The 56101-nt window shown below is 64.6% G+C and carries 56 protein-coding genes and 1 pseudogene (1 of these 57 cut by a window edge); 33 read left to right on the plus strand and 24 right to left on the minus strand.

The genetic code is table 11. The features are described 5' to 3' along the window. Positions 1–49: 49 nt before the first annotated feature. Positions 50–982 (plus strand): ring-cleaving dioxygenase, encoded by a 933-nt coding sequence (locus tag FG93_RS23725; RefSeq protein WP_043239296.1) that lies wholly within the window; start codon positions 50–52, stop codon positions 980–982. A gap of 107 nt (positions 983–1089) precedes the next feature. Further along, positions 1090–1713, plus strand: coding sequence for an alpha/beta hydrolase (locus FG93_RS23730; protein WP_043239297.1), 624 nt, complete (start codon positions 1090–1092; stop codon positions 1711–1713). A gap of 169 nt (positions 1714–1882) precedes the next feature. Here FG93_RS23730 and FG93_RS32570 read toward each other — a convergent pair whose 3' ends face one another. After that, complete coding sequence (locus FG93_RS32570; RefSeq protein WP_152579591.1) at positions 1883–2107, minus strand: hypothetical protein; 225 nt, start codon at positions 2105–2107, stop codon at positions 1883–1885. A 92-nt stretch (positions 2108–2199) separates the two neighbouring features. After that, on the minus strand, positions 2200–2631 hold the full coding sequence (locus tag FG93_RS23735) for an Lrp/AsnC family transcriptional regulator (protein WP_043239300.1): 432 nt from the start codon (positions 2629–2631) through the stop codon (positions 2200–2202). Positions 2632–2750: 119 nt separating this feature from the next. On the opposite strand from FG93_RS23735, the gene FG93_RS23740 reads away from it, so the two are divergent. The 9 genes from FG93_RS23740 to FG93_RS23780 all read left to right on the plus strand — a co-directional run bounded on the left by FG93_RS23740 (position 2751) and on the right by FG93_RS23780 (position 13837). Further along, positions 2751–3878 carry a saccharopine dehydrogenase family protein gene (locus FG93_RS23740; RefSeq protein ID WP_052514111.1) on the plus strand — a complete coding sequence of 376 codons (1128 nt, stop codon included), beginning with the start codon at positions 2751–2753 and terminating at the stop codon, positions 3876–3878. 116 nt (positions 3879–3994) lie between these two features. Beyond that, positions 3995–5497 (plus strand): M81 family metallopeptidase, encoded by a 1503-nt coding sequence (locus tag FG93_RS23745; protein WP_043239302.1) that lies wholly within the window; start codon positions 3995–3997, stop codon positions 5495–5497. A gap of 69 nt (positions 5498–5566) precedes the next feature. Next, positions 5567–7231 carry an amidohydrolase gene (locus FG93_RS23750; protein WP_052514112.1) on the plus strand — a complete coding sequence of 555 codons (1665 nt, stop codon included), beginning with the start codon at positions 5567–5569 and terminating at the stop codon, positions 7229–7231. 199 nt (positions 7232–7430) lie between these two features. Continuing rightward, a complete protein-coding gene (locus FG93_RS23755) occupies positions 7431–8978 on the plus strand; it encodes an ABC transporter substrate-binding protein (RefSeq protein ID WP_152579604.1) in 1548 nt (515 codons plus the stop codon). 70 nt (positions 8979–9048) lie between these two features. Continuing rightward, positions 9049–9984 carry an ABC transporter permease gene (locus tag FG93_RS23760; RefSeq protein ID WP_043239308.1) on the plus strand — a complete coding sequence of 312 codons (936 nt, stop codon included), beginning with the start codon at positions 9049–9051 and terminating at the stop codon, positions 9982–9984. An 8-nt stretch (positions 9985–9992) separates the two neighbouring features. Next, positions 9993–10814 (plus strand): ABC transporter permease, encoded by an 822-nt coding sequence (locus FG93_RS23765; protein WP_043239310.1) that lies wholly within the window; start codon positions 9993–9995, stop codon positions 10812–10814. Between the two features lie 11 nt (positions 10815–10825). Next, on the plus strand, positions 10826–11806 hold the full coding sequence (locus FG93_RS23770) for an ABC transporter ATP-binding protein (protein WP_043239569.1): 981 nt from the start codon (positions 10826–10828) through the stop codon (positions 11804–11806). Then, a complete protein-coding gene (locus FG93_RS23775) occupies positions 11799–12794 on the plus strand; it encodes an ABC transporter ATP-binding protein (RefSeq protein ID WP_043239312.1) in 996 nt (331 codons plus the stop codon). Before FG93_RS23770 ends, FG93_RS23775 begins: the two co-directional genes overlap by 8 nt. A gap of 50 nt (positions 12795–12844) precedes the next feature. Then, a complete protein-coding gene (locus tag FG93_RS23780) occupies positions 12845–13837 on the plus strand; it encodes a succinylglutamate desuccinylase/aspartoacylase family protein (RefSeq protein ID WP_200878150.1) in 993 nt (330 codons plus the stop codon). An 80-nt stretch (positions 13838–13917) separates the two neighbouring features. Here FG93_RS23780 and FG93_RS23785 read toward each other — a convergent pair whose 3' ends face one another. The 6 genes from FG93_RS23785 to FG93_RS33895 form a co-directional block, all read right to left on the minus strand. Then, complete coding sequence (locus tag FG93_RS23785; RefSeq protein ID WP_152579592.1) at positions 13918–14262, minus strand: hypothetical protein; 345 nt, start codon at positions 14260–14262, stop codon at positions 13918–13920. Between the two features lie 190 nt (positions 14263–14452). After that, positions 14453–15478, minus strand: a complete 1026-nt coding sequence (locus FG93_RS23790; RefSeq protein WP_161783873.1) for an ABC transporter substrate-binding protein — start codon at positions 15476–15478, stop codon at positions 14453–14455. A gap of 314 nt (positions 15479–15792) precedes the next feature. Beyond that, the gene (locus tag FG93_RS33010; protein WP_161783874.1) at positions 15793–15969 is read right to left on the minus strand and encodes a hypothetical protein; all 177 of its coding nucleotides are present in this window, start codon (positions 15967–15969) and stop codon (positions 15793–15795) included. 3 nt (positions 15970–15972) lie between these two features. Continuing rightward, entirely contained in the window at positions 15973–16473 is a 501-nt protein-coding gene (locus FG93_RS23795; protein WP_043239317.1) for a hypothetical protein, read from the minus strand. A gap of 50 nt (positions 16474–16523) precedes the next feature. Further along, entirely contained in the window at positions 16524–16838 is a 315-nt protein-coding gene (locus tag FG93_RS23800; RefSeq protein WP_043239318.1) for a hypothetical protein, read from the minus strand. 1 nt (position 16839) lies between these two features. Then, positions 16840–16962, minus strand: a complete 123-nt coding sequence (locus FG93_RS33895) for a hypothetical protein (protein ID WP_280114158.1) — start codon at positions 16960–16962, stop codon at positions 16840–16842. 200 nt (positions 16963–17162) lie between these two features. Here FG93_RS33895 and FG93_RS23805 point away from each other — a divergent pair, with 200 nt between their 5' ends. From FG93_RS23805 to FG93_RS31400, 7 genes are all read left to right on the plus strand, one after another. After that, complete coding sequence (locus FG93_RS23805; protein WP_043239320.1) at positions 17163–17408, plus strand: hypothetical protein; 246 nt, start codon at positions 17163–17165, stop codon at positions 17406–17408. Positions 17409–17872: 464 nt separating this feature from the next. After that, positions 17873–18022, plus strand: coding sequence for a hypothetical protein (locus tag FG93_RS33015; RefSeq protein WP_161783875.1), 150 nt, complete (start codon positions 17873–17875; stop codon positions 18020–18022). 196 nt (positions 18023–18218) lie between these two features. Continuing rightward, positions 18219–18638 carry a hypothetical protein gene (locus tag FG93_RS23810; RefSeq protein ID WP_043239322.1) on the plus strand — a complete coding sequence of 140 codons (420 nt, stop codon included), beginning with the start codon at positions 18219–18221 and terminating at the stop codon, positions 18636–18638. Positions 18639–18872: 234 nt separating this feature from the next. Next, positions 18873–20285 carry an N-6 DNA methylase gene (locus FG93_RS23815; protein ID WP_244448712.1) on the plus strand — a complete coding sequence of 471 codons (1413 nt, stop codon included), beginning with the start codon at positions 18873–18875 and terminating at the stop codon, positions 20283–20285. After that, entirely contained in the window at positions 20282–21853 is a 1572-nt protein-coding gene (locus FG93_RS31395) for a restriction endonuclease subunit S (protein WP_052514113.1), read from the plus strand. Before FG93_RS23815 ends, FG93_RS31395 begins: the two co-directional genes overlap by 4 nt. Further along, positions 21843–23420, plus strand: a complete 1578-nt coding sequence (locus tag FG93_RS23825) for an AAA family ATPase (protein ID WP_043239324.1) — start codon at positions 21843–21845, stop codon at positions 23418–23420. The genes FG93_RS31395 and FG93_RS23825 overlap by 11 nt, the downstream gene beginning before the upstream one ends. Further along, positions 23417–24262: a hypothetical protein gene (locus FG93_RS31400; RefSeq protein WP_052514114.1), complete on the plus strand. Its 846-nt coding sequence runs from the start codon at positions 23417–23419 to the stop codon at positions 24260–24262. The genes FG93_RS23825 and FG93_RS31400 overlap by 4 nt, the downstream gene beginning before the upstream one ends. A 490-nt stretch (positions 24263–24752) precedes the next feature. On the opposite strand, the gene FG93_RS23835 is transcribed toward FG93_RS31400, so the two are convergent. Together FG93_RS23835 and FG93_RS23840 are read right to left on the minus strand one after the other, a co-directional pair. Next, a complete protein-coding gene (locus FG93_RS23835) occupies positions 24753–25961 on the minus strand; it encodes a phospholipase D-like domain-containing protein (RefSeq protein ID WP_043239329.1) in 1209 nt (402 codons plus the stop codon). Positions 25962–26200: 239 nt separating this feature from the next. Then, entirely contained in the window at positions 26201–27082 is an 882-nt protein-coding gene (locus tag FG93_RS23840) for a LysR family transcriptional regulator (protein WP_043239330.1), read from the minus strand. Between FG93_RS23840 and FG93_RS33175 the strand changes: the two genes are divergently transcribed. The 7 genes from FG93_RS33175 to FG93_RS23870 all read left to right on the plus strand — a co-directional run bounded on the left by FG93_RS33175 (position 27063) and on the right by FG93_RS23870 (position 34770). After that, positions 27063–27347, plus strand: a complete 285-nt coding sequence (locus FG93_RS33175; RefSeq protein ID WP_162531539.1) for a hypothetical protein — start codon at positions 27063–27065, stop codon at positions 27345–27347. The two genes, FG93_RS23840 and FG93_RS33175, sit on opposite strands and share 20 nt — an antisense overlap. Before the next feature lie 19 nt (positions 27348–27366). Continuing rightward, complete coding sequence (locus FG93_RS23845; RefSeq protein ID WP_043239332.1) at positions 27367–28437, plus strand: alkene reductase; 1071 nt, start codon at positions 27367–27369, stop codon at positions 28435–28437. Positions 28438–28592: 155 nt separating this feature from the next. Next, positions 28593–29186, plus strand: a complete 594-nt coding sequence (locus tag FG93_RS23850) for an isochorismatase family protein (RefSeq protein WP_043239578.1) — start codon at positions 28593–28595, stop codon at positions 29184–29186. A gap of 70 nt (positions 29187–29256) precedes the next feature. After that, the gene (locus FG93_RS23855; RefSeq protein ID WP_043239580.1) at positions 29257–29985 is read left to right on the plus strand and encodes a pirin family protein; all 729 of its coding nucleotides are present in this window, start codon (positions 29257–29259) and stop codon (positions 29983–29985) included. A gap of 137 nt (positions 29986–30122) precedes the next feature. Next, entirely contained in the window at positions 30123–32945 is a 2823-nt protein-coding gene (locus FG93_RS23860) for a xanthine dehydrogenase family protein molybdopterin-binding subunit (RefSeq protein WP_043239582.1), read from the plus strand. Then, positions 32942–33487, plus strand: coding sequence for a (2Fe-2S)-binding protein (locus tag FG93_RS23865; protein WP_043239335.1), 546 nt, complete (start codon positions 32942–32944; stop codon positions 33485–33487). Before FG93_RS23860 ends, FG93_RS23865 begins: the two co-directional genes overlap by 4 nt. 5 nt (positions 33488–33492) lie before the next feature. Then, positions 33493–34770 carry a cytochrome c gene (locus FG93_RS23870; protein ID WP_043239336.1) on the plus strand — a complete coding sequence of 426 codons (1278 nt, stop codon included), beginning with the start codon at positions 33493–33495 and terminating at the stop codon, positions 34768–34770. 44 nt (positions 34771–34814) lie between these two features. Here the strand turns inward: FG93_RS23870 and FG93_RS33020 are convergent, their stop codons facing one another. The 3 genes from FG93_RS33020 to FG93_RS23885 form a co-directional block, all read right to left on the minus strand. Further along, positions 34815–35129 carry an autotransporter outer membrane beta-barrel domain-containing protein gene (locus tag FG93_RS33020; protein ID WP_244448719.1) on the minus strand — a complete coding sequence of 105 codons (315 nt, stop codon included), beginning with the start codon at positions 35127–35129 and terminating at the stop codon, positions 34815–34817. Positions 35130–35198: 69 nt separating this feature from the next. Then, on the minus strand, positions 35199–35867 hold the full coding sequence (locus FG93_RS23880; RefSeq protein WP_152579595.1) for a hypothetical protein: 669 nt from the start codon (positions 35865–35867) through the stop codon (positions 35199–35201). A 229-nt stretch (positions 35868–36096) separates the two neighbouring features. After that, the gene (locus FG93_RS23885; RefSeq protein ID WP_043239339.1) at positions 36097–36987 is read right to left on the minus strand and encodes a LysR family transcriptional regulator; all 891 of its coding nucleotides are present in this window, start codon (positions 36985–36987) and stop codon (positions 36097–36099) included. 111 nt (positions 36988–37098) lie between these two features. Between FG93_RS23885 and FG93_RS23890 the strand changes: the two genes are divergently transcribed. From FG93_RS23890 to FG93_RS23905, 4 genes are read left to right on the plus strand one after another with little or no spacing between them, the layout of a single operon-like run. Next, positions 37099–37755 carry an HD domain-containing protein gene (locus FG93_RS23890; protein ID WP_244448713.1) on the plus strand — a complete coding sequence of 219 codons (657 nt, stop codon included), beginning with the start codon at positions 37099–37101 and terminating at the stop codon, positions 37753–37755. Between the two features lie 10 nt (positions 37756–37765). Continuing rightward, on the plus strand, positions 37766–38440 hold the full coding sequence (locus FG93_RS23895; protein ID WP_043239341.1) for an amino acid ABC transporter permease: 675 nt from the start codon (positions 37766–37768) through the stop codon (positions 38438–38440). A 2-nt stretch (positions 38441–38442) separates the two neighbouring features. Beyond that, positions 38443–39087, plus strand: coding sequence for an amino acid ABC transporter permease (locus tag FG93_RS23900; RefSeq protein ID WP_043239343.1), 645 nt, complete (start codon positions 38443–38445; stop codon positions 39085–39087). A gap of 19 nt (positions 39088–39106) precedes the next feature. Beyond that, positions 39107–39907 (plus strand): transporter substrate-binding domain-containing protein, encoded by an 801-nt coding sequence (locus FG93_RS23905; RefSeq protein WP_043239346.1) that lies wholly within the window; start codon positions 39107–39109, stop codon positions 39905–39907. Positions 39908–39985: 78 nt separating this feature from the next. On the opposite strand, the gene FG93_RS23910 is transcribed toward FG93_RS23905, so the two are convergent. From FG93_RS23910 to FG93_RS23925, 4 genes are all read right to left on the minus strand, one after another. Further along, positions 39986–40987: a 4-hydroxyproline epimerase gene (locus tag FG93_RS23910; RefSeq protein ID WP_043239348.1), complete on the minus strand. Its 1002-nt coding sequence runs from the start codon at positions 40985–40987 to the stop codon at positions 39986–39988. A gap of 12 nt (positions 40988–40999) precedes the next feature. Then, positions 41000–42241, minus strand: a complete 1242-nt coding sequence (locus FG93_RS23915) for an FAD-binding oxidoreductase (RefSeq protein ID WP_043239351.1) — start codon at positions 42239–42241, stop codon at positions 41000–41002. 87 nt (positions 42242–42328) lie between these two features. Further along, positions 42329–43291 (minus strand): dihydrodipicolinate synthase family protein, encoded by a 963-nt coding sequence (locus tag FG93_RS23920; RefSeq protein WP_043239354.1) that lies wholly within the window; start codon positions 43289–43291, stop codon positions 42329–42331. Positions 43292–43415: 124 nt separating this feature from the next. Then, the gene (locus FG93_RS23925; RefSeq protein WP_043239357.1) at positions 43416–44126 is read right to left on the minus strand and encodes a GntR family transcriptional regulator; all 711 of its coding nucleotides are present in this window, start codon (positions 44124–44126) and stop codon (positions 43416–43418) included. Between the two features lie 306 nt (positions 44127–44432). Here FG93_RS23925 and FG93_RS23930 point away from each other — a divergent pair, with 306 nt between their 5' ends. Continuing rightward, positions 44433–45146 (plus strand): DNA helicase, encoded by a 714-nt coding sequence (locus FG93_RS23930; RefSeq protein WP_043239361.1) that lies wholly within the window; start codon positions 44433–44435, stop codon positions 45144–45146. Between the two features lie 144 nt (positions 45147–45290). Here FG93_RS23930 and FG93_RS23935 read toward each other — a convergent pair whose 3' ends face one another. Next, positions 45291–46061, minus strand: coding sequence for an alpha/beta fold hydrolase (locus tag FG93_RS23935; protein ID WP_052514117.1), 771 nt, complete (start codon positions 46059–46061; stop codon positions 45291–45293). Positions 46062–46208: 147 nt separating this feature from the next. On the opposite strand from FG93_RS23935, the gene FG93_RS23940 reads away from it, so the two are divergent. Then, on the plus strand, positions 46209–46697 hold the full coding sequence (locus FG93_RS23940; RefSeq protein WP_052514139.1) for a MarR family winged helix-turn-helix transcriptional regulator: 489 nt from the start codon (positions 46209–46211) through the stop codon (positions 46695–46697). Between the two features lie 163 nt (positions 46698–46860). Next, a complete protein-coding gene (locus FG93_RS23945; protein ID WP_043239363.1) occupies positions 46861–47499 on the plus strand; it encodes an alpha/beta fold hydrolase in 639 nt (212 codons plus the stop codon). A gap of 359 nt (positions 47500–47858) precedes the next feature. Here the strand turns inward: FG93_RS23945 and FG93_RS33025 are convergent, their stop codons facing one another. The 4 genes from FG93_RS33025 to FG93_RS23965 form a co-directional block, all read right to left on the minus strand. Then, positions 47859–48014 (minus strand): hypothetical protein, encoded by a 156-nt coding sequence (locus tag FG93_RS33025; RefSeq protein ID WP_161783876.1) that lies wholly within the window; start codon positions 48012–48014, stop codon positions 47859–47861. Positions 48015–48371: 357 nt separating this feature from the next. Beyond that, positions 48372–48977, minus strand: a complete 606-nt coding sequence (locus FG93_RS23955) for a hypothetical protein (protein ID WP_152579597.1) — start codon at positions 48975–48977, stop codon at positions 48372–48374. Positions 48978–49124: 147 nt separating this feature from the next. Next, positions 49125–49796, minus strand: coding sequence for a response regulator transcription factor (locus FG93_RS23960; RefSeq protein WP_043239368.1), 672 nt, complete (start codon positions 49794–49796; stop codon positions 49125–49127). A 611-nt stretch (positions 49797–50407) separates the two neighbouring features. Next, the gene (locus tag FG93_RS23965) at positions 50408–51439 is read right to left on the minus strand and encodes an AraC family transcriptional regulator (RefSeq protein ID WP_052514119.1); all 1032 of its coding nucleotides are present in this window, start codon (positions 51437–51439) and stop codon (positions 50408–50410) included. A 1351-nt stretch (positions 51440–52790) separates the two neighbouring features. On the opposite strand from FG93_RS23965, the pseudogene FG93_RS23970 reads away from it, so the two are divergent. After that, a pseudogene (locus tag FG93_RS23970) lies at positions 52791–53228 on the plus strand (cell wall hydrolase); the annotation flags it as partial. Between the two features lie 275 nt (positions 53229–53503). Here FG93_RS23970 and FG93_RS23975 read toward each other — a convergent pair. Beyond that, positions 53504–54739, minus strand: a complete 1236-nt coding sequence (locus tag FG93_RS23975) for a CaiB/BaiF CoA-transferase family protein (protein ID WP_052514120.1) — start codon at positions 54737–54739, stop codon at positions 53504–53506. Beyond that, positions 54736–56101, minus strand: partial view of a molybdopterin guanine dinucleotide-containing S/N-oxide reductase gene (locus FG93_RS23980; RefSeq protein WP_043239369.1) — the 3' portion only. 965 nt of this gene lie beyond the right edge of the window; the window shows 1366 of its 2331 coding nt (coding positions 966–2331); its start codon lies beyond the right edge, outside the window — the gene reads right to left on this strand; its stop codon occupies positions 54736–54738. Before FG93_RS23980 ends, FG93_RS23975 begins: the two co-directional genes overlap by 4 nt.

Genomic DNA, 56101 nt, shown 5'->3' on the forward strand with positions numbered 1-56101 from the left:
CTTGTGCCGGAACGAGGCGCCCGCCTTAAGCCCTTTTGGAGGACAGGCCATGCAGGTCAACGGCATCCACCACGTCACCGCCATTTCCGGCCCCGCGCGCCGCAACCTTGATTTCTACGGACGCGTGCTGGGACTGCGCCTGGTCAAGAAGACCGTCAATTTCGACGATCCGAGCAGCTATCATCTCTATTACGGCGACGAGGGCGGCTCGCCCGGCACGATCCTGACCTTCTTCCCCTGGGAGCACGCGGCTCCGGGCCGGCTCGGCATCGGCGAGACCCAGGAAACCGCCTTCCGCGTGCCGGAGGGGGCGATCGGCTACTGGACGCATCGTTTCGTCGCGCTCGGCGTCGCCCATGAGGCGCCGCAGAAGCGCTTCGGCGAGACCGTGCTGCCCTTCCGCGACCCGGACGGGATGCGGCTTGCCCTGGTCGGCCTGCCCGGCATTGCCGCCGAGCCGGCCTGGACCGGCGGCGAGATCCCGGCCGAGCACGCGATCCGCGGCTTCCACTCGGTCAGCCTGCTGCTCGAGGATGCGGCGCCGACGGGCGCGATCCTCAGCGACATCTTCGGCTTTGCCGAGATTGCCCGCGAGGGCACGGTGACCCGCTTCCGGGCGGAGGGCGCGGCGTTCGGTGGGATCGTCGACCTGCGCACCGCCGGCGGCTTCCTGCCGGCGCGCCAGGGCGCCGGTTCGGTGCACCATATCGCCTTCAGGGCGGCGGGTGATGCCGAGCAGGCCGCGATGGTCCAGCGCCTCCAGGAGAACCATGGCATCCGCGCCACGGAACAGCGCGACCGGAACTATTTCCGCTCCGTCTATTTCCGCGAGCCCGGCCGGGTCCTGTTCGAGATCGCCACCGACGCGCCGGGCTTCGGCATCGACGAGGCGAGCGACAGTCTCGGCCAGGCGCTGAAGCTGCCGCCGCAATACGAGGCGCAGCGCAGCCGCATCGAGGCCGTGCTGCCCGAACTCGCCTGACGACGCCTGACCCGACAAGACCTGACCTGACAAGACCTGACCTGACAAGACGCCCGGCCTCGTCGCGCTGACGGGGCAGGGCGGCCCCCATGATCAAGGAGTGACCCATGCTGGACGCTGTCGCGACCACCGCCTTCATCCATGCCTTCGAGCCGGGCACGGATGCTGCCCGCAAGCCCCTGCTGTTGCTGCACGGCACCGGCGGCAACGAGCATGACCTGCTGCCGCTCGGCCGCATGGTCGCGCCCGGCGCCGCCTTGCTCTCGCCGCGCGGGCAGGTGCTGGAAGGCACCATGCCGCGCTTCTTCCGCAGGCTCGCTGAAGGTGTCTTCGACGAGGCCGATCTCAGCCGCCGCAGCCATGAGCTGGCGGACTTCGTCGAGGATGCGCGCCGGCGCTACGATCTTGCCGCACCGATCGCCGTCGGCTTCTCGAACGGGGCGAATATCGCGGCGAGCCTGCTGCTGCTGCGTCCCGAGGTGCTGGCCGGGGCGGCGCTGCTGCGGGCGATGTCGCCCTTCCGGGAGCCGCCAAAAGCCGATCTCAGCGGCGAGCGCGTGCTGATGCTGTCGGGAGCGCAGGATCCGATCATTCCCGCCGCCGACGCCGCACGGCTTGCCGCGACGCTGTCGGGAAATGGTGCGACGGTCGAGCACCGCATCCTGCCGACGGGCCATGGCCTGTCGCAGGCCGATATCGGGCTGCTTACCGGCTGGCTCGACCAGGCCTGAACGCCCCGGCGAATCGGCGTCCGTGTTGCGCGTCCGTCATCTCCGGCGCAAATAAAAACCCCGGATCCCTCGCCACGCCCTGCGGCGTTCGATGGATCCGGGGTCGAATCTCGTCATCCGGCAGCTACCGGTCGTCCGGAATGACGGCCCTGCCGCCGTTCGGATTTGCCTAGCTCGCCGTGGCCTTCGGCTTGCTGCGTGCGGCCGGCTTGGGCTCGGGCGGCGGCTCACCCGCTTCCTTCGCCAGTCTCTGCGCACGCAAGGCCTCGATCTTCTTGCGTGCCGCAGCCTCTTCCGCTGCGATTCGCCCGCTCGATTTTTGCTTCTCGCGTGGCGCTTCCTGCACGCTGTGTACGTCATGCCAGACGCGTGGCCGACGGTCGTCACCTGCCATCTTCTTCTCCCACCACAGTTTTCCCCTGTCGGAGAGTGTACGCCCGATTGTGGCAGGATACGAGCGCGCGATTGCCGGCGACGGGCGAGGGCTCAGCGCTCGACGCGGGTCGAGAGAATGATCGAGGACATCGTCCGCTCGACGCCGTCGAGCGCGCCGATCCGGTCGATCAGCTCGTCGAGCTCGCCGATCGATGGCGCGATCACGATGGCGATCATGTCGAAATGGCCGCTGACCGAGTGCAGGGTCCTGACCTCCGGAATCCGGCGCAGTTCCGCCTCGACCCTGGGCGCGAGCTTGGTCAGCGCGGTAATCAGGACATGGGCCTTGACCTGCCCGCGCTCATGCTCGTCGGAGAGCCGCGCCGTGTAGCCGGTGATGACGCCGCGCCGTTCCAGCCGCTCGATCCGGCTTTGCACCGTGGTGCGCGAGAGGCCGAGCTGGCGGCCGAGCTCGGCCACCGGCGCCCGGGCGTTCTCGGTCAGCAGGATGAGGAGCTGTCTGTCGGTGCGGTCGATCGGCATAATGCTGAGTACTTACGGCAGATCGCCGTAAAATCCCATATGAATCGTCGTGATGGCCGCTTCTATTCGACGAAATCGTCAGCCAGCATAGGACATCAACGAACGCACGGAGCGCCGCAATGAAGGAAATCGTCGTTATTGGCGCGGGCAAGATCGGCCAGACCATTGCCGATATGCTCGGCAGCAGCGGGGATTACCGCGTCACGGTCGCCGACCGCTCCGAGACGCAGCTCGCCGGCATCCGCACCAGCGCCACGGTTTCGACCCGCAAGGTCGACATCGCCGACAAGGAGGCGCTGACCGCCCTGCTCGAAGGCCGCTTCGCCGTGCTGAGCGCCGCCCCCTACGATCTGACGACGCGGATCGCCGAAGTCGCGGCCCCGCTCGGCGTCCATTATCTCGACCTGACCGAGGACGTCGCCAGCACCAGGCGCGTCAAGGAACTCGCCAAGACGGCGAAGGCCACGCTCATCCCGCAATGCGGCCTGGCGCCGGGCTTCATCTCGATCGTCGCCGCCGATCTGGCACGCGATTTCGACACGCTCGACAGCCTCAGGCTGCGCGTCGGCGCCCTGCCGCAATACCCCTCCAACGCGCTCAACTACAACCTGACCTGGAGCACGGACGGGGTCATCAACGAGTATTGCGAGCCCTGCGAAGCGGTCGTCAACGGCGAGCTGACGCTCGTGCCGGCGATGGAAGAGCGCGAGGAATTCTCGCTCGACGGCGTCACCTATGAGGCGTTCAACACCTCTGGCGGCCTCGGCACGCTCTGCGAGACGCTGGCCGGCAAGGTCCGGACGCTGAACTACCGCACGATTCGCTATCCCGGCCATTGCGCGATCATGAAGGCGCTGCTCCAGGACCTGCGCCTGGCCGATCGCCGCGACGTGCTGAAGGACATTTTTGAGAACGCCCTGCCGAGCACCCTGCAGGACGTCGTCGTGATCTTCGTCACCGTCAGCGGCATGAAGAATGGCCGCCTGCTGCAGCAGACCTATGCCAACAAGGTCTACAGCGCGACCGTCGGCGGCGTGACGCGCAGCGCCATCCAGATCACCACCGCTTCGGGCATCTGCGCGGTGCTCGACATGCTGGCGCAGGGCGCGCTGCCGCAGCGGGGCTTCGTCCGCCAGGAAGAGATCACGCTCGATGCCTTCCTCGCCAACCGCTTCGGCAAGGCCTATGCGCGGGCCGAGGACGGCAACCCCGGCAAGGGCGAAATCGAACGGAGCCGCGCGGCCTAAGCTTGCGACAGACGGCAGGCGCTCCACGCAGGGAGCGCATGCTGTATACATGACTGGCATTGACCCGAACGACCGTTAAAAAGAGTCGAAAAGGGTCCGGGAGGGACACGAGGATTATGGCACGACGCGTTCTGGTCGCAGAGTTCATGCATGAGACGAACACATTCAGTGTTCAGCTCACCGGAGAAGAGGTCTTTCGCAACGCCGGCCTCTATCTCGACAACGAGATTCCACCGGCGTTCAGCGGCACGCGGACATCGCTTGGCGCAGCCTTCGAGGCGGCCGAGAAGTTCGGCTGGAGCCTGACCCACCCGCTCGTCGCCCATGCCAACCCTGCAGGCCGCGTCACCGATGCGGCCTTCGAGCTGTTCGCGGGCAAGATCGTCGCGGCCTGCGCCGGCGTCGACGGCGTGCTGCTGCATCTCCATGGCGCGATGGCGACGCAAAGCTCCGATGACGGCGAGGGCGAGCTGCTTGCCCGCATCCGCGCCAAGGTCGGCCCGTCCGTGCCGGTCGTCGCGGTGCTCGATCTGCACGCGACGCTGACCCAGCTGATGGCCGACAGCGCCAACGCGCTGATCTCCTACCGGACCTATCCGCATGTCGACCAGTACGAGCGGACCTGGCAGGCAGCCGAGCTGCTGCAGAAGGCGATGGATGGCGAGATCACGCCGACCGCCGCGGTGGCCCGCCGGCCCATCCTCTACGCCCTCGATGGCGGGCGCACCACCTCGCCGCCGTTCAAGGAGCTGCTGCGCCGCGGCGACGAGCTCGAGGCGACGGGCGAGGCGCTCGTCGTCAGCGTCCAGGCCGGCTTCTCCTCGGCCGACGTGCACGATATCGGCCCCTCCGTCGTCGTCACCGCCAATGACCGGATGAAGGCCCAGGCCATCGCCGAAGAGCTGATGGATTATGCCTGGGAGCAGCGGCATTTCTCCTCGATCCATTTCACGCCGCTGGCCGAGGCCATGGCGAAGGCCAAGGCAGGAGAAGGCAAGAACGGCGAGGGCCAGAACGGCGAGGGTAAGGCCAGCAAACCCCTCGTGATCTCGGATTATTCCGACAATCCGGGCTCGGGCGCCTATGGCGATGCCACGAACCTGCTGCGCGCGGTCCTGGCGTCCGGCCTGCAGAATGTCGGCTTCCACGCGATCTGCGACGGCGAGGCGGCCCTGCAGGCGCAGGCTGCCGGCGTCGGCAACACGGTGACGCTGATGCTCGGCGGCAAGGTCGATCCGAGCATGGGCGGCGGCCCGCTCGAGGTCACCGGCCGTGTCGTCTCGATCACCGACGGCCATTTCATCGCCTATGGCCCGATGGGCGGCGGAACCTGGCGCAGCTACGGGCTCAGCGTCCTGCTGCGCATCGGCGGCGTCGAGCTCATCATCATCACCCATAACGGCCAGGCGACCGACCTCGCGCAGTTCACCTCGCTCGGCGTCGACCCGACGCGGAAATCGACGCTGATCGTCAAGTCGATGCAGCATTTCCGCGCCGCCTTCGAGCCGATCGCCCGCGAGGTGGTCGAGGTCGATACCGGCGCGATCTCGACGCGCAATTTCAAGGACCGCCCGTACAAGAGCGTGCGACGGCCGATCTTCCCGCTCGACGACATCTAGTGCCCGGCCGGGGGCGCTGGCCTCCGGCGCGACGCTCGGACTAAAGCCCTGACAGCATTCGGAGTTTCCATGACGCTCTCCGCTCAAACCCCGGCTCACCGCGCCCGGCCGCAGGCCGATCTCGTCCTCCGGAACGGCCCGATCTGGTGCGGCCGCGAGGACGGGGTCGTCGAAGCCCTGGCGATCTGGCAGGGCCGCGTGCTCGCCACGGGCAGCGATGCCGAGATCGCTCACCTGATCGGCCCGAGCACCAAGGTGATCGATCTCGAGGGCCGGCTCGCCACGCCCGGCCTGAACGATTCCCACCTGCATCTCGTCTCGCTCGGCATGACCATGGACTGGGTCGATGCCCGCCCGTCGGTCGCGCCGGACCTCGCCTCCCTGCTCGATGCCATCGCCAAGCGCGCGGCCGGCACCAAGCCCGGCGACTGGATCCTGTCACGCGGCTACGACCAGACCAAGCTCGATACCGGCCGGCATCCCTATCGCGAGGAGCTCGACCGCGCCGCGCCGAACAACCCGGTGATGCTGATCCGGACCTGCGGCCATGTCTCGATCTGCAACTCGATGGCGCTGGAGCTCGCCGGCATCAATGAGGCCTCGCCGACCCCGCCCGGCGGCCTGATCGAGCAGCAGAACGGCCGGCTCACCGGCATGCTGGCCGAGAACGCCCGCGCCCCGGTCTGGGCCGCGATTCCGCGCGCCAGCGAGGAAGATCTGGTCGCCGGCATCGAGCGCGGCGGCAACTATCTGCTCTCGCTCGGCATCACCAGCTGCATGGATGCGGCGGTCGGCCAGCGCGGCGCCTTCGGCGAGATCTCGGCCTATCACCGCGCCAAGCGCGACGGCCGCCTGCCGGTGCGGACCTGGCTGACCCTGCTCGGCGACGAGGGCCGCTCGGTCGTGCCGCAATGCCATGACGCCGGCCTGATCTCCGGCACCGGCGACGACATGCTGATGGTCGGCGCCGTCAAACTCTTCCTCGACGGCTCGGCCGGCGGCCGCACCGCCTGGATGAACGCGCCCTATCTCGGCGAGGACAAGACCACCGGCGTGCAGATGCTCTCGAACGAGGATGTCGAGCGCCAGGTCATGGACGCCCATGTCAAGGGCTACCAGCTCGCCTGCCACGCCATCGGCGATGCGGCGATCGAGCAGCTGATCACGGCTTACGAGAAGGCGCTTGCCGCCCATCCCGACCCGGACCGACGCCACCGCATCGAGCATTGCGGCTTCTCGACGCCCGAGCAGCATGAGCGCATGGTCGCGGCCGGCATCTATCCCTGCCCGCAGCAGGTCTTCATCTACGATTTCGGCGACGCCTATGTGAAGGTGCTCGGGCCGGAGCGGGCGCTGTCGAGCTACCCCTTGCGGACCTGGTTCGATCTCGGCCTGAAGCCGGCGACCGGCAGCGACGCGCCGGTCTGCGACCCCAATCCGTTCCCGAACTTCTATACGATGCTGACCCGCAAGACCTGGCGCGGCACGGTGATGGACGAGGCCCAATGCGTCTCGATCGAGGAGGCGCTGCAGGCCTATACCGAATTCGGCGCCTTCTCGCAGAAGCAGGAAGCGGTGAAGGGCCGGCTCGTGCCGGGCTATCTCGCCGACGTCGCCGTGTTCTCACGCAACCTTTTGACCGCAGCGCCCGAAGAGATCCTGAAGGACACGCGCTGCGATCTCACCATCCTGGACGGCAAGGTCGTGTTCGACCGCGCCGCCAAGAATGCCTGACAGGATCAAGCCTGATGGGATAATTGCTCGGGGACAGCCGGCTACGCGAGGGAGACAGACCGGAAAAACCAAGTAAGGTTCCATGCGGGACTGACCAACGCCGCCCCTGACAGGGGCGGCACCAAGAAAATCAACGGGAAATTTGGGAGGATTTGACGTGTTGAAACGACTGGCTTTGACCACCGCGCTGACGCTGACGATGGCGTTTTCGGCCCAGGCACAGGAACCGCGCCGCGGCGGCACGATCCGCTTCACGGCGCCCTATGCCGCATCCTTCGTCAGCAATGACAGCCATGTCTCGAACCAGATCCAGGACGAGATCTACGGCTACGCGCTGCATCGCGCGCTCTACAAATGGGATTCGACCAACAACAAGCCGGTGCTGGAACTCGCCAAGAGCGTGACCACCTCCGCCGATGGCACGGTCCACACCTTCAAGCTGCGCGACGACGCGCTCTTCCATAACGGCCGCAAGATGACGGCCGACGACATCATCTGGACCTACACCCGGCTGATGGATCCCACGAAGAACTATCCCGGCGCGGCCTATGTCCGGCGCGTCAAGGGCGCCCAGGAGTTCCAGAAGGGCGAGGCCAAGGAAATCTCGGGCCTGAAGAAGATCGATGATTTCACCCTCGAGATCACGCTGATCGAGAAGGCCGATCCGGGCTTCCTGTTCCGGACCGCGACGACCTCGATCTACCCGGCCAAGGAAGCGCAGGAGCCCGACTTCTTCAACAAGCCGATCGGCCTCGGCCCGTTCAAGTTCGTCGAGCATGTTCCGGGCTCGCGCATGGTGCTCGAGCGCTGGGACAAGTTCTACCAGGCCGGCAAGCCCTATGCCGACAAGGTCGTGATCTCGCCGATGGGCGAGGCGGCTGCCCGCGACATCGCCTTCCGCAACAAGGAAATCGACGTCTCGATCCTCGGCCCGACGCAATATGTCGCCTACCAGGCTGATGCGAACCTGAAGAAGGGCATCCTCGAGGTCGCGGAAGTCTTCACCCGCAACATGGGCATGAACCCGAACTTCAAGCCCTTCTCCGACAAGCGCGTGCGCCAGGCGATCAACCACGCGATCGACGCCGAGCTGATCATCAAGCGCCTCGTCCGTGACAAGGCCTACCGCGCCACCGGCTGGCTGCCGCTCTCCTCGCCGGCCTATGACAAGGACATGAAGCCCTACGACTTCAATCCCGAGAAGGCGAAGAAGCTCCTGACCGAGGCCGGCTATCCCGACGGCTTCGAGTTCGAATGGACCGCCAGCCCGAACGAGAGCTGGGGCGTTCCGATCGTCGAGGCGGTGATCCCGATGCTGGCCAAGGTCGGCGTCAAGGTGAAGATCAAGCCGGTCGAAGGCTCGGCGCTCGGCGGCATCGTCTCGAAGGGCGACTACCAGGCCTATATCTGGTCGAACACCTCTGGTCCCGATCCGCTGACCCAGATGAAGTGCTTCTACTCGCAGACGCCCCAGAGCGCCTGCAACTACACCACCTACAAGAACCCGGCGGTCGACAAGCTGATCGAGGAAGCCGGCGCGACGGACGATGTGACCAAGCGCATCGACCTGCTGAAGAAGGCCAACGGCATCGTCTATGAAGACGCCCCGGTCTGGTTCTTCAACTACAACAAGGCGGTGCTGGCCTACCAGCCCTGGCTGAAGGGCCTGCAGCCCAACGCGACGGAACTCGCCCTGCAGTACTACGAGGATCTCTGGGTCGACGCGTCGTCCCCGGCCGCGAAGTAATCTCTAGAGCGCATCCAAGCCTGGCGCCCGGCGGCCTTCGCTGCCGGGCGTCCATGGCCAGGAGTTCTGCATGCTGTCCTATGTCTTTCGGCGCCTGCTGCAGGCGATCCCGATCCTGCTCGCTGTCGCGGCGCTGATCTTCCTGCTGTTCAGCGTCATCCCCGGCAGCTTCGCCTCCAGCCAGATGGCTGACGGACGCACCGTCATGGATGCGGAAGCCGTCGCCCGCATGAACCAGCAGTTCGGGCTCGACCAGCCCGTCGCGACGCGGTTCGTGAAATATATCGGGCAGCTGGTGACGCTCGATCTCGGCACCTCGTTCCGCACCCGGCAACCGGTCTGGCACCTGATTGCCGAGCGTCTCTGGCCGACGCTGCAGCTCGCCTTCGCCTCGATGCTGTTTGCGATCGCGATCGGCGTGCCCTTGGGCTTCCTGGCGGCGCTGCGGCCGGGCAGCTGGATCGACATGATCTCGATGGTCGCCGCCGTCTCCGGCCTCTCGCTGCCGAAATTCTGGCTCGGCCTGATGCTGATGTATCTCTTCGCGCTGACGCTCGGCTGGCTGCCGAGCTTCGGCTATGGCGACGGTTCGCTGAAGAACCTGATCCTGCCCTCGATCGCGCTCGGCGTCGCGCCGCTCGCCCTGCTGGCGCGCACCACGCGCGCCTCCGTGCTCGAGATCATGAACGCCGATTTCGTCCGCACCGCCCGCTCCAAGGGCATGAGCGAGCGCCGCGTCGTGCAGTGGCACCTGGCGCGCAATGCGCTCGTCATCGTGCTCACCACGGTGGGCCTGCAATTCGGCTCGGTGATCGGCCAGGCCGTCGTGGTCGAAAAGCTCTTCGCCTGGCCGGGCCTCGGCTCGCTGCTCGTCGACAGCGTCTCGCTGCGCGATATCCCGGTGGTGCAGGGCTGCATCCTGGTGATCGTGCTCTTCTTCCTGCTGGTCAACATGCTCGTGGACGTTCTCGCCGCGACCATCGACCCCCGCATCAGATACACCTGAGGGTGCCGATGAAATTCAGAGCCAATCTCGTGATGGGCGGCGTGCTGTTCGCGGCCGTCGTGGTCGCCGGTACCTTTGCTCCCTTCCTCGCCCATACCGACCCGGTCATGGACGCCAACCTGATGAATGCCGAGATTCCGCCCGGCAGCGAGTTCTGGTTCGGCACCGATGCGCAGGGCCGCGACATCTACAGCCGCGTGCTGCATGGCGCGCGCATCTCGCTGACGGTCGGCATCGTCTCGCAGCTGATCAACACGGTGATCGGCGTGGCGCTCGGCCTCTCGGCCGGCTACTGGGGCGGCTGGTGGGACGATCTGGTCAGCGGCGTGACCAACATGATGCTGGCGATCCCCTCGCTGATCTTCGCGCTGGCGATCATGGCGATCCTGACCCCGGGCCTGACCAGCCTCCTGATCGCGCTCGGCCTGACCAACTGGTCCTATACCTGCCGGCTCTCGCGCGCCTCGACACTCTCGCTCAAGAACCAGGGCTATGTCCAGGCCGCCAAGGTGCTGGGCTACAGCGATATCCGCATCATGGTGACGCAGATCCTGCCCAATATCCTGGGGCCGATCATCGTCATCGGCACGCTCGGCATGGGCGGCGCGGTGCTGGCCGAAGCCTCGCTCTCCTTCCTCGGGCTCGGCATCCGTCCGCCCTTCCCGAGCTGGGGCAGCATGCTCTCGGACGCGCGCGACCAGATCACCACCGCGCCCTGGATCTCGGTCTTCCCGGGCCTGGCGATCTTCGTCACCGTGCTCGGGCTGAACCTGCTCGGTGACGGCCTGCGCGACATCCTCGATCCGCAGTCACGGGCGCGACGGGCATGAGTGCGACGGGCATGAGTGGCGAGGCGCTTCTCGAGGTCGAGAACCTGCGGCTCGACCTGATCGTCGGTGCCAGGCGCTTTCCGGCGGTGAAGGATGTCTCCTTCACGATCGGGCGCGGCGAGACGCTCGGCCTCGTCGGCGAGTCCGGCTGCGGCAAGAGCATCACCGCGCTCTCCCTGATCGGCCTGCTGCGGCACCCGCTCGCGATCGGCGGCGGCACAATCCGCTTCAAGGGCCGCGAGATCCAGAACCTCTCGGCGGGCGAAATGCGCAAGCTGCGCGGCAACGCCATCTCGATGATCTTCCAGGAACCGATGACGGCGCTGAACCCGCTCTCGCCGGTCGGGCGCCAGATCGCCGAGATGTTCGTGCTGCACAAGGGCGCGACCTGGCACGAGGCCGAGCGCAAGGCCGTCGAGGCGCTCGCCAATGTCCGCGTCCCGGCGCCGGACCGGCGCGTCAAGGATTTTCCGCACCAGCTTTCGGGCGGCATGCGCCAGCGCGTGATGATCGCGATCGCGCTCGCCTGCCGGCCCGACCTGCTCCTGGCCGACGAGCCGACGACGGCGCTCGATGTCACCGTCCAGGCCGAGATCCTCGACCTGATCCGCGACCTCTCGGCGGCGCAGGGCACGGCGGTGCTGATGATCAGCCATGATCTCGGCCTGATCGCCAATATGTGCGCCCGCGTCGGCGTGATGTATGCCGGCCGCCTCGTCGAGAAGCGCCCGGCGCAGGAGGTTTTCCGGACGCCGAGCCACCCCTATACCAAGGGCCTCGTCGCCTCGCTGCCGCTGCTCGGCGCGCGCGCTCGCCATGGCCGCCACAAGCTCAAGGAGATCACCGGCGTCGTGCCGGCGGTGACGGCCTTCCCGGACGGGTGCCGCTTCAACCCGCGCTGCTATGCCAGGACCGAGATCTGCGTGGCGCAGGATCCCGGAGAGACACCGTTGCCGCATGACGGCCTGGTGAGGTGCCATCATCATGAGTGAGACGGGCGACAACACCATCCTCAAGGTCGAGGACCTCGAGGTGAAGTTCAATCTCGGCGGCGGGCTGTTCGGCGGCAAGCGCCGCACGGTCCATGCCGTCGACGGCGTCGATCTCGTGCTGCGCAAGGGCGAGTGCCTCGGGCTGGTCGGCGAATCCGGCTGCGGAAAATCGACGCTGGCGCTCTCGATCCTCGGCCTGCAGGCGCCGACGCGCGGCCGCGTCATCCTCGACGGCCAGGACATCGCGGCGCCCGGCGTCGACCGCAAGGCCCGCGCCCGCATCGCGCAGATGGTGTTCCAGGATCCGTATTCCTCGCTGAACCCGCGCCAGTCGGTGCGCCGCACGCTGGAAGCGCCGCTGCGCATGCATGGCGTGACGACGAAGAGCGAGATCGACGACCGCATCGCCGAGATCATGCGCCATGTCGGCCTGCGCATGGAGCAGGCCGAGCGCTACCCGCATGAATTCTCCGGCGGCCAGCGCCAGCGCATCGGCATCGCGCGCGCCCTGATCCTGAAGCCGAAGATCGTGGTGCTGGACGAGCCGGTCTCGGCGCTCGACGTCTCGATCCGGGCGCAGATCATCAACCTGCTGCTCGAGCTCAAGGACACGCTCTCGCTCTCCTACATCATGATCAGCCATGATCTCGGTGTCGTCGAGCATATGAGCGACCGCGTCGCGGTGATGTATCTCGGCCGGATCGTCGAGACCGGCGACTGGCACACCATCTTCACCGAGCCGCGCCACCCCTATACGCGCGCGCTGATCGCCGCGATCCCGGACCCGTTCAACCACGGGCTGGCGGTGAAGATGTCGGGCGAGGTGCCGAACCCGCTGGAGCCGCCCTCCGGCTGCCGCTTCCACCCGCGCTGCCCGGAGATGCGGGAGGGCTGCCGCGCCCAGCCGACGCCGCCGCTGGCCGCGGTCGGGCAGGGGCACGCAATCCAGCACGAGGTCCGCTGCATCAGGGCGGCAGAACTCGTCTGAGCGGCAAGGCCGCGACGGCGTCGTTTACGCAATTTCGAAGGACAAGACCCATGGCCAAGCCCATGCCCCACAATTCCGCGCCGCTTCAGGCCGCAGCCGGCCTCGATGACGGGCCGCTGGAGAGCATCCGCTTCACCGGGTTGGCCGCCGGCCCGAAGCTGATCGTGCTCGGCGCGGTCCATGGCAACGAGACCTGCGGCCCCAACGCCATCCGCCGCGTCATCGAGGAGTGCCGCTCCGGCAAGCTGGTCATTCGCCGCGGCGAGGTCACCTTCCTGCCCATCGCCAACCCCAAGGCCTACCGGCTGAAGACCCGCGAGGGCGACCGCAACCTCAACCGCGACATGCGCGAAAAACCGCTGCCGGCGAATTACGAGGACCGGATCGGCAACCATATCTGCGCGCTGCTGCGCCAGCACGAGGTCCTGCTCGATGTCCATTCCTTCCGGGGCGCCGGCGAGCCCTTCGTCTTCTTCGGCCCGCAGGACAACCGGGGCGAGCTCGAACCGTTCCGGCAGGCGCAGGCCGAGGGCGCCTTCGCCGCCTGCCTCGGCGTGCCGGTGGTGATCCATGGCTGGCTCGACAATTACGCCAGGCTGATCGCGGCCCGCGAAAAGCTCGACCTGCCGCGCCTCTCGGTCACCGAAGGCTATGGCACGACCGAATATATGCGCTTTGCCGGCGGCTATGGCGTGACGCTCGAATGCGGCTCGCATGACGACCCGGCCTCGATCGAGGTTGGCTATGCCGCGATCCTGAACGCGCTCGCCCATCTCGGCCTGGTCGATGCCCCGGCGCCTGCGACCGCCGGCCGGACGGTCATCCACATCACGCAGGTGATCATCTGCGAGGCTGAAGGCGACAAGGTCGAGGGCGACTGGAAGACCGGCGACGCGCTCGCCAAGGGCCAGGTGATCGCGCGCCGCGCCAATGGCGAGGCCGTGACCGCGCCGGAACCGGGCTTCATCATCTTCCCGAACGCCACGGCCAAGCCCGGCGAAGGCATCTGCTATTTCGGGGTGAAGAGCACCAGAACGCTCTGAGAGAAAGAACGCTCTGAACGACCGCGCTATCGGCGGGGTAGGGGCAGGGGGCAACCGCCTTCCGCCCCGGTCGCCCGGGCTCAGAAGCAGGTGAAGGAATAGTTTTTCTGGGTCTGCAGCAGGCGGTCGGTCAGCCCGCCCGGCGGATCGGAATTGTCGTTGAAGTCGAAGCCGTAGGGACAGATCGTCGAGGCATAGCGGTTCGCGAAGGAATCCATGCGCAGCACCACCGAGGCGCGCGGCTCGTCGAATTCGCGCTTGGTGTGGATCTTCAGGTAATGGCTGTAGAGGCCGATCTTCTCGTGGGAGTACTTGATCGGCCCGGTCGGGGCATTGATGCCGTCGGGAATATCGATCAGCACGGAATTGGCGCAGGCCGATAGACCCGCCCCCAGCGCCAGCGCGAGCAATGCCTGAATTCTCATATGCGACTCAAGCCCCCGCGACCGGACAGCGACAACCTCAGCATAGTCCCGTGCCACTGTCGATTTTCAAAGCGGCTTGAAGGGGATCACGCGCGGCCCTTGATACGGCCCGGAGCCATTGCAGTCCGGCCGGGAGCATCGGCGCGCGTCCGCCGACCTCGCGCGTCGCCGCAGCCTCGATGCCGGGACATCATTCGATGACCTCGTCGGCGAGAGCGATCAAGCCATCGGGCATGGTGAGGCCGATCTGCCTTGCGGTCTTGAGATTGATCACCAGTTCGAACTGGGAGGATCTCTCCACCGGCAGCTCGGACGGCCTGGCTCCCTTGAGGATGCGAGCGGTATAATAGGCCAGCCTCTTGAAGCTGTCCTGGAGGCGGGGACCAAAGGTCAACAGCCCGCCGCTTCGGGCGAACATGCTCCAGCCGGATATGGCCGGGATCCGCTGCGCCGAGGCGAACTCCGCAACCTGCTTCCGGCTCGCCAGCATGACGCTGTCAGGCAGCACCACGAGGGCGTCCGGCGGATGCCTGGCAAGGTTTTCCAGAAGGGTGTTGACCTCCTGGACATCGCGGGTCGGCCTCCACTGGAGCTCCATCCCGAGCTGGCGTGCCATGGCTTGAGACGCGGCGATCTCGAGCTCGACACCCGGATGGACGGGATCGCCCATGAGGATGACCCTCCTGGCATGGGGCGCAGCCATCCGCAGAAGATCCAGCCGCTTCCCGTTCAACTCGATGGCCATGAAGCTGACACCCGTCAGGTTCCGGCTCGGGCGGGCCAGGCTGTCGGTGAGTTCAGCCGCGATGGGGTCGCCGCTGAAACCATAGACAACAGGGATTTCGGTCAGTCTTCGCAGGCCAAAGACGGCCGTGCCCTGAGAGATGATCACGTCGGGCTTGAGGCCAACCAGCTCGTCGACGACTGCCGACAGCCGTTCCGGATTCCCGTCGGCCGAGCGGGCGAGGACTTCGATGTCACGGCCTTCGACATAGCCTTCGGCCGCGAGACCGCTCCGGAAGGCGCCAAGATAGGTCTCGACCTGCGCCAGCGGGAACAGGGATATCCAGCCGATCCGGGCGGGTTTGCGCACCGTTTGCTGCGCCTGAGCGGAACTGCCCGAGAAAACAAGGGTGATCGGCAGAACAAGGCTGACTAGCAGAACAAGGCTGACCAGGAGGAGGGGGCTGAAGACGAGGCACCATCTTGGTTTCATCGGTCCCTCCACAGTCTCCGGTCCGTGCCCCGCCCAACCAGGTCTCACGTCTTGCGCAGCAGAAGGCCTCTCGTCGAAGGATATGCCGTACCCGGGGCAGCTCGCCATCATACGCTTCGATACGGCATTCGGTAGCAAAGACCGCCGGGCGCTTAGAGCATCGGACCGGAAATCGTATCCGGTCCGATGCTCTAAGCTTTTGTCTTTGCATCGGCTTTGCCCCGAAAACCGCAATGCACTTTTCGGGCCGATGCTATAGGCCCGTGGCGGGACGCGGGAATGGCCACGAGGATTGCGATCTGCGTGCAGCGAGCTCACTCCCCCGCATCCCGATAGCGCTGGTCGAACCGCCGCTCGTCGCTGTGCTGCGACCAGTCCTCGTCGGCGATCGGCTTCCAGAACAGCACGCGAATGAACAGCATCATCAGCGCGCTAAGCAGGACCAGGGCGACCAGCGCGGCGATCAGATATTCCAGGATGGTCGGTGCCATCGGTCAGCCTCCAGCGAGCGGGATTGCGTCGGCGATGTCGGCACGGAACGGCGCGGGGCGGCCGGCCGCCGCCGCATTCGCGCCGACCGTAGCAATGATCCGGAACGGCCCGCCGGCCGCGAGCCGGGTCGCCTCGGTGCAGGCCAGCGCGCCGAGGCGCTCGATCTGCTCCTGGTCGAAGCCGGCGCCGCGCAGCGCCGCATCAGGGCATTCGCCCTGGTCGCCGGTGATCTCGATGATCGCCAGCGCCAGCCGGCGGATGCTGTTCCTGTCGGCGAGCGCGCGGGCCTGCGCCCAGTTCCGGCGGAGATCGTCGAGCGCCTCGGCAAAGCCCGGCCCGCGGCCATGGATGCAGTGGCCGGCGGCGATGCCTTGGGGGTAGAGCACGCCGCGCACAGCGCCGTCATCCGGGTGTTCGGTGCTGATTGACAGATCGGCCCATGCCGTCGGCCCGGCTTCGCTCGCAATCACGCGCAAGGCCTCCCTGATTGGGATCGGTGTCATCTGCGAATCCTCTGGAGCAAGGGCTGGAAGGCACTGCAAAGCCATGGCGCTCACTCCGCGGCCTCGAGGCGCCGGGCGCGGGTGAAATCGGCATAAGCTGCGGCGCGGGCGTCGGGGCTTGTCGCCTCGATCATCGCCTCATGCAGCTGGCTGAACTTGCGCATCGCCTGGATCGCGATCCATTCCTGCGCCATGCCCCAGCGCCAGTCCTGCGAGCGGACGGTCCTGCCGTCGCTGGTCATCGCCTGGAGATCGAAGAAGCTGCCGTCAGTATCGGTCGCGATCACCAGGTCGTAAAAACCCTCCGACCTGTCGTCATGGCCGAGCTCCAGCGTCTCGATGCTCACCGGGAAGCTGCGGGCCATCTCAGGCCAGGCCCAGTGCGGCCGCGAGCGTGGCGCAATGCGGGGAGGCAGGGGCCGCCGGCCGCCCGGTGCTCTCCCGTTCGCCTTCCGTGGCTTTGAGGCCGATCTCGCTCATCCCGGTCATCCCGCTCTCCTTCGGGGAGGGCGGCGCCGGCCCATGGCAGCGCGCCTCTCCATTCGATGCGAGAACGATAATTTAAATTATCACCATGTCAATAAGAAAAGTTATCGATCTTCGCTGGGAGCGTGCCGTCGAAACCGACTCGACTTGTCGGCCCCCCTCTGGCTTAAATGAGAACATAACGGGAACAGAAGGGATTTGTGATGAGCCTGGCCTATTCGGGAAGTGGTGAGCGGCCCGAACTGTCTTGCGTCGCGTCGCTGGACATCCAGTGCGAGGATTGCGGGCGCACGAAGCGGATGTGGCCGGGCGCGATCCAGGAGGTGATCGGGCAGGGCACGCGCACCCTGATGGGCCTGCACAACCGGCTCTCCTGCTCGGTCTGCCGCGAGCGCGGCGGGCTCGGCAAGAACATCAACCTGGTGCCGACCTTCAGGAGGAGCGCATGACCATGCCGAGCAACCGAATTCAGGCAATCCAAAGCCGGAACGCGTGCGGCGGCGCCTGGGCGCGCCTTACAACAGGATCGTTAGATACTGTTGTAATAGGTGATTGTGATTGGCATGCCTGGAGCATATGCCGGAGGCATGCCCCGGCAATGCTGCAGCATATGCAGCAGCATCTGCCCCGGCATTGCCCCTGCATCTGCCCCGGCAATGCCGCAGCATCCTGGCGATGGATCAGACACCGGTCGCGTTCGAGCCCTTCTCGGGGGCTTCGTGCTCGAGACGCTCGGTATGGACGGCGAGGCAGGAAACGCCATCCGTGAGCGCATCCAGAACGGCCTCAGTCTCGTGGGCGAGGATGCCAGCGGAAGGCTTAAGAAGCCCCCGGCAATGGCTGCTGGAGATCAGGGCGGCGGTGCGTCGCGTCGCTGGACACCCAATGCGAGGATTGCGGGCGCACGAAGCGGATGTGGCCGGGCGCGATCCAGGAGGTGATCGGGCAGGGCACGCGCACCCTGATGGGCCTGCACAACCGGCTCTCCTGCTCGGTCTGCCGCGAGCGCGGCGGGCTCGGCAAGAACATCACCCTCGTGCCGACCTTCAGGAGGAGCGCATGACCATGCCGAACAACCGACGTCAGTCCATCCAAGGCCGGAACGCGTTCGGCCGCGCCTGGGCGCGCATTACAACAGGATCGTTAGATACTGTTGTAATAGGTGATTGTGATTGGCATTGCCCCGGCATATGCCCCGGGAATGCGGCAGCATATGCCGCAGCATGAGCCCCGGCAATGCCGCAGCATGAGCCCCGGCAATGCCGCAGCATATGCCCCGGCTTATGCCGCAGAAATGCTGCAGCATCCCGACGATCGATCAGACACCCCTGCCGTTCGCGCCGTTCTTCGGGGGCTTCGTGCCTGAGATGCTCGCCATGGACGGCGAGGCGCGAAACGCCCTCCGTGAGCGCATCCAGAACAGCCTCACCGCGGTCGTCATGGACGATGAGATCAGCATCCTGCCGGTCTGCGGAACCGTCGGCGACGATGGGGGCGGCAGGCTGAAGAAGCCGCCAGCGATGGCGAGGCTACTGGAGATCCAAGCGGCGGTGGGGGCGATCCGGCGGGGGCGGTGCTCAGTTAGGGGTGGCGTGGGTAATGGGGAAGTTCGATCTGTCAACGCCCGATATTGGGCGTCTCGCCCCGTCCCTTATCGAAGCGGTGAAAATGGTTCCTAGCGAACCGGTAGGCTTTCAGTCTCGCGAGCCGAGAAAGACCAGATTCGACGTCTGGCGGCTGATGCTCGGTGGAACGCGGCGCTTTGGGTTCGCGCTACGAGACACTCTATCAAAAACACCGGGACACTGCTGACAGCATCGGAAAGGAGCGATAGACAGGCGACGCTGGATCGCATCAAGCGGCGCGCGAGTAGCGCCGTTCTTGATGTGAGAACTGGAAGATTTGAGGGTGCTGTGGCGATTCAGGACAATATCGTCCAACGGATATGGAATCTCTGTCACATTTTGCGCGGCGATGGCGTTAGTTATCACGAATATATTTCAGAGCTCACCTATCTCCTCTTTCTGCGCATCGCGGCGGCCAACAAATCTGAGGAGCTCATCCCGAAGGGATATCGCTGGAAGGACATTGTCGGTTATGACGGGGAGGATTTGCTTACCCACTATCGCGATGTGCTGACCTTTCTTGGGGGGCATGCCGAGGACGAGCGGGTCCGGAAGATTTACGCATTTCCAACCACGGTCTTTTCCCACAGCGAGAATTTGCGAGCCGTGATCGACGGCATCGATAGGCTCGACTGGTCGTCGATTTCGACCGATGCGATGGGTGACATTTACGAAGGGCTGATCGCCAAAAATTCGCAGGACGCTCGGTCCGGCGCGGGACAGTACTTTACGCCGCGGGCGCTCGTCGATTCCATCGTGCGTCTCGTCGCGCCCAGAGGCGGAGAGCTTATCCAAGATCCAGCTGCTGGCAGCGGTGGCTTTCTGATTGCCGCCCATGATTATATGCGGCGACACGCGAATGACTCGAAAGAAGGGCTTGGATCGGCACGCTTCGAAGGTATGGAGATCGAAAAGGGAACCTTTCGCATCTGTCTAATGAACGCCTTCTTGCATGGATTGGACTTGAAATTGATACTGGGGGATGCGTTGACAGCGGATTCCGCTGACCTTGCCGCACCCGATGTCATTTTAGCCAACCCGCCATTTGGCGCCCGGTCAGGCGGCGCCCGCAAGCAGCGCGATGACCTTTCCTATCCGACTGGGAACAAACAACTCGCCTTCCTTCAGCATATTTATCTGGGCCTGAAGCCGGGAGGTCGCGCCGCCGTCGTTCTTCCAGATAACGCGCTCTTTGAGGAGGGTATGGGGCGTAAGATCCGTGAGGACCTGCTGGATCGTTGCGACCTCCACACTATCGTTCGACTTCCTACAGGCATTTTCTACGCACAGAACGTCATGACGAATGTGTTGTTCTTCGTTCGTGGCGCAGCGGAGCGCGACAATACGAAAAATGTGTGGATCTATGACCTGCGTGCGAACATGGCTGCCTTTGGAAGGAAGCAGCCGCTCTCAAGCTCCCATCTGGCTGACTTCGAGGCCTGTTTCGGAAATGATCCGTTCGGCAAGGCACTGCGCACGGATCAAGGAGAGCGAGGGCGTTTTCGCTGCTTCACCCGTGAGCAAATCGCCGAGAGGAACGACAATCTCGACATTGCGTGGTTGCGCGACGACTCCAATTTCCAAGTAACGCGCGAGCCCGAAGAACTCGTTGCGGCTATCGCCCAATATCTACGCAATGCCCTGGAACATGTAGATCTATTGGCAGAGCAGCTGGAAGCGCGAGGAGCGAATAGGGAATGACGGGCGTTCCCGCACACTGGGTCGAAGCACCCCTTGGGGAAATTTGCGACTTTATAAACGGGCGCGCGTTTAAGCCGAGCGAATGGGCTTATACAGGCAGACCGATCATTCGCATCCAAAATCTCAATAATCTTGATGCGCCCTATAATTACTTCGATGGCCCCATCGATTCTCGCCACGAGGTGAACGAAGGGGAACTGCTGTTTGCCTGGTCGGGTACGCCGGGCACGTCCTTCGGCGCGCACATCTGGAATGGCGTCCCGGCCGTCCTCAATCAACATATCTTTCGCGTCATCTTCGACGGGTCTCGTATTGACTCGGTGTTTCTGAAGTTCGCGATTAATCAGACGCTCGACGAGCTCATTGATCAGGCTCATGGGGGCGTTGGCCTTCGCCACATCACGAAGGCGACCCTTCTAAAGACCAGGGTACGCCTAGCGCCGGTGGAGGAGCAGCGGCGCATTGCCGAGGCGATCGCTGCGTCCGAAGCGAGGCTGGCTGCAGCCTCGGAGGATATCAGGTCAGCGCTACTGGCAGCCGAGCAGTATCAAAAGGCCGTGCTGCGACAAGTCTTTGGGGAAGAGATCGAAGATCCACCGATATCGCGCGCCTATCGCTGTCTCGCCGATCTGGTCGACGAGGGGCCCGTCAATGGCTGGTCGCCCCGAACCGGCCCGGATGCAATGGGTGCTCTAACGCTGCGGCTTACTGCGACCACCTCGGGTTATCTTCGACTAGATGATGCTGCGGTGAAGAGAGTTTATGAGGAGCTACCTGCGGATTCCCGATACTGGCTGAAATCGGGCGACCTCCTCGTGCAGCGCGCGAACGCCATCGAGTATCTGGGCGCCGCCGCAATCTTCGATGGTCCTGAGAATAGCTACATATATCCCGATTTGATGATGCGCTTGCGGATTTCAGACCCGGATCGCCGACGATATATCTGGCGCTACCTCAATGGCCCGCTCGCGCGTAACTATCTTCGTGAGCGCGCCACGGGGACGTCCGGCAGCATGCCCAAATTCAGCGGCGTGACACTGCGAGCGCTTCCCGTGCCGCTTCCCGCCTCGCAAGATTATCGGTCAGTCGTCGAGTTGATCGACCGGGAATTTGCCACTGTCGAGCTGGCGAGAAAGACGGCCAATGACGCTGCTGTCGCACTTGAAGAGCTTCACAGATCCATCATAGCTAAAGCCTTTCAAGGGCAGTTGCTTCCATCTGATCCGGCCGACTCGCTGGCAACAGCACTACTTGAGAAGATAAGGCAAGATCGCGCGGAGCATCGCACTAGACCTCTCCGGTCTACGGTTCGTGAGGCGAAGAAGGGCAACAAGGGTACGAGGTTCGGGGAGGGGGCAGTGCTTCTAAAGAGACGCAGCGAAGTTCCGGGGGACCATTTGCGCACCATCGTGACGAGCCTTGGAGGAGCGTCTTCGGCGAGGGAGGTCTGGCGTAAGAGCGAAATGACGATCGACGAATTTTACAAGCAGTTGCGCAGCGAAATGAGCCAAAAACAGATAACGATTGGGCAATTGGCGGATCAACTGGTGGCGCCAGATGCGAATTGATTGGCTCAAAATTCATCAATTTAAGAATCTTGGCAATGTTGAGATCAATTTCGACAAAAGCGAGCTTTCTACCGTGCTTGTCGGCGAAAATGGCACGGGCAAATCGAATGTTATCGAGGCTTTGGCGACGATCTTTCGGGACCTGGATTTGGGCACGGCATCAGCGTTTGAATATGCGATTGCCTATAAGTGCCATGGTCATCACATCGTAATCGATAACAGCCAAGAGCACGCGACGCCCCGCATCACTGTCGACGGTAAGTCTTTATCGCGCAGTGCCTTTCGGGCGGGTCGGTCTGCGTTTTTACCTTCGCATGTTTTCGGTTATTATTCCGGCTCTAGTCGGCGGCTCGAGCAACTTTTCGACAAACATCAGCTCAGATATTACAAGAAGGTCATATCCCCGCGCTCGTCAGCGGCAGACATCCATGACATGGACCTTCGCCGCCTCTTCTACTGTCGTCCGGCTTATGGCCAGCTTGCCTTGCTAAGCTATTTTGCCTTCGGGTCGGAATCGGCAAAGGCATTCCTGAAGAAGAACATGGGCATCGTCGGCTTCGACAGTGCGCTTATAATACTGCGCCGGCCCCGATGGGCCGATGGGAAGGAAGCCCGGCACAGAGCGCAGTCGGGGAAGCAGAATTTCTGGAACTCTTCCGGCCTGGTGCGAACCTTGCTCGACAAGCTCTGGGCGCATGCCTTGGCGCCAATAGAAGATCTTGCGCTTGAGCAGGATGACTATCGGGCGAAGCCAACCAATGAGGAGCAAATCTATCTCTTCATCGAAGACTTGGACAGTCTCAACCAGATTGCAGCAGCCTTTGGCGACGAGCGCACATTCTTCGCCTTGCTAGAAACGCTGGATATCTCCGACCTAATAAGGGAGGTGAGGATCTGGGTCGCAAAAGACAACGTTGAAGGGGAAATACCTTTCCATGAGATCAGCGACGGGGAGAAACAACTGCTGAGCGTACTCGGTTTGATGCGGTTCACCAGCCAAGATGAAAGCCTCTTTCTCCTCGACGAGCCTGATACGCATCTCAATCCCAATTGGAAGTGGGACTATCTTCATTTGGTCGATGAAGTCGCACGGCAAGGTGAGAGCCATATCATCCTCACCACGCATGATCCCCTGACCATAGGAAGTCTTAAAGCCTCACAGGTTCAGGTCTTCGCCCGCGCTGATAACGGCGAGGTCGCTGTTCGGCCACCGGACGTAGATCCCAGGGGGCTAGGCTTCACAAGCATCCTCACGCAGATTTTTGGCCTTCCTACTACACTCGATCCCGCGACCCAGGGCGAACTCGACGAGCGCAATGAGCTTCTGCGCGTCAAGGGCCGCACGCAGCAGCAGGAACGAAGGTTGCTAGAGCTTAGTCAACGCTTGAGGCGACTTGGCTTTGTCCTTGAGGATCGCGAGCCGGAGTATGAACTGTTCCTTCGAGCGCTCACTGATTTGAAGCATGAAGGCAGAGCTGCGCTTTCGCCGGAGACGATTGCCGAGCGCAACAACGTCGCGCGCATGATGCTTGCTCGCATCATGGAGGAAAGGGGCGCGCGAAAATGATCTATGTCTTTCAGGACCCCGCGAAGATACCAGCCGCGTGGCTGGCCAAGGTCGCCGAGTTGCAGGCCGAACTGGAAAGGCTTGAAACGAAGAAGGAGCGCGCCGGCTACATCGCGACCAAGCAAGCGATTTGGAGTGAGATCAAGGATCAGCTTCTCGAAATGTCGCGCCAAAAGTGCTGGTATTCCGAAGCTCCGGACGCGGTCTCTGATTGGCACGTAGATCATTTCCGGCCCAAATCACGAGCCTTGGACGCAGACAGGACGGTGCATGACGGCTATGCGTGGCTGGCCTTCGACTGGAAAAACTACCGCATCGCCGGAAGCTACCCCAACTCCCCACACAAGGATGGCGAGGGAGTAACTCGAGGCAAATGGGACTACTTTCCCCTGTCTCCCGGCTCAGTACGGGCTAGCTGGGAGCAACGCAGCATAGCGAATGAGATCTTTCTCCTGCTGGATCCTACCGACAAAAATGACCCCAAACTGATGACCTTTGATGAAGAGGGCGTGCCCGCTCCGGTTGATCCGCGCAACCCAATCATCAGAAAGAGAGTGGAGACGACAGTCCATTATCTTTATCTAGACAGCCCGCGGCTGATCGCTGCTCGCAAGAAAAAGTGGCGCGAAGTATCGGATTTGATCGAAGAATATCGTTTCGCCTGTCCTGATAGCTATGAGGCTTGCACGGTTCAGGACCATCAGAGGGTACAGCGGCTTATCGAGAAGCTTGCCGCGGCGGCAGGGCCGCAGGCGTCATATGCGGCAACGGCAAGGGCCTGTCTGCGCGCGAATGGCTTCGATCAATTTATTCAGGCAGTGGAGGAAGCCGCCGCAGCCTAGTCGTGCCTCAACCGCGGTTGCACCGGCAGCGAAGTGGTCGGGGGATGGCCGTTGACGCGCCGCCGACGCGGCAACGACTGGAATATAGTTGTAGAAGGCGATCTCGTCCCAGATGCCGTTGAAGCCTTCGCGCCCGAGTTCCGTTTTCGAGCGGCCGTTAACCGCGGCTGCAATATTGTCAAAGGTACGCATCCAGGGTGCCCACGGCCCAGTACGGTACTGCTTGAACACATCGAGGGTCATGTTCGGGACGACTGACCCTACGGGGTGTTCCTCTGCATGATGAGACTCTCCGACCACCAAGAGACGCTTGGAGGCTAGGGCACGTTCGACTGCGCCAAACTGAGGGCCTACCCATTGGGTAAACATGAAACGTTCCTTCCTCGCCCGAACTCGCTCTGGGCTGAACGTTGGCCAGGGGCACGCGGATTATTTGGATTATTTGGTCAGCGAAACTGTGTTTTTCTAGCTGACCAAATACGCTTGGAGGTTAATCAGGATCAAAGTAGATCGCGTCCAACATTGCGACGCGCCCATCCCACAACTCGGCATCAGAACCAGCCGGTCTTGGGGCGTTATACCAACTCGAGATTCGGATCGGCTCGATGACGCGCTCCCAATAGTTTTTGAGACTAAGAGTTGTCCTTGAGAAGGCCAGTGCCTCAGAGAGCCTGAGCTTGTTCGGGCTGCTAACGCAAACAAAGCTATCCGGCCGTTTCATTGCGAGAAGCCTGGTTGCGGTCGACACGCCACCCGTACGACTGGAATTCTCGAATGCTCTCAAAAAATGCTCGCAGAATGTTTGGTAGTGCTCCTCGGTTACATCGCCGTGCCGCGGAATGCAGTCCATCGCGCGAGCCAATGATGCGTCTTGCTCCACGATGCGATTGGCGAAGTTGCCCATGGCAGCCATAGACCCGAACCAAGCCCAATTGTGTTCGCCAAGGCCGGCCTCACGATTTTGTTTTTCGGTGATTGTCCCGGCGATCGCCTTCCACTGAAGGCCTGAAAGCTGGGCGAAGGAACTCACGCTGGCGAAAAGCCGTTGGCAAGTCCTAAGGAGGCTCAATCGCGTGTCGAACTCATGGTGCCGACTAGACCGTACGGCGTTGGTGTATTCGGTCCAGCTCATTTGAACCAAAGGCGGCATCAATGGGCGGGAGGAGCCGTCACGTCTTGGTAGAATCGGATTCCGGGGTTTCCTTAGCTGTTTGGCTGCCTCAAATTGAGTCCGGTAGGTGTTCACCAATTCAGCCGTTACAGTCCTGCGGAGCTCATTGTATTCAGTTAGACAATCCCTTAGTTGATTGAAGAACGGCGCGTCAGCGGGTCCTTTCGCGTGGACGCAGGCTTCCCAATTCCGGTCCAATCCCCCCATCGTGAAATTTGAGCTGCCGACGATCGCTTCTGCGGTCTCTCCTGTCCTGAAGTAATAGATTTTGGGATGAAAAGTGGCTTTGCCTCCGTCCGCTACGAAGGCGTTCTTCACACCAACAAGACGCGCAATGAGGTTTGGATCGGTTTGACAGAAGGCCACACCAAACGTGACTGAAGCAAATTTCTGGCGATTGTTTAGCAGGCAATCAGCAAGGGGACCGTTGAAACCCCACGCAACCGCGAGGTGGATCTCGTCGTGCCCGTCGATCAGGCCGCGCAGTCGCTTTGAAACAGTCTGCGCGTTCAATAACTCGATTTCCATTTTCGCCCCACGCCGCAGCGATCAAATCTTACCCAACCTTGCGTCAAATAGGAAAAACTGCAACTCCAAGCGCGCTTAGACGAAGGGTGCGGGTTGCTGACTGCGAAATCCCTCACTGTCCGCCAGCCGACGCCCACAAGCGTTTCCGAATCCTGTTCTTTGCACTACCCCCTGCACGGTGCCCGCCCTGGGGTGAAAGGCGCGGCTGCCGCAACACCCCACTGGCAAGGCAGGGCCGCCTATCTGCGCCTCAGGCACTCCTGCAGGAACTCGATGAAGCGTTGGGTCTTGGCCGGGAGCAGCCGCGTCTCGGTGACCGCATAGACCGGGATGGGCGCAGCCTGCCACTCCGGCAGGACTTTTCGCAGCCTTCCCTCCGAGACATCCTCGGCCGCGATGTCCTCGGCAAGCACGGCGATCCCCAGGCCCAGCGTCGCCAGACGGCGGATCAGGCCGATGCTGTTGAGCCTGAACCGGCCCGCGATGGCGATCGCCTCGGTCTGGTTGGCGTGATGCAGCATCAGGACACTGGTTTCAGGGCCGACCATGCGCAGGCACTCATGCGTCGCCAGATCGGTCGGGTGGCCGGGCTCGCCCTTGCGTTCCAGATAGCCGGGCGAGGCGTAGAGAAAGCGCGGCAGCAGGGCCAGGCGGCGCGCAATCAGATGCGAGTCCGGCTGATCGCCCATCCGGATCGCCACGTCGAACGGTTCCGACACCAGGTCGACCCGGCGCGGCGTCAGGTCGAATTCAAAACTGATTCCGGGATAGCTTTCCGCGAATTCGGCAATCAGCGGCGCCAGATAGGTGTTCGCGAAATCAACCGGCAGGGAGACGCGCAGGAGGCCGGTCGGCTGCGCCAGCATCTCTCCCAGTTGTTCATGGGCAAGGCGGGCTTCGTCGACGATGCGCCTGCACCGGTCGAAATAGAGCTGTCCCGCCTCGGTCAGCTCCAGCCGGCGCGTCGTCCGGTGCAACAGGCGCAGCCCAATCGCCTTCTCGAGAATGCTGATCCGGCGCGACAGGGTGGAGTTCGGCATGCCCAAGGTCTCGGCCGCCCCGCGAAAGCTCCGCGACTTCACGACCTCCACGAACAGAGCCATGTCGTTCAGCAATTCCACATCGATGACTCCACCGCGTGATTCAGCGCGTCCTGATCCGCTCATCCATCAAGAACGCAGCCTGACGGATGGCGCAACGACCTGCCGCGGCGCAAACGCCGGTCAGGACGCAGGTGGACAGCATGAGCTGTCCGGGTTTCCTGATCCGGCGCTGAGCCCCCCGACCGACGAAGCGTACCCTCATTGCTCCATCAATGGATCAATCATTTCCGTTCAGGCCCATTTATCCCGCATCATGCAGCAGCCATTGTCTTCTCAGACATGATCGAGAAGGAACCTGTGGCATGAGCCCATTCTTCACCTCCGTACAGATCGGCCGCCTCGCACTGCCCAATCGCCTGGTCATGGCGCCGATGACGCGCTCGCGGTCGACCGACGACGGCGTGCCGACCGAGATGGTGGCAACATATTATGAGCAGCGCGCCAGCGCTGGTCTGATCATCACCGAAGGCGTCTATCCCACCGCAATGGGCAAAGGCTATGTGCGCACGCCGGGTGTCGAGACCGATGCGCAGGTGGCGGCTTGGAAGCGCGTGACGCAGGCCGTGCATGCACGCGGCGGCCGCATCTTCATGCAGCTGATGCATTGCGGACGGATCTCGCACCCCTCGCTGCTTCCCGGGGGCGCCCAGCCGGTTGCACCCTCGGCCATCAAGCCCTCCGGCCAGACCTGGACGGCGAGCGGCCAGCAGGATTTCGTCACGCCGCGCGAACTGAGCGCAGCGGAAATCGCTGAAACCGTGGACGGCTATCGGATGGCGACCCGGCGGGCGCTTGAAGCGGGTTTCGACGGGGTCGAGCTGCACGGGGCTTCCGGCTATCTGCCCGAGCAGTTCCTGTCGTCAGGCAGCAACACACGCGAGGACCGGTATGGCGGCTCCGTCGAGAACCGCGCCCGCTTCATCCTCGAGGTGCTGAGCGCCATGGTGGCGGAGGCCGGCGGCGATCGTGTGGGCCTCAAGATCTCGCCAGAGATGAACTACAACGACATGTCCGATGCCAATCCGCAGGAAACCTATGGCTATCTCGTCGAGCAGCTGAAGGCTTTCGACCTGGCCTATCTGCACGTCGCTCTTTTCGGGGCCGCGTTCGATTACCACGCGCTGCTGAAGCCGCTGTTCGATGGGGCTTACCTGATCGGCGGCGGGCTCGACAAGCAGAGCGCTGAAGCAGCCCTGGAGAGCGGCCGTGCCGACGCGACGGTGTTCGGCGGCGCGTTCCTCGCCAATCCCGATCTGCCGACGCGCTTCCGCCAGGAGGCCGCGCTCAACGCGCCCAATCGGGAGACGTTCTTCTCGGCCGGTCAGGAGGGCTACATCGACTATCCCAGCCTGGATGTTGCTGTCGCCGCGTAGGACCTGTCCCGGATTTATCGGCTGCCGCTCGCCTGGAACCTGCCCGCGGCGGCAGCTCTTCCAGGCGAACGACGCGGCGGCGAACTCTCTTCGTCGTCGGCCATTCACTTCAACGGGGGCGATGGTGCTCTTGTTGAGCCATGGAGATCGCAAAAATGACCAGGACTTTCACAGCCCAGAACTCTGCGCTTCTGCTGATCGATCACCAGGTCGGCACGATGAAACTGATCAAGAACATCGATGTCGATCACGCCAAACGCATGGCACTGGCGCTGGCGAAGACGGCCAGCATCCTGGGTATTCCAACCGTGCTGACCTCCAGCCAGGAGGACCGGCTGCAAGGCCCCTTGCTGCCGGAACTGAAGGAGATTCAGCCGGATGCCTTCGAGACGCGCGTCAAGCGCGAAGGCATCGTCAACGCCTGGACCGACGCTGGTTTCAAGGCCGCTGTCGAGGCGACGGGGCGCAAGAACCTGATCATGGCCGGCGTGACGACCGATGTCTGCCTCGTCTTCCCGGCGATCGACGCGGTCACGGAAGGCTACAATGTGCAGGCCGTCATGGACGCTTCGGGATCGCCGTTCGAGCTGTCCGAGGACATGTCGCGCCGCCGCATGCAGGACGCCGGCGTCATTCTGACCGCGACCAATACCATGATCGCGGAACTCGCGCAGAACTGGAGCACGCCGGACGGCCAGAAACTGATCCAGCTGTTGTTCACCGAGGTGCTTCCGCCGATCCAGCCGTGAACGGCGTCAAGCCACAAGGACGGGAATTGAGACAATGACCGTGGAAGCAACGATCCAAGGATTGGGCATCGTGGCGCCTGATACTCATCAGGTCAGGGCGCAAGGGCCCTTCCAGCTCCGTCGCATCTGGCCGGGTGTTTCCCTGGGGCGCGCGGAGGATGCCGGCTTCGGTGGGTTGGGCGTCATCGACCATGCCCGGCTCAAGCCAGGGCTTGTTGTCAGGATGCATCAGCATCGAAACGACGAGATCATCAGCTATCTCCGCTCGGGCCGCATGAAGCACACGGATTCCGCCGGGAGGAGCGAAATCATCTCGCGGGATCGGTTGATGGTCATGAACGCCGGCCGCGGCTTCTCCCACGAAGAGGAAGTCGTCGGAGACGGTTCGATCGACATGCTGCAGATCTTCGTTCGACCCGCGGCGGCCGATCTGGAACCTGCCGTCCAGTTCGTCGATCTGAATGATCTCGAGAGAATGGATCAGTGGCGGCTTCTGTCCGGACCAGTCGGTTCGGGGGCGCCAAGTTATGTCCGTCAGGCCATCTATCTCTACGACACGCAGCTCTCAGCCGGCAAAAGCGCTTCCCTGCCATCGATGCCCGGGTTTGACCGCTGGCTCTACGTGTTCAACGGCGCGGTTTCAGTGGGTGACCAACGGGCGGACACGCACACCGCACTGACCATCGGCCCCGAGGAATTCGCGCTTCCCGTGAATGCGAGCGTCGACACGGACCTTGTCCTCTTTCTGGTCGATCGCGGGGCTCCGTTCTCACGCGCGGGGACGATCAGCGGGGGCTAGATCGCCGTGCGTCCGCAGCCCGCAGCCTCCCGGTCATTGAAACCAGACCAATTCGAATATCGATATACGCGACCGCCCTGGGCCCATACTATCGCTGGGAGAGCAGAGTCGGCTCGTCAGCGAGCGGGGTGTCCGGCGTGAAGACAGGTCTATCCCGCAGAAGCTTCCTCCAGGCCGGAGCGGCCGGCGTCGCCATCACGGTTTCGCTGCTGCCCTCTGCCACCCAGGCGGAGCTGATCGAGACGCCGCCGCATCCCGGTTCCGATTGGCTTGGCCCCGGCGGCAAGCCGAGATACCGGCTCGACGCCATCGCCAAGGTCACCGGCGGCAAGACTTTCACGCGCGACTACCGCGCCCGCGATCTCGAAGGCTGGCCGAAGCAGCAGGCGCACGCCTTCATGCTCCATGCGACGCGGGTCGACCGCGTCTTCGATGGCGTCGACCTCAGCCTGCTCGGCGAGGACCTCAAGCCGGATCGGCTGGTGCTGCACGAGGACCTCGTCGCGGACGGCGTCGCGATCCCGGCGCCCGGCTTCTATGGCGATGTCTTCTTCGTCCCCAAGGGCCAGACCGCACGCCTGCTCGGCCAGCCGGTCGCGCTGCTGATCTATCACGATTTTGCCCGCTATGACGCGGCCAAGCGCAAGCTGCGCTTCAACGACACGGTCGTGCGCTACGGCACGGAGGGCCCGTCGACCACGCCCGGCCCCTACGGCGCGGCGCGCTATGTCCGGATCGACGGCGGCACGCCGGAGGCCGAGGACCGCTATTCCGCGCTCAAGGACACGACGATCCGCACCGGCTTCACGGGCAACGAGCCGCAATGGCCGGCCGCCGGCGACGGTGACGCCATGGCGCGCGGCATGGCCGCAGCGGCCGAGATCGAGCGCGAGATCGCCCATGCCGGCGACGACGTGCTGGTGCTGCGGCGCAGCTATGCCAGCCAGTCGGCCGACGCCTCGGCGATGGAGGCCGACAATGGCAATGTCTGGTACGAGCGCTCGACTGGCACCCTGCATGCCCTGATCGCCACGCAATCGCCTCACGAGGTCGCCGAGATGGCGGCCCATATGGTGTCGAAGTCGAGATTCCCGCTGAAGAGCATCGATCTCAAGATCGGCTACACCGTCGGCTACGGCACCAAGGACCACGCGATCTTCCCGTTCTTCTGCGTGCTCGCTGGCCTTTATGCGGAGGGCCGGCCGGTCCGGCTGGCCAATGACCGCTACGAGCAGTTCCAGACCGCGCTGAAGCGCCATGCCTTCCAGATGGACAAGGTCATGGTCATCGACCGCAAGACCGGCAAGTTCCGGGCGATGACCGGGCGCTATCGCACCGATGGCGGCGGGCGCGAGAATTTCTCGGTCTCGGTCGGCACGGTCGGTGCGACGGCGGCGCAGTCGATCTATTACCTGCCGAAGAGCGATTTTTCCGCGGCGATCCTGTCGTCGCGCGCCGTCGATGCCGGCTCGATGCGCGGCTACGGCACATTGCAGACCATGGCGGCGACCGAGATGATGGTCGACGAGGCTGCCGAAGCACTCGGCCTCGATGCCATGGAGTTCCGGCGGCGCAACGCGCTGAAATCGGGCATGAAGAACTCGCAGGGCGCGATCCCCTCAGGCGCGCTGCGTCATGACGAGATCCTGGCGCGGGCAGAACAGCACCCGCTCTGGGCCGAGCGACACAAGCGCAAGGCCGCCTTCGAGGCCGCCCATCCCGGCAAGAAATACGGCGTCGGCTACGGCCATGTGCACAAGGACTACGGCACCGGCGCCGAAGCGGCGCTCTGCGCGCTCGCATTCGATCCGGGTGGCCGCCTCAGGCTGTCGCATGTCGCGCACGAGATCGGCACGGGCGCCACGACCTCGCAGGCGGTGATGGCCGCCGCCATCCTCGGCCGGCAACCCGACGAGACTGAATTCGGCAAGGTGCGCTGGCCGCAGATGCCGCTCGAGACCAGCGACGAGCCCTATACGCTCTCCCAGGAGGAGGAAGACCGGCGCAAGGCGAACCCGCGCTGGACGCCGAGCTTCACCTCGCCGATGAGCGCCTCCAACAGCGTCTACTATCTCGGCCATGCGACGCGCGAGGCCGCCCGCGCCCTTGTCGACCTCGCGATCTGGCCGGCGGCGCGCTCGCTCTGGTCGCGCGGCATCGGCGGCGGCCAGCTGGCGCCCGAAGTGGTGCGCCGCGAGGATCTGCGCATCGCGCGCGGCACGATCAACGCGGCCGCCATGCAGCCTTTGTCCTTTGCCGAGGTCGCGGCCGAGGCGCACCGGCTCGGCCTCGTCACCGGCGTCACCGTGCACAGCTTCAACCGCTGGCAATGGGCTGAAGCGGAGTTCGAATTGCCGGGTGCCGGGCGCCGCCGCTTCGCCATCGATGCGCTGGCGGTTCAATATGGCGAAGGAGCACCAGCCGAGCGCAAGGCCCTGATGACGGAAGGGGGCTGGCACTTCGTCGAGCGGGCCGCGATCTCCTATCCCTCGGCGCAGCGCAACAATGCCGGCGTCACCTATTACGCGCCGATGGCGACGCTCGCCGAGATCGCCGTCGACACCGGCAGCGGCGAGGTCAGCCTGCTGTCGCATCACTCCATCCTCGAATGCGGCAACCAGATCGTGCCGGAGCTGGTCTCGGGCCAGGTCCAGGGCGGGCTCGCCATGGGCATCGGCCACGCCCTGAAGGAATATCTGCCGCTCTACGAGGACGGGCCGGGCAACGGCACCTGGAACTGGAACCGCTACGAGCTGCCGACAGCCAGGGATGTCGCGGTCTGGTCGCAGACCGCCGAGGTCCTGCCGCCGCTGTCGGAGACCGATCCGCCCAAGGGCATGGCCGAGGTGGTGATGATCGCGGTCGTACCGGCGATCGTGAACGCGGTCGCCCACGCCATCGGCAAGCGCTTCTACAGCCTGCCGATCACGCCCGAGACAATCCGAGAGGCGCTGGCATGAGTATCGCGACCCGCACGCTCTCCCTGACCATCAACGACGAGGCCGTCGGTCCGATCGACGTGCCGGAGACGATGATGATGCAGGATTTCCTCTACGAGTACCTCAACCTGACCGGCTCGCGCATGGGCTGCGGCCAGGGCATCTGCCATGCCTGCACCGTGATCGTCGAGAAGGGCGACGGCTCGCTCGAGGAGATGCGCACCTGCATCACCGGCGCCCACTGGTTCGCCGGGCGCAAGGTGAGGACGGTGGAGGGGCACGCCAGGCGCGACGCCACTGGCGCGATCACGCAGCTCTCGCCGGTCCAGCAGGCCTTCATCGAGCATTTCTCCTTCCAGTGCGGCTACTGCACCCCCGGCTTCGTCACCGGCGCGACGGTGCTGCTCGACCAGTTGAAGCGCAACCCGGTCCGGCGCGAGGCGCTGGAGCAGGTGATCAGCGAGGCGCTCGACCGGCATATCTGCCGTTGCACCGGCTATGTCCGCTATTTCGAGGCGGTGCGCGATCTCGTCCTCAGGACTCCCGGCTTGGTGAAGGCGTAGCGCGCATGGCAAGGAAGCTGCTTCTGGCCGTGCTGACGGTCGCGTTCCTCGGTGCGCTCGCGGCGGGAGCCGTCTTCCTCGGCCTGCTCGAGCGCAGCGTCGTGGCTCGGGAGATCGAGCAGCCGCTGACGCCTGAGCAGATGAAAGGCCTCGTCAAGCGCGGCGCCTATGTCGCCGTCGCCGCCGATTGCTATGCCTGCCATGTCACCAAGGGCGGCGCGCCCTGGGCCGGCGGGCTGCCCTTCGAGACGCCGTTCGGGACGATCTACTCGACCAATATCTCGCCCGACAGGGAGCACGGCATCGGCGCCTGGACGCGCGCCGAATTCCACCGCGCGGTGCGCGACGGCGTCGGCAAGCACGGCCCTCTCTATCCGGCGATGCCCTACGCCTCTTATCGCAAGCTGACGGCTGGGGATGTCGACGCCGTCTACGCCTTCCTGATGAGCCGCGAGCCGATGAAGGTGGCAAACCACGCCAACCACCTGCCTTTCCCCCTGAATATCCGGCAAGGGCTGACCTTCTGGAACCTCGTCAACCTGTCGAGCGACACCAGGACGGAGGTGGCCGGGCGTTCGGCTGCCTGGAACCGCGGCCGCTATCTCACCGACGCGCTCGCCCATTGCGGCGAATGCCATACGCCGCGCAACCTCACGATGGGCATGAAGCAGAGCGCCTATCTCCAGGGCTCGGAGCTGGAAGGCGTCATGGCGCCCGACATCAGCAAGGCCGGGCTGACGCGCATGGGTTTTGATCCGCTGGTGTTCGCGCGCTTCATGAAATCGGGCATCTCGGCGCAGGGCGCCATGACCAACCAGATGTTCGAGGTCGTGCATTTCTCGACGCAGTATCTGAGCGCCGACGACCTTGCGGCGATGTCGGCCTATCTGTTCGACCTCGACAGGCTGCCGGAGCGCGCGACCCCGCCGGCACCGCCACAGCCGGTTGCCGTTCCGGCCGAGACCGCAAGCTCGGCCCGCGCCACCTATCTCGCCGTCTGCGCCAGCTGCCATGGCAGCGATGGCCAGGGCATTCCGCATGTCGTGGTGCCGCTGGCGACCAATGCCTCGCTGCGGCTGGCGGATGCACGCAACCTGAACCGCGTCATCCTGACCGGCATCCCGGCCCAGCGCTTCCCCGGGCTCGAGCGGATGCAGCCGATGCCGGGCTTCGCCGCGCACCTGACCGACCAGCAGGTCGCCGACCTCTCCAACTGGATGCGGGCGAACTGGGGCGGCCAGCAGCCGAACGTGACGGCGGAAGCGGTCGGGCGGCTGCGCTGATCGGAGGTTCAGCTCGAGCGCGTCGCGATCGGACGGCCGCTTGCTTACCAGGTCGCGCGCAGGCCGGCGGTGACGGCGTGGGCCGTGTCGGCGGCATTCAGGCGAACGTCGTAATCCGCGAAGACTGTCAGCGCGCGGCCGGCGCGGGCCGAGACGCCGATTCCCAGCACCGCGCTGTCGCGTGGAATGCTGGCGCCTTGCACCTGGAATGTCGCGGCGGGCGAGCCGATGAAGGCGGTGTCGACGACCACGCCGTCATCGAGAAATTCGTGCTGCCGGCGCGCCCGGGCCTCAATGGCGAAGCGGTGGCCGGCCGTTTCGAACGCCTGCGCCAGCCTGACGCCAAGGCTGCCGAGCAGGCTTTGCGCCGGCTGGCCGCGCCCGGTGCTGCCCCTTGACTTAAACCGCGATAGAGAAGCGGACGTTCTCTAAGGACGTTTCCAGACCACAAGGTCGCCCACCGTCTCGAAGCCGGCCTCCAGCGCGGCCGCCAGTGCGTCGCCGTTCTCGTAACCCACTAGGTCACGACCCGAGAACGTCATAGTCGCGGCGCTGATCGCCTCCAGGGCGTCGCCGAAGACGTTGCTGAGACCGGCCACGGCGCCCGTCGTGGTGATGATGCACCCGGCCACGATCGCACTATCCGCCCGCCCGGCCAGCATCGTTATCCCGGGCTTCGCCAGGAACGCTGGCAGGAAAAGCTGCGGCTCGTCCGCGCTTCCACTCCAAGCCGCCTCCCATGCGCCCAATTCCTCGGCGTCCGTCACTGGGCGCCAGGTGAGCCGCATCGCGCCGGCGGCCAAGCCGGCGGCCCTATGAATCCAACGAGCATCGAACAGCGGCTCGAAGCCGAGGCTGTCCAGCGCGAGAGCCCGGTAACTGTCCTTGACGAAGAAGGCCTCAGAAGCGCGCGCTGTCCGTTCGGCGATGGAGCGCATCTGAACCTGCGGATCGATTTTTGGGTCGACCGTGACGACATTAGGGTAGAAGCGCGGCGGCGTTCCCGAGCACGCGACGCAGCCGTTGACACTCTCCACGCCAAGGCCGTGTGCGCGCCACATGGCGGCGCACAGGGCGGCGTTGTCGAGCGCCGCCATTCGATGAATTTCCAAAACGCTCATGCTGCCGGCCCGCATTCGACGGCAGGATCAGATCGCCCTTGCAGATGAGCCATGCTGCAAGCGTAACAGGACAAGGGCCCCCTTTCCACCCACCTACGACTTCAGGAACGTCTGCTCCCGGGCGGGGCCACGGCATCCTTCTGCGAGCCAGACGGACGCTCCTGGAACGGTACCAAGCGTCAGATTCTATCCACCAGGGCAACCGTCAGTCGCTGAATGCATGAGTGCGGGCAACGGCCCTGATGGCATCGGTCGTGACCGGCACAGCCAGGTCGAGCACGCCCCGCGGCAGGGCGATGAAGATGTCCTGCGGCTTCACCGGCGGGAGGTGGTTCAGGTGGCGGAGCCGGCCGGCGGCCAATGCGTCGTCAACGAGTTTCAGCGGCATGATGCCGATCCCTGCGCCTGCGGTGACCAGGCGCACGATCGCAGACATGCTGTTGCACATGCTGAAGGATGGTGTCTCCAGACCGTACTCCCTGAACCATTCTGCGGTGATCGTTCCCAGATTGGACGGAGGTGGAGTGATGAAGATCCGCTGCTGAGCAATATCCGGCGGCTCGCGCATCATCTCTGCCACGGCTGGGGCACTGACCCATCCGACCGTTTGTCCCCCGAGCCTGTCATAGCGCAGGTCGGGGAGGATAGGCGGGCTCGAAACCACTGCTACGTCAAGTTCCCCGGCCTCGAGCTTGAGTGTCAACGTGTGGCTCAGGTCGACGACGACCGAGACATCGAGATCAGGATGCCGTTCCGCGAGATCGCGGAGCAACTCGGGCAGGCAGACGGCCGCGAAAGCGTCCATGACGCCGAGTCGCAAGAGGCCGGTCGCCGATTGGCCCGCCCGCATCTGGTGCTGCATCTCTTGCGCCAGCGTCAGCAGGCGCTCGGCGTTGGCAAAGAAGGCCTGGCCCTGGGGCGTCATGCGTATCGGCTGGCTGCTCCGGGACAGCAACGAACGGCCGAGCTGTCGTTCCAGCTCCTTGACGCGATACGTCACGGTCGGCTGGGCAAGCCGCATCCGGTCTGCTGCGGCGTGGAAATTGCGCAGCTTCGCCACCCAATAGAAAGCTTCGATGAGCTTCAGGTTCAACATGCCGGAGGCGATCAGGTTTCTTGATCACGCTAGCGGCATTTTCGATTGGAATCCAGCGAAGCCGCGCGACTAGGGTGAGGGATCGAGCGATCAACCGGACCGAGGTTCTCCGTGCCCAGCCTGCCCGCATCTGAACTCAGCAATGTCTCTTCGGCGGTGCGCGCCACCATCCTCGAAGACCTCCCGGAGATCGCCGGCATCGTCGACGACGAGCTGCGCGAAAAGGTCATCCAGGCCTGGGCGCTGTCCCTTCGCGACTCGTCCTTCGCGCGGATCTCCGACATTCCCGGCGAAGGCGCGCCCAACCATTTTGTGCTGAAGGCCGGCAGCCAGGAGCTGCATCTGCGCGGCGTGGCGCGGCTTGCCGTCAATACCGTCGACGAGTTCCGCCGCACCTTCCCGCATGTCGAAGTCGACCGCGACATCGTGCTGGCCGGCGCGCTCTGCCATGATATCGGCAAGTGCTGGGAATGCGACCCGGCCAATCTGGAGCGCTGGCAGGCGAGACCCGACCGGACCGGCTATCCGTCGCTGCGCCATTCCGTCTACGGCGCCCATATCTGCCTCGCTGCCGGCCTGCCCGAGGCCATCGCCCATATCGCGCTGGGACATTCGATGGAGGGGCAGCACATCAAGCTGAGCACGGAGTGCATGATCGTCCGTTGGGCCGACAACACCTGGTGGTACAGCGCCGCGACCATGGGGCTGTGCCACCCCGACAGTCTCGCGGCGGCCGGGCCGATGATGACGCCACGCCCCTTGATGTGAACTGCAGACGATGACCGGCTATATCCTCACCTTCGAACCGGTCCTGCAGCGCTGGCCGCTCCTGCTGGAGGGGCTGACGCTCACGCTTTTCCTGACGGCCATCGGCGTCGTCATGGGCACTGGGCTCGGCCTGATGCTGGCCCTGGCGCGCCGGGCGGCCGCCTGGCCGCTGCGCTGGCTCTCGCGGGCCTATGTCGAGATCTTCCGCAACACCCCGCTGCTCGTCCAGCTCTTCGTCGTCTTCCTGGGCCTGCCCTCGCTCGGAATCCGCCTGTCGCCGGTCGCGGCCGCCGCTCTCACCCTGGTGCTGAACAACGCCGCCTATACCTGCGAAATCATCCGCGCCGGCCTTGCCGCGACCCCGGTCGGGCAGATCGAAGCGGCCAGGAGCCTGGCGCTCCGGCCCTGGCAGACACTGGCCTTTGTCGTGCTGCCGCCGGCCTTGGCGCGGATCTACCCGGCCCTGGTCAGCCAGAACGTCCTGCTGATGCTCTCGACGGGCATCACCTCGGCCATCGGCACGCAGGAGCTCACGGCCGCGGCCTCCGACATCAATTCGGACACGTTTCGCAGCATCGAAGCCTTCGCGCTCGCCGCAGCCTTCTATCTCGCGCTGAACTATCTGCAGCGTCTGCTGCTCTGGGCGCTGGGCCGCCCGCTCTTCCGCAGCACGAACTGGGCCTGACCATGCGCAGCTTCGGCCCCAACGAAATGGTCTACATCATCCTGGCCCTGCGCTGGACCGTTCTGCTCGCGACCTGCGCCCTGGCGGGCGGCGTCGTGTTCGGCGCCCTGCTGACGGCGACCGGGCTCGCGCGTCATGCCGTGGCGCGCAGCGGCGTCACGATCTTCGTGCAATTCGTCCAGGGAACGCCGCTGCTGATCCTGCTGCTGCTCGCCTATTTCGGCTTGAGCGCCATTGGCCTCGAACTCGGCGCCCTGCTCTCCAGCGCGCTCGCGCTGACGCTTTATGCCGGCGCCTATTTCTCGACGATCTGGCGTGGCGCCATCCGCGCCGTCGGCTCCGGGCAATGGGAGGGGGCGACAGCGCTGGGGTTGAACCGCTGGCTCAGTTTCCGTCTCGTCATTTTTCCGCAGGCGCTCAGGATGGCGCTGGCGCCGACATGCGGGTTCACGGTCCAGCTCATCAAGAACACCTCGCTCGCCGCGCTTGTCGGCTTCGTCGAGCTCACCCGCGCCGGCCAGATCGTCAGCAACGCCACCTTCCAGCCGCTCCTCGCCTTCGGCGTGGTGGCGGCCGCCTATTTCGTGATGTGCCTGCCATTCACGTTGTTGTCCGAATGGCTGGAGCATCGACATGCCCATCCGTAGCAAAAGGGGAGCCGATCCAATGTTGAACGCGTTTGGACGATTTGCGCGTAGTTCAGCCGCTGCGCTGCTGTTGCTCGCGACCGGAACCGTTGCCGTCGAGGCTCAGACGCTGGACGCCGTGCTGAAGCGCGGCAAGATTCTCGTCGGCGTCAACATCGCGTCTCCGCCGTTCGGAACGACCGATGCCAGGATGGAGCCGGACGGCTACGACGTCGACATCGCCAGGATGTTGGCCAAGGACCTCGGCGTGCAACTGGAGATCGTCTCGGTCACCAACGAGAACCGGATTCCGACGCTGCTGACCGGCAAGGCCGATGTCATCGCCGCCACGCTGCAGATCACGCCGGAACGGGCAAAATCGGTCCTCTTTACCTCGCCCTACGGCATGCACCAGTCGATGGTGATCGGGCCGCCGGAGCTCAAGGTCGCGAGTCTCGCCGATCTCGCCGGCAAGCGCGTCGGCGTCTCCCGCGGCTCGGCTTATGCAAACATCCTGGCCCAGGCGAATATCCCTGGAATGCAGCTCGTCCAGTTCGCCGACGACAGCGCCAATCTCAACGCGCTCGTGGCCGGTCAGGTCGACGCCGCCGGCACCGTGTCCTACCTCGCCGCGGAGCTGAAGAAGCGTTACCCGGAAAAGGGCTTCGAGCAGAAGGTCAAACTGACGGACAACGTCTATGCGATGGGCGTTCGGCGCGGCGATCTCGATTTCCAGCGCTGGGTCAACACATTCCTGTTCGTGAACATCCTCAACGGCAAGATTGGCCAGACCTACGAGAAATGGATGGGCGACAGCTGGAAGACGCTGCCGCCGTTCTGAAAGAGCCAACAGGTGAGGGGCCGCCCGGGTCAGTGGCCCCTGACCGTCCAAGCCCCTGCGGCCGGTCGGCCCCGTCGCTTATGTGACGACGAAACCGTGGGCGAAGGGGTCGCGATCGTCGATGAAGATCGTGTTGATGCCGGTCATCCGGGCCCAGCCGGCGATCGAGGGAATGATCGCCGGTTTGCCCGCGACCGTGGTCGCCGCTTCGACGCGGCCCTTGAACAGCGAGCCGATGATCGATTCATGCACGAACTCGTCGCCGACCTTGAGCCGGCCCTTGGCCGCGAGCTGCGCCATCCGCGCCGAGGTGCCGGTGCCGCAGGGCGAGCGGTCGATCGCCTTCTCGCCATAGAACACGGCATTGCGCGCATGCGCTTCGGGCTTCGTCGGCTTGCCCGTCCACTGGATATGGCTGAGCCCGCTGATCTGCGGATGCTCGGGATGGACGAACTCGTATTTGGCATTGAGCGCGGCGCGCAGCTTTGGCGACCAGCCGACGAGCTCGCCGGCGGTATGGTCGGCCATATCCCGAAAATTCTTCTGCGGCTCGACGATCGCATAGAAATTGCCGCCATAGGCGACGTCGACGACGATCTCGCCGAGCCCTTCGACCTCGGCCGTCAGGCCTTCGGCGGCGAGGAAGCCGGGGACATTCGTCAGGCGCACCTCCTCGACGAAGCGGCCCTCCTGGCGATAGGTGATGTCGACCTTGCCGGCCGGCGCATCGATCGAGAGCTTGCCCGGCTCGCGCGGGGTGATCAGGCCGTTCTCGATGCCCATGGTGATCGTGCCGATGGTGCCGTGCCCGCACATCGGCAGGCAGCCGGAGGTCTCGATGAACAGCACGGCGACGTCGCAATCCGGCCGGGTCGGCGGATAGAGGATCGAGCCCGACATCATGTCGTGCCCGCGCGGCTCGAACATCAGGCCGGTGCGGATCCAGTCGAATTCGCGCAGGAAATGCGCGCGCTTCTCCAGCATGTCGGCGCCGTCCAGCCGCGGGCCGCCGCCCGAGACGAGGCGGACCGGATTGCCGCAGGTATGTCCGTCGATGCAGGAGAAGGTGTAGCTGGCCATGGTCCGGGCCCTTCAGAAGCGCTGCGGGGAAAAGGGGGCAAGGTCGATCGCGGGCTCGCGCCCGGTCAAGAGGTCGGCGACGAGCCGTGCGGTCCCCGCCGATTGGGTCAGGCCGAGATGCCCGTGGCCGAAGGCGTGGATCACGCGCGGCGTGGCTCTAGCCCGCCCGATCGCCGGCAGGCTGTCCGGCAGCGAGGGGCGAAAGCCCATCCACTGCACGCCGCCCTCGGGCTTCAGCCCCGGCAGGAAGCGGCGCGCCTTCTGCAGCATCGCCTCCGAGCGGGCGAAATTCGGCGGCAGCTTCAGGCCGCCGAGCTCGACGGCGCCACCGACGCGGATGCCGGTCGAAAGCCGGGTGGCAACGAAGCCATGGCCGCCGAAGGTGATCTGTGTGCGCAGGTCGAAAGCGTCCGCGGGCAGGGTGGTGTTGTAGCCGCGCTCGGTTTCGAGCGGGATGCGCTCACCGAGGCTGCGGGCGATCAGATGCGAGAAGGCGCCGGCCGCGATCACGACCTGCGCCGCGCGGCGCGTGCCGCCGTCGTGCGAGCGGATCTCGACGGTTTCGCCGAGTGGCGTGAGGGCGGCGACATCGAGCCGCTCGATCACGCCGCCCTTGCTGCGCAACGCCTCGGCAAGCGCCAGCGTGTAAAGCCTGGGATCGGCAATCGAGTACCAGCCGGGCGTGAAGGTGCCATGCGTGAAGCGCGGCGCGAGGCCGGGCTGGATCTCGGCCATCCCCACGGCATCGAGATGGCGGAAGGCGATGCCGTGCCTCTCCCGCGCCTGCCAGCCGGGCAGGGAGGCTTTCAGCTCCGCCTCGCTCTCATAGACCTGGAGGTTGCCCTCCTTGCGCAGCATGCCGCTCGTGCCGGTGGCATGCAACAGCGGCTCGAGCTCGGCCTTCGACAGGTCCATCAGGGCGGTCTGCGCGGCGGTGGACTGCGCCACGCGCAGCGGTGAGCAGGCCCGCCAGAAACGGAACATCCAGGGCGCGATCTGCAGCGCATAGCGCGGCGGCACCGAGAGCGGCCCGAGCGGGTCGGCGAGCCAGTGCGGCGCCTTTCGGAGGATGCCGGGCGATGCCAGCGGCAGGATATCGGTGAAGGCGAAGGCGCCGGCATTGCCGGCAGACGCGCCGGCTGCCGGTCCCTCGCGATCGAGCACGGTGACCGACAGGCCGCGCCCCAGCGCCGCGATCGCGGCGGAGAGGCCGACCACGCCGGCGCCTATGACGATGACATCGGGATCGGCCATCAACGAAGACCTGCTTGGGTCAATCGGGGAGCAGAGACCGAGAGACGGCGGAAGGTCCCGCCGCCGCGCACGACCTCAAACCCGCCCTCAGGCGGCATATTTCTGGACGGCGCCGGGAAGCCTGTTCCAGGCCGCATACCAGCTGTCGAAGAGCGCGAGCTGCGCCTCGGCATAGCCGCGCTGGCTCGCGGTCAAGGCATCCGTCTCGTTGAAGTGCAGGGTGTATTCCTTGTCCCCCTTCAGCACCATCATGTGCTTGAAATAGAGCACGAGATCGGGGCCCTCGTCGAAGGAGGAGAGCACGCCGAGCGCCTGTTCCAGCTCCTGCGCGCGCTGGCGCGCCTCGGCATCGCCGGCGGCCGCCGCCTGGGAGAGCTTGCAGAGATGGATCACCTCCTTCGGCAGCACATTGCCGATGCCGGTGATCGCGCCGGTCGCGCCGCAATTCACATAGCCATGGACGACGGCGGTATCGACGCCGATCATCAGCGAGACATCGTCATCGCCGCTGGTGATGTTTTCGGCGGCGTAGCGCATGTCGGCGGGGCCGCCGAATTCCTTGAAGCCGACGAGGTTCCGGTGTTCGGCCCGCAGGGCGAAGAACAGGTCGGCCCGCGTCGCGAAGCCGTAATAGGGGCTGTTATAGATCACCGCCGGCAGGTCGGGCGCAGCAGACAGGATCGCCTTGAAATGCGCCTTCTGGGCCAGCAGGACGGTGCCGCGGGAGAGCACGCGCGGGATCACCATCAGGCCCTTGGCGCCGACCTTCTGCGCATGGGCCGCGTGAGCGACGGCGGACGCCGTGTTGACCGCGCCGGTGCCGACGATCACCGGAATGCCGGCCTTCGCCAGGCGCTCGACGCCTTCCATGCGCTGGGCATCGGTCAGCAGCGGCCAATCCCCCATCGAGCCGCAATAGACCACCGCCGACATGCCTTGCGCGATCAGCTCCTTGGCCTTGCGCACCAGGGCATCGAAATCAGGGGTTCGATCCGCCTTGCACGGGGTCATCAGCGCGGGGATCACACCGGAGAAAATCTGGGCCTTCATCTCGATCTCCTTCTGGCTTGCCGTAGGGCGGAGTTCGCAGCGCCGCAAGGGCGACGACGCCTCTCCCTGCGCCCTGATATATCTGTTTGCATATTATTTGTCGACAAGAATTCGGCTGAGCGCCTTACAGGGCGATCTCCAGGCGCCCGTCGCCGACCATGAGCTTCTGGATCTGTTGCACGATCTGGTCGGCATGCGCCTTGCCGAGGCGCTCGGCCGCGACGACGTCGCGCGCGACGATCGCGGCGATCATCGTTTCATGCTCCTCGACGAAGCGCTGCGGCAGCCGGTCCTCGTAGGACTGGTAGTAGAGCCGGAGGAAGCGCCGCCCTTCATCGAGGAGGCGGCTGAACAGGCTGTTGAAATACGGGTTGCGGCCGGCCTCGGCGATGGCGGAGTGAAACGCCGCATTCGTCGCGATCATCGCCAGCGCATCCTGCGCCTGCACCGCGGCGGCGAACTCCTTCTGCCGGGCGCGGATCGTGACCAGATCCTGCGGGCGGTGGTGCTGGGCCGCGAGCTGCGTCGTCACCCGGTACATCAGCACGAGGGCGTCGAAGAAGGGCGACATGTTGAGGAAATCGAGGTTCGACACCATCGTCGAGCGATTGGGCAGCGTGTCGATCAGCCCTTCGCTCGCGAGCCGCACCAGGGCCTCGCGAATGGGCGTGCGCGACATCTTGAATCGTTCGGCAAGCTGGACTTCGTCGATCGGGCTGCCCGGGGGCAGCACCAGGTCGAGGATCTCGTCCCGCAGCAGATCATAGACGACCTTCACGCCCGAGCCGCGCTTGCGCCCGGGCGCGGCGGCGGCAGATTGCTTCGTCGTCTTCATCGGCAGATCCTCTTGTCGACAAGAAGGATACTGGCGGGGCGATGGCGGATCAATCCGCGCCGGATGCTTCTGCTCCGGACGGGGGGGAAGGCGGCTGTCTGGCCGGCGTCATCCCTCTGGACGCGAAAGCCGGGCAATTTTCCCTGGGCATCAACTGGGCTATCATTCGATTCGGCGTCAGCCCACGCCTCCCCCCTCCGCCGGGAAAGTATCCTTCATACCGGGCCCGATGATGATCGAACCGACTGTTCGAGCGCCAGGCATAAGGAGGGGTTGTGAGACTTGCTCGCAATGGGAGGTTGTTCGATGAAGCTCTCTGCGCCTGTCTATCGCTTGAAGCGCAAAGCCAAGCTCTTGTCCCGCGACGAGAATATTCCACGTCACGAAGCGCTCGACCGTATCGCCCGCAAGGAGGGCTTCGGTGCCTGGAGCCTGCTCGTGGCGAAAGCAGCGGCGGCAGCGCCGGCCGGTAAGCTCTATGCGCGGTTGGCCCCTGGCGACCTGGTTCTGGTCGGCGCCCGACCAGGGCAGGGCAAGACCCTGCTGAGCCTCGAGTTCGCGCTCGAAGCGATGAAGTCCGGCCATCGCGCTGTCTTCTTCACGCTGGAATATACGAAGAAGGATGTCATCGATCGCTTTCGCGCTCTCGGCGCGGATCTGGCGGATTTCGATGGCTTGTTCGCATTCGACAGTTCCGACGCGATCAGCGCCGACCACATCGTCAAGGCGCTGATTGACGCGCCCCGCGGCACGCTCGCCGTCATCGACTATCTGCAATTGCTCGATCAGAAGCGTGAAAATCCGGACCTGATGGTTCAGGTCCGCAGGCTAAGCGCCTTTGCGCGGGATCGGGGACTGATTGTCGTCTTCATCTCGCAGATCGATCGATCCTATGATCCGGCGACGAAGCCATGCCCTGATCTCGGCGATGTCCGGTTGCCGAACCCGCTGGATCTGTCGCTGTTCAACAAGACCTGCTTCCTGGGCAAAGGCGACATCCGCTTCCAGGCCGCGATCTGACCGCGCCGACCGATCCCACAGGGTCGGTCGGCGGTTGGTCGGTAAGATCCAGGCGCAATCAAAGCGGAAAGGGCGGGCCCGTTGAGGGCCCGCCCTGAAGATCCATGGCGACGGCGACGGATCGGCGCGACCGTCCTGGCCCGGTCACTTTGCGTTGGCGGCCTGTTCGATGATGTCTGCGACGACTCCGGGCTTCGAGACGTAGATGGCATGGCTGCCCTTGCTCTCGACGATCGTCGATCCGGCGCGCTTGGCCATCTGGTGCTGGGCCGGGGGCGGGATCATGCGGTCGTCGCTGGCGACGAGGTAGAAGCTCGGCTTGACCTTCCAGGCCGGATTGCTGACCGCGCCGGTCAGGGCCGCGACGCCCCAGGGCACCTGCGAGTCGGCCATCAGGGCCGCGGTCTCGGCATCGACATCGGCGGCGAAGGCGGCGGCGAACTTGGCCTTGTCGAGGGCGAGGTAGCCGTCGACCGGCGGCAGGATCGGCGGGACGGCGGCGCCCGGAGGCGGGTTGGCGATCAGCGAGGAGACCGACTCGCCCTGGTCCGGGGCGAAGGCGGCGATGTAGACGACCGCCTTGACCTTCGGATCGGTGCCGGCCTCGCTGACGACGACACCGCCATAGGAGTGGCCGACCAGGACGACCGGGCCATCCTGCTGGGCGATCGCCCGCTTGGTGAAGGCAACGTCGTCGGCGAGCGAGGTCGTCGGGTTCTGGACGATGGTGACGCTGTAGCCCTTCTTCCGGAGGAGGGCGTAGACGCCCTGCCAGCCCGAGCCGTCGACGAAGCCGCCATGGACGAGGACGACGTTCTTCACGGCAGGGGCGGCCTCGGCGCTGGTGCCGGCGAGGGTGGCGGAGAGGGCAAGGGTCGCGGAGAGCGCGGCGGCAGCGATCAGGGACTTGGTCATGACGGGGTCTCCTTCCTGTTTCAGCGATAATCATTATCGCGATATGCAATTCGATACAGAGGCCATTCACCCTTGTAAAGCGATTTCTTTATCGCGATATTGTTTGTCGAGATGCGGGCCCGCGCGGCCTGCCGCTGGAGAAAGCCGATGACCGATGCCCCGACGCTGCCGCTCGACGGCCAGCTCTGTTTCTCGATCTATTCCGCCTCGCTGGCGATCCAGCGCGTCTACAAGCCGATGCTGGATGCGCTTGGCGTGACCTATACCCAGTATCTCGTGCTCAGCGCGCTCTGGGAGAGAGACGGGCTGACGATCGGGGCGATCGGCGAGCGCCTGGCGCTGGAGCCGAGCACGATCACGCCGGCGGTCAAGCGGCTCGAGGCCGCCGGTTTTCTCGCCCGTCGGCGCAGCACCAGTGACGAGCGCCTGGTCGAGGTTCATCTCAGCGGGAAGGGCGCGAGCCTGCATCCCAAGACCGGTTGTCTGACCGACGCGCTCTTGCGCCATTCCGGCTTCGCGATCCCCGAGATGGTCGAGCTCAACAGCCGCGTCCAGGCCCTGCGCCAGGGCATGCGCGACGCGATCGCCGGCAGCCAGGGCCTCGCCGTCAAGGCGGCAGACGACAGCGCGCCCTGAGCCGTCACCCCGTTCGTGGGCAGGTGCGAACGAAGTTGCCGCCGGGCTTGACGACCGCGAGCAACCGACGCTGTTGATAGTGGCGGCGTCCTAATCGTGTCGGCCAAACCTGAGGGCTGGCCGGCAGCAGGAAACCGACAACTCCGGCAGGGCGAAGGCGTCGATGGTGACATTTCTGAAAGACGGGCCGGAGGAGGCGGGAACGACGATCCTCCTGGCGCACGGCGCCGGAGCGCCGATGGATTCCGCTTCGATGACGGCCAATGCACTCGCCCTGGCGGCGGCCGGTTTTCGCGTGGCCCGCTTCGAGTTCGGCTACATGGCCGATCGCCGGTCATCATCCGGTCGAAGGCCACCGCCACGCGCCGAAACCCTGATCTCGGACTATGCCGCCGCCATCGCCGCGCTCGACGTGAAGGGGCCGCTCATCATCGGCGGCAAATCGATGGGGGGCCGTGTCGCCAGCATGATGGCCGACGAGTGGCATGCATCCGGCCGGATCGCTGGGCTGCTCTGCCTTGGCTATCCCTTCCACCCGATCGGCAAGCCCGAGCAATTGCGGACGGCGCATCTCGCCAGCATGAAGACGCCGACGCTGATCGTGCAGGGGACAAGGGACCTGTTCGGCACCCGTGAGGAGGTCTCCGCCTACAGGCTCTCCAGCGCCATCGAGATCCTCTGGCTCGAAGATGGCGATCACGATCTGAAGCCGCGCAAGTCAGTCTCGGGCTTTTCCGCCGACGACCACCTGAAGACCCTGTCGAACACGGTCGCCGCCTGGGCCGATCGTCTCACGAGATAAGGCATCGGCCCGAAAAGTGGATTGCGGTTTTCGGGGCAAAGCCGATGCCAACACAGAAGGCATCGGCCCGAAAAGTGGATTGCGGTTTTCGGGGCAAAGCCGATGCCAACACAGAAGGCATCGGCCCGAAAAGTGGATTGCGGTTTTCGGGGCAAAGCCGATGCCAACACAGAAAGCATCGGCCCGAAAAGTGGGTTGCGGTTTTCGGGGCAAAGCCGATGCCAACACAGAAAGCATCGGCCCGAAAAGTGGATTGCGGTTTTCGGGGCAAAGCCGATGCAAACACAAAAGGTTAGATCATCGGACCGGATACGATTTCCGGTCCGATGATCTAGCGTCGAAGCCGAGCTCGCCGGTGCTCAGGTGCCGTCCGGCCCGCCGCATTTGAGCTCCCAGGTCAGGATGGCGAGCGCCAGGTTCTCAAGCTCGATCTCGGCCATCGGATGACGAGCGGCGGCGTGGAGGTCGCGAGCCCGGGCGCAGGCGCGGATATAGTCCCCCTCGGAGCTCAACATCACGGAGCGCCGGTTCGGGTAGCCTGGCGCGCGGTTCCGCCGGCGGTCGGGTCGCTCTTCACGCATGCATGGCCATGCCGAATCGTGAGACGATAGCGCTCATGCTCCAGAATGAGGCTCGTTCGCGCCAATCGCAAGCCCGCCGCGTCGTCGACGATGGTCGCATGGAACCATGAGCCGGGACAGAGCATCGGACCGAAAAGTGGAATCCGGTTTTCGGAAAAATCCGATGCTTAAACAAAGAGGTAGATCGCCCATCCTGCGTCCGAACGGACGCACGGCGATCTAGCCGCCATGGCGCGGAGCTGGAACCAGTCTCCGCGCTCACTCGACGCTTCGGTTCCGATCCGGTTCCGCTCATTCGCGCTCCAGGATGATCTCGGAGGTCTGCTGGATCCGGCCGCCGGGCGTCAGGTTATCCGCGACCGCAATGCGCAGCCTGCCCCGGCCGTCATTATGGATCACCATCGTGGCCTGCGTGTCGCCGTTGACCGGACGCGGCCATTCGATCCGGAGGTTCAAGGCGTCGCCGCCGCGCCTGCCGCTGAGCCGGGCGGGGCCGATCCGGGCGCCGGTATAGGTGCCGTGATAGATGCCGGAGCGCGGATCATAGGCGACATCGATTGCGATCGGGCGCACGAAGATCAGATAGGCACGGCAGCTGCCCTGCGCGCTGATCCGATTCTCGGCAGGGCTTCCCATGACCGAGCAGGTCACCTGGCGCGGCTGGCTGCCGCCGTCGCGTTGCACGGTACCTGAACCGGACCAGCTGCCCCGGAAGCGCGCGAGAAAGTCGGACTCGGCAGCGCAGGTGGGGCCCCAGGCCAGGGCGGCAACGACGCAGGACAGGCAGGCCGCTGCGTTCCGCCGGCATGCGGCTGCGCCCATGGACCGGCGCACCCCGGTGATCCCGGAGCTCTGCTGGATGGGACCGCCGGGCGTGAGAATGTCCGCGACTGTCATGCGCAGGGTGTCCCGGCTCTCGCTGCCTGAGCTCGGCTAGATCATCGGACCGTATCGTATCCGGTCCACTTTTCGGGCCGATGCTTTAGCGTTTCCAGTGCAGCATCTCCGGCCATCTCAGATAAGGCCGGCAGGATCGGGCGTCCTTCACGGGCGCCTGGTGACCGGAGCGGGGTTCGCCGCGGCATTCAGCTTTTGCGCCGCAAGCACCACCTCCAGGCGATTGCGCGCGTGCAGCTTGGCCATCAGATTGGTCATGTAGCCCTTGACGGTCTTGGCGCTGAGCGACAGCTCGTGGGCGATCTCGTTGTTCATCTTCCCGAGCAGCAGCAAGTTGACGATCTGCTCCTCCCGGACGCTGAGCCTGTTGCAGACCGGCTTCTGTTGTTCGAAGGTCTTCTCCTTCAAGGCGCAGATCAGCTTGGTCGCGAAGGCGGGCGTGACATAGACTTCGCCCCGCTGTGCCGCCTGAAGCGCCTCGAAGAGGTCCTCTCCGGGGCTGCCTTTCAGGACATAGCCCGTGGCCCCCGCATCCAGGGCCTTGATCGCATCTTCCGTGCTGGCCGAGGCTGTGAACACCACGATCTTCGTCCCGGGAGCGACCTTCATCGCGTCCGCGATCGCCTGAAAGACATCCCCCGCCATGCTGAGATCGACGATCATCTCATCGGGGTGATGCGTCCTGGCGATCGACACGATGTGATCCGCGACATTCCCGGTCGCGGCGAGCATGAAACCGCCCCATCGTTTCAGCAGCGCGGCGATCCCCTCCATCAGCATCGGGTGATCGTCGACGATCGCAACCGAAAGGTCCGGCATGGCTGACCTCTGTACTCTACCCCCAAGCCTGGGCCGATGGTTGCGTAGTCAACGCTCTTTGTAAATACTCTCAAAACGAGAATAATCTCGACCCAATCTGGTCGATAAGCCTCGCTTCCTAAACCTGATGGGGAGGCCAATGATTGGCGCTACCTGCGATTGCGGTCCTGTGCAGGCGAGAGGAGACTTCGACGTCTTCGCGGCGGTCGACCGGTTCACCACGCTGCGCGCCGGCACTGAGCGACCGACGGCCTGAGAGGGCAGGGCGGGCGTCGCTCATCGCCCAGGCGGATGGGCCTCGCATGCGCTCAGGCGGCGTCGACTGCGCCCGTGGCCTAAGCATCGGTTCGAAAAGTGGATTGCGGTTTTCGGGGCAAAGCCGATGCAAACACAAAAGCATCGGCCCGAAAAGTGGACTGCGGTTTTCGGGGCAAAGCCGATGCCAACACAGAAAGCATCGGCCCGAAAAGTGGATTGCGGTTTTCGGGGCAAAGCCGATGCAAACACAAAAGCATCGGCCCGAAAAGTGGATTGCGGTTTTGGGGCAAAGCCGATGCAAAAACAAAAGATCAGATCATCGGACGATGATCTGGCCGCCGGCCAAACGACATTCATCCATTCTGGGTGCTGCCCAACCGCATCTGGCTCGGCGCCAGCCCGGTCCATTGCTTGAAGGCGTGCGAGAACGCGCTGACCTCGTGGAAGCCCAGCAGCCAGGCGACCTTGGAGATATGATGGTCGCCATCATTGAGATAGCGCAGGGCGAGGTCGCGCCGCAGCTGCCGGAGGACTTCCGAAAAGCTCAGGCCCTCCTCGGCGAGCCTTCGCGCCAGTGTCCGTTCGCTCAATCCAAGCTGGCGGGCGATGATTTCGGCGCGAACCTTGCCGTGAGGCAGCAGCGGAGCGATCGCATTCTCGACGCTCGCCCGAAGCGGGCTCGCATGGGTTGTGCGGGACGACAGTGCCGCCTCGCAATAGGTCTGCAGGAGATCATTGAGGTAAGGGTCGGCATTCACGAGGTGGCGTTCACGCGCATCGGCCTGCAGAACGAAGGCATCGATATCGGCGCCGAACTCCACCTTCGTCCCGGCAAACCGTGACATCGCCGAGGTATCGCCCGAGCGGTGATGCGCGATCGAGACGCGTTGCGGGACGAGGTTTGCTCCGGTCAGGATGCGGCAGATCCGGATTCCTCCAAAAATGCAGAACTCGGCCTGGTGCCGGTCGCAATGTCGGGGAAGGCCGGCATAGGTCAGGGTGACGGTGAAGCCGCCTCCCTCGGCAATGCTGAAGATCAGCGCTTCATTGGTGATCGCGCTGTAGCGCGCAATGCGTTGCGTTGCGTCGCCGAGCGTTTGTGAGGACGCCATCACGTAGAACAGCAGGCCCATGGCACGGGGGTCGAATTCCTGCGCCAGGGTGAAGCCGAGGCAGTCATCCCCGAGCGCCGTCGCGGCCCGGTCCAGGAATGCGACCTGACGCCGGGAGGGCACTCTTTGATCATGATCGGCGAGCATCTCCTCGGTCAGGCCGACCTCGTTCAGGAGAGGCGCAACCGGTACGCCGGCATCGGCGAGGCGCGTGATGGCAAGGCGCGAGATACCCGCTTGCGTCGTCGGCAGGGAGGTCAGGTCGCGTGGCAAAGCCGCCGAACTCCCCTGCTCATGTCCGGGACGAGCAAAATCTTGGCCGAAATTAACAAGCGACGGATGCTCCAGCAACGTATTTCGGGGAGGTCCGGTCCGTGCGCGCACCGGCCTCGCTTCGAAAGCGATGGGCCCGGGAAAGCCAATAGGCTCAGGTCAAACCTGTTGCGGGAATGGAGCCTAGGGATGAGATCTCGCCGGCATCTGGCTGCATTGAGCGCTGTCGGGATCATGGCCTCCGCAATGCCATTGTCGGCGGGGCATTCGTTTCCCTCGCAAGTTATTGGTCAATGCCGGTAAAAGCATTGAATCTAAGGTCTTGCTGCTTGCTAGTACGCGTTCGTATCTGTGATGCGATCTCAAGTCATAGATCGAATGAAATCAGGTTTTTTGGTCGAAGGCATAATATTATATGCCGGATTCGACACTCAGATTTCGGCAAGCGCCGCCGCGCGATGACCGAGAATCCGCGGTCGGGAGGGTTGGCCACAAAGTTGCCGAACTCCCTGTCCATATCGCGCATCGATCAGTTCATAATGCAGCCTCATATGTGAAGAGAAACAATCTTTGGCAGATAGGAACAAGGGGCAGAGCCGTCAGCAACGTGCTTCGGAGAAATCGAGGCAACGGTGTCGATGCCGATTTGCCATGAACATTAAACTCCACAATGATGCGGGCTGTATGCTCGCGATCCCGAATTTTTCTTCGTGGTCCCCGACGCACGCACGCAAGGGTGCAGACAACATTATCGATCGCGAAACGGTCACCGTTTCCGCCGTCACGCCTCGCCACGGCGCCGACGCGCCCAGGCGCTCCACTAAAACGATACCGGCTGCGACGAATAGCCTGCGACCTGTCGCAATCCCATGGCCCTCCCGCGCGCCGCGCGGCGAGAATGCACCCCGTCGTGAGGCCGCTTGATGCGGCGCTGCGCACGGCTGCGCTCATCATCGCAACGGCCGTAGAACCAGCCTACCCCCGATAGTCCAACGCCTTGCCGCCTTCGGCATGTGAAGACGCTGCGCTACGCAAGCGCCTTCGCCATGCTTCGGCACGGGCTCAAGCAGAACGAGTTCCTTTCCGCCTCCACGGCCACCGTGACAGCCACGACGTGCTCGTCGCCGGTCAGGCCGCGCCGCGCCTAAACCCAGCAAACACACCAAGCCACGAGGGCCGCTGATCCTGCCGACGATGGATCCGGACCGCGAACGCTCGGCTTGACCCTTACCCCCGGAGTATATCCATGAAGCGCTTCGCCCCATTGGCGTTGCTTTCGCTCGCGGCTTTTGTCGAGCCGCCTGCCACGACCATGGCCACCACGCAACTGATCCTCACCGGAGTGCCGGTGGTCATCGACGGCGACACGCTGGCGAGCGAGCAGCGCTGCCTCGCCGAGGCGATCTATTTCGAGGCGCGCTCGGAAGCGGAGGAAGGACGCATCGCCGTCGCCCAGGTCGTGCTCAACCGCGTCAGGAGCGGGACTTATCCGGGCTCCGTCTGCGGCGTCGTCTACCAGAACCGCCATCGCAAGCTCGCCTGCCAGTTCACCTTCGCCTGCGAGGGCAAGACGCTGCGCATCAAGGAACCCGAGCAATGGGAGAGGGCCCAGAGCATCGCGCGCGACGTCTACGAGGGCCGGACCTATCTGGTGGAGGTCGGTGACTCCACGCATTATCACGCCGATTATGTCCAGCCCTCCTGGGCGAAGAGATTGAAGAAGATGGACGTGATCGGTCGCCACATCTTCTACAGCCGAGGCACGGGCGCACTGGCCCATTCGGGGTGATCCGTGTCCGAGGCGGGCGCGATCGCGCCGGCTGCCCTTGGCGGCGCGCGGCGGTCCAGAGCATTTTCGAGCGAAGTGGACACCGGTTCGCGTGAAGAAAATGCGATAAAACAAAGAGCTAGAGCATTTTCGAGCGAAGTGGACACCGGTTCGCGTGAAGAAAATGCGATAAAACAAAGAGCTGGAGCATTTCCGCGATTCGGAAGAAACACGGAAATGCTCTACGGCAGGAGCCGGCGCGGCGCTGGCAACGGGGCCAAGACTCGCCGGGCGTCTCAGGTGCCCGGCGCCAGGACCGCTCCATTGGCCCGAAGCGCGGCAACCTCCGCTTCGCCGAGGCCGAGTTCCCGCAGGATATCGAGCGTGTGCTCGCCGAAGCGCGGCGCCGGGCGCGAAGGGGCCGGCTGGCTCACGCTCCAGCGCGACGGCACCTGCATCGAGCGCACCGTGCCTTCGGTCGGATGATCGAGGCTGGTGAAGAAGCCGATCTCGGCCAGATGCGGATCGTGGATCATGCTGTCCAGCGTGTGCATCGGCGCATGAGGGATGTCGGCGGAGCCCAGCAGCGCTTCCCACTCCGCCGTGCTGCGGGTGAGGAAGATCGAAGCGACCTGTTCCGTGATGGCCGCGATATGACGGGTGCGGCTGGCATGGCTGGCGAAGCGCGGATCGGCCAGCCAATCGGCATGGCCGGTGAGCTCCAGGAAGCGGTGCCAGTGCCGGTCGGTGTAGATGACGACGCAGAGATGGCCGTCGGCGGTGCGATAGGGACGCCTGTCGCGCGCCAGCAGCCGCGGATAGCCGCCGCCGTCGAGTGGCGGATCGTAGCTCAGCCCGCCGAGATGGTCGCCGAGCACGAAACTCGCCATGGTCTCGAACATCGGCACGTCGATCCGCTGGCCTTCACCGGTGCGGTCCCTGTGGCGAAGCGCGCCGAGGATCGCCGCCAGCGCGTGCAGGCCGACGACGCGATCGGCGATGTTGACGGGAACATAGCGCGGCGTGCCGTCTCCCGCCTCGGCGATGAGCGCGGGAACGCCGGAAATTCCCTGGATCAGGTCGTCATAGGCTGGCTTGGCGGCGTAGCAGCCGCCCTGACCGTATCCGAAGGTCCCGACATAGATGATCCCGGGTTGGACCTGCGCGATCGCCTCATAGCCAAGGCCGAGGCGTTCCATTGCCTGCGGCCTGACATTGTAGACCAGGACATCGGCCGTTGCGGCCAGCCTGAGGGCGACGTCGCGGCCCGCCGGCGCCTTGAGATTGACCGCGATCGAGCGCTTGCTGCGATTGGCGTGCATGAACATGCCGCCCATCTCGCCGCTGCGGCTCGGGCCGACCTGGCGGATGACATCGCCCCCGGGGCCTTCGAGCTTGATCACATCGGCGCCCATGTCGCCGAGCATGGAGGTCGCGTAGGGGCCCATCAGCACGGAGGTGAGGTCGAGGACGCGGATGCCGGCGAGCGGGCCCGGATTTGCCTGCGCCGGTGGTGGTGCGGTTTCGGTCATGGCGTCTCGGTGGCGCGCGCAGGCGGTTCATGGGCACGAACGGGGCGGGCGGGGCCCGCGAAGCGTTCGCACTGGACGGTCGTCACCTGCCCGCAACTGCCCTGGGCAAGACGGGAGGTGCCGATGTCGCGGGTGACGACATTGGGATTGCCATGCAGGCAGAGGGACTGCTCTGCGCCAGGGTCTTCAGGATCGTACCAGGCGCCGGTCGGAAGATGCACGACGCCCGGCATCACGTCATCGCTGAGGCAGGCCGCCGCAAGGCAGGCGCCGCGGCTATTGAAAAGCCGCACCAGGTCGCCATCGGCGATACCGCGCGGGGCGGCATCCCCCGGATTGATCCTGATGACCTCGCGGCCACGTCGTTTCGAGGACTGGCTGTAGGCGCCGAAATCGAGCTGGCTGTGCAGCCGTGTCGCCGGCTGGTTGGCGATCAGGGTGAGGGGGGCCGCGTCATCCGGCTGTTCGGTCGACGGCAGCCAGGCCGGATGGCCGGGGCAATCCTCGTAGCCGAAGCCGGCAATGGTCTGCGAGACGATCTCGATGCGGCCGCTCGGCGTCGGCAGGGCGTTGCGTTCCGGATCGTCGCGGAAGGCGCGCAGGATCCCGCCATCGTCGGGCGCCGAGGGCAGGGGGATTTCGCCCGCCTGCCAGAACGCCTCGAAGGGCGGCGCCGGCCAGCCCTTCTCCTCCAGGGCCCGCCGTGTCGGCTCGTAGAGATGTTCGAGCCATTGCCGGGCCGTTCGTCCTTCGGTGAAGGCCTGCTCGCAGCCCAGCCGGGCCGCGAGCGCGGCGAAGATCGCGAAATCGTCGCGCGCCTCGCCGATCGGCGGGGCGACCTTGCGCATGGCGATCAGGCGTGGATCGGTCGCCGCCGCGCCGATGTCGTCGCGCTCCAGCGTCATGGTTGCCGGCATCACGATGTCGGCGAACCGCGCCATCGGCGTCCAGCCGGTCTCGTGACAGACGATCGTATCGACCTGCGAGAAGGCCCGGCGCAGCCGGTTGAGATCCTGGTGATGATGGAAGGGGTTGCCCCCGGCCCAGTAGACCAGCCTGATCTTGGGATAACTCAGATGCTGGCCGTTATATTCGAAGGCTTGCCCGGGGTTGAGCAGCATGTCGGAGATGCGGGCGACCGGGATGAAGTCGCTGACGCCGTTCCTGCCCTGCGGCATGGTCGGGATCGGCACGGCATTCACCTGCCGGCCGGTATGTCCCATCGCACCGAGCGCGTAATTGTAGCCGCCACCCGGCAGGCCGATCTGCCCGGTCATGGCCGCGAGCACGGCCGCCATCCACACCGGTTGCTCGCCATATTGGGCGCGCTGCAGGGCGTGGGCGACGGTGATCAGGCTGCGG

This window comes from Allobosea sp. LC85 (assembly GCF_000735605.1).
GTDB lineage: Bacteria > Pseudomonadota > Alphaproteobacteria > Rhizobiales > Beijerinckiaceae > Allobosea.

Excerpts from the sequence above, each read along its gene's own strand:
- FG93_RS23725 (WP_043239296.1), top strand. The coding sequence starts at position 50 with ATGCAGGTCAACGGCATCCACCACGTCACCGCCATTTCCGGCCCCGCG.
- FG93_RS23730 (WP_043239297.1), top strand. The coding sequence starts at position 1,090 with ATGCTGGACGCTGTCGCGACCACCGCCTTCATCCATGCCTTCGAGCCG.
- FG93_RS32570 (WP_152579591.1), bottom strand. The coding sequence starts at position 2,107 with ATGGCAGGTGACGACCGTCGGCCACGCGTCTGGCATGACGTACACAGC.
- FG93_RS23735 (WP_043239300.1), bottom strand. The coding sequence starts at position 2,631 with ATGCCGATCGACCGCACCGACAGACAGCTCCTCATCCTGCTGACCGAG.
- FG93_RS23740 (WP_052514111.1), top strand. The coding sequence starts at position 2,751 with ATGAAGGAAATCGTCGTTATTGGCGCGGGCAAGATCGGCCAGACCATT.
- FG93_RS23745 (WP_043239302.1), top strand. The coding sequence starts at position 3,995 with ATGGCACGACGCGTTCTGGTCGCAGAGTTCATGCATGAGACGAACACA.
- FG93_RS23750 (WP_052514112.1), top strand. The coding sequence starts at position 5,567 with ATGACGCTCTCCGCTCAAACCCCGGCTCACCGCGCCCGGCCGCAGGCC.
- FG93_RS23755 (WP_152579604.1), top strand. The coding sequence starts at position 7,431 with ATGGCGTTTTCGGCCCAGGCACAGGAACCGCGCCGCGGCGGCACGATC.
- FG93_RS23760 (WP_043239308.1), top strand. The coding sequence starts at position 9,049 with ATGCTGTCCTATGTCTTTCGGCGCCTGCTGCAGGCGATCCCGATCCTG.
- FG93_RS23765 (WP_043239310.1), top strand. The coding sequence starts at position 9,993 with ATGAAATTCAGAGCCAATCTCGTGATGGGCGGCGTGCTGTTCGCGGCC.
- FG93_RS23770 (WP_043239569.1), top strand. The coding sequence starts at position 10,826 with ATGAGTGGCGAGGCGCTTCTCGAGGTCGAGAACCTGCGGCTCGACCTG.
- FG93_RS23775 (WP_043239312.1), top strand. The coding sequence starts at position 11,799 with ATGAGTGAGACGGGCGACAACACCATCCTCAAGGTCGAGGACCTCGAG.
- FG93_RS23780 (WP_200878150.1), top strand. The coding sequence starts at position 12,845 with ATGGCCAAGCCCATGCCCCACAATTCCGCGCCGCTTCAGGCCGCAGCC.
- FG93_RS23785 (WP_152579592.1), bottom strand. The coding sequence starts at position 14,262 with ATGAGAATTCAGGCATTGCTCGCGCTGGCGCTGGGGGCGGGTCTATCG.
- FG93_RS23790 (WP_161783873.1), bottom strand. The coding sequence starts at position 15,478 with ATGAAACCAAGATGGTGCCTCGTCTTCAGCCCCCTCCTCCTGGTCAGC.
- FG93_RS33010 (WP_161783874.1), bottom strand. The coding sequence starts at position 15,969 with ATGGCACCGACCATCCTGGAATATCTGATCGCCGCGCTGGTCGCCCTG.
- FG93_RS23795 (WP_043239317.1), bottom strand. The coding sequence starts at position 16,473 with ATGACACCGATCCCAATCAGGGAGGCCTTGCGCGTGATTGCGAGCGAA.
- FG93_RS23800 (WP_043239318.1), bottom strand. The coding sequence starts at position 16,838 with ATGGCCCGCAGCTTCCCGGTGAGCATCGAGACGCTGGAGCTCGGCCAT.
- FG93_RS33895 (WP_280114158.1), bottom strand. The coding sequence starts at position 16,962 with ATGACCGGGATGAGCGAGATCGGCCTCAAAGCCACGGAAGGCGAACGG.
- FG93_RS23805 (WP_043239320.1), top strand. The coding sequence starts at position 17,163 with ATGAGCCTGGCCTATTCGGGAAGTGGTGAGCGGCCCGAACTGTCTTGC.
- FG93_RS33015 (WP_161783875.1), top strand. The coding sequence starts at position 17,873 with ATGTGGCCGGGCGCGATCCAGGAGGTGATCGGGCAGGGCACGCGCACC.
- FG93_RS23810 (WP_043239322.1), top strand. The coding sequence starts at position 18,219 with ATGCCGCAGCATATGCCCCGGCTTATGCCGCAGAAATGCTGCAGCATC.
- FG93_RS31395 (WP_052514113.1), top strand. The coding sequence starts at position 20,282 with ATGACGGGCGTTCCCGCACACTGGGTCGAAGCACCCCTTGGGGAAATT.
- FG93_RS23825 (WP_043239324.1), top strand. The coding sequence starts at position 21,843 with ATGCGAATTGATTGGCTCAAAATTCATCAATTTAAGAATCTTGGCAAT.
- FG93_RS31400 (WP_052514114.1), top strand. The coding sequence starts at position 23,417 with ATGATCTATGTCTTTCAGGACCCCGCGAAGATACCAGCCGCGTGGCTG.
- FG93_RS23835 (WP_043239329.1), bottom strand. The coding sequence starts at position 25,961 with ATGGAAATCGAGTTATTGAACGCGCAGACTGTTTCAAAGCGACTGCGC.
- FG93_RS33175 (WP_162531539.1), top strand. The coding sequence starts at position 27,063 with ATGTCGTTCAGCAATTCCACATCGATGACTCCACCGCGTGATTCAGCG.
- FG93_RS23845 (WP_043239332.1), top strand. The coding sequence starts at position 27,367 with ATGAGCCCATTCTTCACCTCCGTACAGATCGGCCGCCTCGCACTGCCC.
- FG93_RS23850 (WP_043239578.1), top strand. The coding sequence starts at position 28,593 with ATGACCAGGACTTTCACAGCCCAGAACTCTGCGCTTCTGCTGATCGAT.
- FG93_RS23865 (WP_043239335.1), top strand. The coding sequence starts at position 32,942 with ATGAGTATCGCGACCCGCACGCTCTCCCTGACCATCAACGACGAGGCC.
- FG93_RS23870 (WP_043239336.1), top strand. The coding sequence starts at position 33,493 with ATGGCAAGGAAGCTGCTTCTGGCCGTGCTGACGGTCGCGTTCCTCGGT.
- FG93_RS23880 (WP_152579595.1), bottom strand. The coding sequence starts at position 35,867 with ATGGCGGCGCTCGACAACGCCGCCCTGTGCGCCGCCATGTGGCGCGCA.
- FG93_RS23885 (WP_043239339.1), bottom strand. The coding sequence starts at position 36,987 with ATGTTGAACCTGAAGCTCATCGAAGCTTTCTATTGGGTGGCGAAGCTG.
- FG93_RS23895 (WP_043239341.1), top strand. The coding sequence starts at position 37,766 with ATGACCGGCTATATCCTCACCTTCGAACCGGTCCTGCAGCGCTGGCCG.
- FG93_RS23900 (WP_043239343.1), top strand. The coding sequence starts at position 38,443 with ATGCGCAGCTTCGGCCCCAACGAAATGGTCTACATCATCCTGGCCCTG.
- FG93_RS23905 (WP_043239346.1), top strand. The coding sequence starts at position 39,107 with ATGTTGAACGCGTTTGGACGATTTGCGCGTAGTTCAGCCGCTGCGCTG.
- FG93_RS23910 (WP_043239348.1), bottom strand. The coding sequence starts at position 40,987 with ATGGCCAGCTACACCTTCTCCTGCATCGACGGACATACCTGCGGCAAT.
- FG93_RS23915 (WP_043239351.1), bottom strand. The coding sequence starts at position 42,241 with ATGGCCGATCCCGATGTCATCGTCATAGGCGCCGGCGTGGTCGGCCTC.
- FG93_RS23920 (WP_043239354.1), bottom strand. The coding sequence starts at position 43,291 with ATGAAGGCCCAGATTTTCTCCGGTGTGATCCCCGCGCTGATGACCCCG.
- FG93_RS23925 (WP_043239357.1), bottom strand. The coding sequence starts at position 44,126 with ATGAAGACGACGAAGCAATCTGCCGCCGCCGCGCCCGGGCGCAAGCGC.
- FG93_RS23930 (WP_043239361.1), top strand. The coding sequence starts at position 44,433 with ATGAAGCTCTCTGCGCCTGTCTATCGCTTGAAGCGCAAAGCCAAGCTC.
- FG93_RS23935 (WP_052514117.1), bottom strand. The coding sequence starts at position 46,061 with ATGACCAAGTCCCTGATCGCTGCCGCCGCGCTCTCCGCGACCCTTGCC.
- FG93_RS23940 (WP_052514139.1), top strand. The coding sequence starts at position 46,209 with ATGACCGATGCCCCGACGCTGCCGCTCGACGGCCAGCTCTGTTTCTCG.
- FG93_RS23945 (WP_043239363.1), top strand. The coding sequence starts at position 46,861 with ATGGTGACATTTCTGAAAGACGGGCCGGAGGAGGCGGGAACGACGATC.
- FG93_RS33025 (WP_161783876.1), bottom strand. The coding sequence starts at position 48,014 with ATGTTGAGCTCCGAGGGGGACTATATCCGCGCCTGCGCCCGGGCTCGC.
- FG93_RS23955 (WP_152579597.1), bottom strand. The coding sequence starts at position 48,977 with ATGACAGTCGCGGACATTCTCACGCCCGGCGGTCCCATCCAGCAGAGC.
- FG93_RS23960 (WP_043239368.1), bottom strand. The coding sequence starts at position 49,796 with ATGCCGGACCTTTCGGTTGCGATCGTCGACGATCACCCGATGCTGATG.
- FG93_RS23975 (WP_052514120.1), bottom strand. The coding sequence starts at position 54,739 with ATGACCGAAACCGCACCACCACCGGCGCAGGCAAATCCGGGCCCGCTC.